Source organism: Micromonospora sp. NPDC020750 (genome assembly GCF_044334565.1).
Classification (GTDB): Bacteria; Actinomycetota; Actinomycetes; order Mycobacteriales; family Micromonosporaceae; genus Micromonospora.
Window position 1 is genome coordinate 1 of record NZ_JBIRTH010000016.1, and the last position, 57,671, is coordinate 57,671.

Sequence of the window (57,671 nt, forward strand, 5' to 3'; positions counted from 1 at the left end):
ATGCGTACGCCGTCGGCGTACTCCTCGTGGGGTGCGCCGTCGGTGTGGCGGGTGACGACGGTGACCTCGTGGCCGGCTGCGGCGAGGGCGACCGAGAGTGCGTGGACGTGGCGGCCGAGGCCGCCGACGAGCACGGGCGGGTACTCCCAGGACAGCATCAGCACCCGCTGGCGCCGGGCGGGGTGGATATCGATCACTTCGGCGTCAGGTGACATGCGGCCCCCTCGGAGTTGGCTCCGGCGCGCGCCGGCCGCACCCGCAGACCGGATGCCGCCGACGCGCCCTGGATCGGGGCCCATCCTGTCCCCGGCCGGATAACCGGCGGAGACGTCACCGTTGCCGGGATGTAAAGCGTTACCGGCGGACCCGCCGGGCGCGCAGCACCTCGGCCACCGACCACGCCTGGAACGGGCAGCCGGTCGCGCCGTGCGGGGCCGCCCCGTCGGCGGTCTCGCTGACCGAACCCAGCCCGTACTCGCTCAGGTGCGCGTCGACGCCCGCGAACAACCCGTCGACGTCCATCTTCGCCCGCCGGGCGGCGTCCACGTACGGCCCGAGCAGCCACGGCCACACCGTGCCCTGGTGGTAGCCGCCGTCCCGCTCGGCCGGGCCGCCCCGGTGCCGGGCGACGTAGCCGGGGCAGCCGGGGGAGAGGCTGCGCGGCCCGAGCGGGGTGAGCAGCCCGGCGGCCACCCGGCGCAGGGTCGGCTCGTCCGGCACCAGCGGCGCGTACGGCAGCGACCAGGCCAGGAGCTGGTTCGGCCGCAGCAGGTCGTCGTCGTGGAACGGCGCCCCACCCAGCGGGTACGCGGGCGCGGGCGCGTCCACCACGTCGTGCAGCCAGCCGACCGGCGAGGGGAACCGGGCGACGAACGACGCGGTGGCCCGGGCATGCAGCCGCCACAGTTCGGCGGCGTCGGAGCCGGCCAGCTCGGTCAGCTCGGCCAACCCCGCGAGGCCGTTGACCCACAGCGCGTTGACCTCCACCGGCTTGCCGGTGCGCGGGGTGACCGGCACCCCGTGCACCCGGGCGTCCATCCAGGTCAGCGCCGTGCCCGGGGTGCCGCCCTGGGTGATCAGCCCGTCGGCCGGGTCGACGGCGATGCCGTACCGGGTGCCGGCCAGGTGTGCGTCGACGATCCCGCGCAGCGCGGGCAGCAGTTCGTCGCCGAGGTCGGTGTCCCCGCTGACGGTGACGTGCCGGCTCACCGCGTGCAGGAACCACAGCGTCGCGTCGACCGTGTTGTACTCCACCTGCCCGGTGTCGGCGGTGTTGGCGAGCATCCCCTCCGACAGCGTCGCCGCGTACGCCCGCAGCAGCTCCCGCCCCTCGTCGGCCCGGTTGGTGCTCAGGAAGAGCCCCTCGTAGGAGGTCATCGTGTCCCGCGACCAGGCGCCGAACCACGGGTAGCCGGCGACCACGTCGGGGCCGGCGGCGGTGCGCACCACGAACGCGTCGGCGGCCAGCGCGAGGGTGGCCTCGACCGCGTCGGCCGGCGCGGCCCGCGCCACCACCCGCCGGTTGCGTCGCCGGGCCGCCGCGACGATCTCCTCCGCCGGGGGCGGATCGGCGGCCAGGTCGCCGGCCCAGGCCAGCACCAACACCGTGTCGCCGGGGCGCTCCAGCGCGCCGGAGAACCGCCCGGCGTGCCACACGTCCTCGTCGGGGTGCAGGCCCCGCGCCTCCTCCTCGCGGTGGTGCACCCCGACCCACCACTGGCCCTCCGGGGCCCAGCCCGGCCCGGCGAGGCGGAACGCGCCCTCCACCACCGCGCCGCCGTCCACCGGCTCGACCCGGGGCGCCGGGCCGTCCGCGCGCCGCTCGCCGTGCGCGTCCCGCCAGGTGCAGGCCGCCGACAGCTCCAGCCGGACCGGCCCGCCGGCGACGAGCCGGTGCACCACGGCCACGCACGAGCGCCCGTACGCCATGGCCAGCTCGCGCTCGATGACCACGTCGCCGATGCGCCACCGCCAGCGTGGCAGGCCGTCGGTCAGGTCGAAGCCCTCCAGCAGCTCGAAGCCGCGCGGGTCGATGTCGCCGGAGGACCACTCGTGCGCGCCGAGGCGCAGCCGGGCCCCGGAGGGGAGGACGACCGCCGGGTCCAGGCTGACCAGTCCCATCCGGCGGGACGCCGGTGTCTGGCCGGGGACCACCAGCAGCCCGTGGTAGCGGCGGGTGCGCAGCCCGCTCACGGTGCCCATCGCGTACCCGCCCAGGCCGTCAGGGACCAGCCACTCCCTGGTGGCCCCGCCGGTCAGCTCCCCGCACACCTGGGGGCCGAAACGAATGTCGATCAACTTTCCTCCAGCAGCGCCGAGGTGTAACACGCCACGACGAGAATGGCCGCTGTGGTGAAGTACCCCGGCGGCGTCGAAGATAGGCACGTGATCACCGACGTGCCCCATGGACCCGCGTCCGCACCCGACGCCGAACGGCTCCGGCTCGCCCAGGCCGACTCGGGGGAGCAGGACTGGCGCGCATGGGGGCCCTATCTGTCCGAGCGGGCGTGGGGGACGGTACGGGAGGACTACAGCGAGCACGGTACGGCGTGGGACTACTTCCCCCACGACCACGCGCGGTCCAGAGCCTACCGGTGGAACGAGGACGGCATGGCGGGCGTCTGCGACGACCGGCAGACGTTCTGCTTCGCCCTCGCCCTGTGGAACGGCCGGGACCCGATCCTCAAGGAACGGATGTTCGGCCTGGGCGGGGACGGCGGCAACCACGGCGAGGACGCCAAGGACTACTGGTGGTACCTGGATTCGACGCCGACCCACTCCTGGATGCGTTGGCGTTACCACTACCCCCAGGCCGCCTTCCCGTACGACGAACTGGTCGCCGTCAACGCCCTGCGCGGTCGCGACGACACCGAGTACGAGCTGGTCGACACCGGTGTCTTCGATGACGACCGGTACTGGGCGGTGACCGTCGACTACGCCAAGGCGTCCCCGAGCGACATGTGCGTCGTGGTGACCGTGGCCAACCGGGGGGACACCGACGAGCGGCTGCACGTGCTGCCGTCGCTGTGGTTCCGCAACACCTGGGCGTGGGGACTGCCCGGCGGTGACCGGGTGCCCCGGATCGTCGGCTCCGGCTCCGGCCCGGACGGCGGTGCCCGACTGGTCGGCGAGCACTGGGTGCTCGGCCAGATCCTGCTGGAGGGCGACGGCGATCCCGTCCCGCTGCTGTGCGACAACGACACCAACGCCGAGCGGCTCTGGGGGCTGCCCGGCCGCTCGCCGTACCCGAAGGACGGGATCAACGACCACGTGGTCGACGGCGCGGCGACGGTCAACCCGGACCGGGTGGGGACCAAGGGGGCGCTGCACTACGTGCTCGACGTGCCCGCCGGCGGGCGACGGCAGATCCGGCTGCGGCTGACCCGCACCGTCCCGCCGCCAGGTGGGACGCCGCCGCCCCGGGCCGACCTGGGCGACGGCTTCGACGCGGTGGTGTGGGCCCGGCGGGCCGAGGCGAACCGGTTCTACGACAGCGTCGTGCCGGACGCCGCCACGGCCGACGAGGCGCTGGTCGCCCGGCAGGCCATCGCCGGGCTGATGTGGGGCAAGCAGTTCTACCACTTCGACGTGCAGCGGTGGCTGGCCGGCGACCCCGGCTCGGCGCCCCCGCCGGCCGGCCGCCGGCACGGGCGCAACAGCCACTGGTGGCACATGACCAGCTTCGACGTGATCTCCATGCCGGACCCCTGGGAGTACCCCTGGTACGCGGCCTGGGACCTGGCCTTCCACTGCGTGAGCATCGCCCGGGTCGACCCGGGCTTCGCCAAGTCGCAGCTCCTGCTCCTGCTGCGGGAGTGGTACCTGCACCCCAACGGGCAGATCCCCGCGTACGAGTGGGCGTTCGGCGACGTCAACCCGCCGGTGCACGCCTGGGCGGCACTGAAGGTGTTCGAGATCGACGGCTCCCGCGACCACGAGTTCCTCGCCCGGGTGATGCACAAGCTGCTGCTCAACTTCACCTGGTGGGTCAACCGCAAGGACACCGGCGGCAACAACGTCTTCGAGGGCGGCTTCCTCGGGCTGGACAACGTCGGCCCGTTCGACCGTTCGGCGGCGCTGCCGGTGGCCGGGACGCTGGAGCAGTCCGACGGCACGGGCTGGATGGGCATGTACGCGCTCAACCTGCTCGACATCGCCATCGTCCTGGCCGAACACGACCCCACCTGGGCCGACACCGCCACCAAGTTCTTCGAACACTTCGCCTACATCGCCGCCGCCGCGTACGAGCAGGGGCTGTGGGACGACGAGGACGCGTTCTTCTACGACGTGCTGCGGCTGGCCGACGGCAGCCAGGTGCCGCTGAAGGTCCGCTCGGTGGTCGGGCTGCTGCCGCTGGCGGCGACCACCCGGCTCACCGCGCGCACCCTGCACCGGCTGCCCGAACTGGGTGCCCGGCTGCGCTGGTTCCTCACCAACCGCCCCGAGTACGCCGGCGTGATCGGCGCCCGGCGGATCGGCCCGGACGGCCGCCAGCAGCGGCTGCTGTCCATGGTCGGCCCGGAGCAGGTGGTCCGGCTGCTGGCCCGGATGCTGGACCCCGACGAGTTCCTCTCCGAGTACGGCCTGCGCACGCTCAGCCGCGCCCACCTGGACAAGCCGTTCACCGTCACCCTCGGCGGGCAGGAGTTCAGCGTCGGCTACGAGCCGGCCGAGTCGACCAGCGGCCTGTTCGGCGGCAACTCCAACTGGCGCGGCCCGATCTGGATGCCGACCAACTTCCTGCTGATCAGCGCGCTGCGCGACTACGCCGCGTTCTTCGGCGACGACCTCCAGGTGGAGTACCCGACCCGGTCGGGGGTGAAGCACACCCTCGACGAGATCGCCGACGACCTCTCCGCGCGGCTGATCTCGCTGTTCACCCGGGACGACTGGGGCCGGCGGCCGATCTACGGGGCCGCCCAGCTCTTCCAGACCCACCCGGACTGGCGGGACCTCATCTGCTTCCCCGAGTACTTCCACGGCGACAACGGCGCGGGCCTGGGCGCGTGGCACCAGACCGGCTGGACGGCCCTGGTCGCCGACCTGATCCTCACCCTGCGCCGCTGACCCACCGACCGGCTCCGGCCCGTCCGTCCCGTCGCGGGTCCGTCTCCTGGCGGTACCCGTTCTGCGGCGTAAACCGGCATGCCCCGTTCCCGCGCCGGCAGTACGGTGTCCCGGGTTATGCGGGAGGGAAGAACATGGGACACGCCATGGGACGGCGCCGGGGCGCGCAGGTGATGGTCTTCGACGCCGACGACACGCTGTGGGAGAACAACGTGCTGTTCGAGCGGGTGATCGACGACTTCCTCGACTGGCTGGACCACCCCACGCTCGACCGGGTCGAGATCCGGAAGGTGCTCGACGACGTGGAGCGTGCCAACGCCGTCGCCCACGGGTACGGCAGCAAGGTCTTCCTGCGGAGCCTGGGCGAGTGCATGGAGCAGCTGCGCGAGCGTCCCGCCACCGACGCCGAGCGTCGGGAGATCGACCAACTGGCCGAGGCGCTCGTCGCGCACCGGGTCGAGCTGATGCCCGGGGTCGCCGAAACGCTCGACGCGCTGGCCGGGCGGCACCGGCTGCTGCTGCTCACCAAGGGCGACCGCGAGGAGCAGCAGCGCAAGCTGGACGCGTCCGGGCTGCTGCACCACTTCCACGCCGCGCACATCGTGCGGGAGAAGGACGCCGAGACCTACCGGTGGCTGCTCGGGGAGCACGGCTTCGACCCGGCCGCCGCCTGGATGATCGGCAACTCCCCGAGGTCGGACATCCTGCCGGCGCGGGCGGCCGGGATGCGGGCCGTGTTCATCCCGAACGAGAACACCTGGGTACTGGAGCACGACGACCTCGACCCGACGGACGCCGGGGTGCTCCGGCTGGCCGCCTTCCCGGAACTGCTCCGGCACTTCTGAGCCCTCGTCCGGCTTCCGCGAACCAGCCGGACGGACCCGCTCCCGGTGGGTAAAGCGCCGGGACCGCTGACCGTGTTACGGGGACATGCCGGTATTCGGCATTGACATCAATCATCCCCGCCTGGCGGTGGGAAATCTTGTTCGACCTGTGGCGACGGACCTAGCCTTGGCCGGCGCTCGCGGCTCGTCGGGGTGAGTCGGGAGCGTGCCGAAGTCCGGCGGTGGAGCACCGCGGAGCTGAGGTGCGGGCGGGCTGGCTCGCCGCGTTGAGCCCGGCGTGGGCGGCGTGTCGCGCCCGCGCGCTCGTCGCGGCGGATTCCGCTGCCTGCCGGACGACGGCTGGTGGGTCAGGGCCGGGGAGTTGCGGACCCGGTCCTGACCCGAGCCGACCCGGCGGGCCGACGCCGCCGGTCGCGGGCCGGCGACCGTGGTTCAGGAGATCTCGCCCCGGACGATCGCCACCGCCACCCGGCAGAACTCGTCCATGTCCGGCCGGAAGCCGGCGGCGATGTCCGGGTGCAGCCCGGACCGGGTCTCGTCCAGCAGCCGCTGGCAGACCTGCTCGACCGGCTCGCCCGCGTAGCTGACCCGGATCCGTTCGGTGGCCGCTTGCAGCGCCGAGGTCAGCTGATCCTCCAGCGGGCCCCGCAACTTCTGCTGCACGGGGTCGAGCCCGCTCGGGTCGAGCGTGACATGTGGCTCCGACATCGGCGCTCCCTTCGTCGGCGTCGCGGTACCCCACCGCGGGCGTCGGTCAAACCACGGCCGGCACGGCGGCCACCCGTACCTGGTAGGAGATCCTCGTCGTCAACGATCCTGCCCAACCGGTGGACCGGCAGCGGGGGGATCGCTCGATTACCCACCGATCGGGCAGGCAGGGTCCGGCCGGAGGCATCTGGACCTCGACGGCGACGCGCTGGCGGCCGAGTGGGGAGAACGCTGGGGAAATGCCGGTCCATCCGGCGGACGCTGGGCAGCATCGCCGGCCCCGTGTCGGAACGCTCCTGCCGCCGGGTGGGCGCTCAGGGCCTGGGGCGCGGAGCGAAGGCGCAGAACTCGTTGCCCTCCGGGTCGGCCAGCACCCACCAGCCGATGTCGGCGTCGGGCTCGCGCAGCAGCGTCGCACCGGCGGCGATCAGCCGGGTGGCGTCGGGGCCGGTCAGGTCGACGTCCCAGTGCACCCGGTTCTTCACCCGCTTGCGCTCCGGCACCGGGTCGAAGACCCAGTGGTCCCAGGGGAAGCCCGCCGCGCCGACGACGGAGGCGACGCCCTCCGCGGTGGTCCCCACCCGGCCGCCGACGATCCCCGCCCACCAGGTTGCCTGGGCGACCGGGTCGGCGCTGTCCACCACCAGCTCGAACGCCCCCGGGCGGGAGCCCTCCCGGGGGGCGAAGGCGCAGAACTGGTTGCCCTCCGGGTCGGCCAGCACCCACCAGCTCACCTCCACGTCCGGCTCGCGGACCAGCCGGGCCCCGGCCGCCAGCAGCTCCGTCGGCTCCGGCCCGGCCAGCCGCAGGTCGAGACGCACCCGGGTCTTGGCGACGCGCGGCTCGGGCACCCGGTTGACCCAGATCGACTCGGCGCCGGGGCCGCCCCGGGGGTCGACCCGGGCGTCCCCGTCGCCGGTGTCGACCACCTCGCCGTCGAGCACACCGGCCCAGAAGCCGGCCAGCCCGAGAACGTCGTTGGCGTCCATGCAGAGGTCCTTGAAGCGCGCGATCATCCGGCCATCATGCCGGCCGGGTCCGACGCCCACCGTCCGCACCGGTCAGCGGCGACCGCGTTTGATCTCGTGGAAGGCCGGCAGCCGCAGCAGCGGCAGCAGCGAGTCCCACACGGTCAGCGCGTCGTCGGCGCCGGGGACCTCGGTCAGGATCGGGCCGTGGATGCCGCGCTCCGCGCCGGGCACCGTCAGCACCGGCGAGCCGATGTCCGGGCCCGCCGAGGAGTACGCCAGGGCATGCGACTCGCGTACCGCCTCGTCCCAGCGGTCGTCGTCGAGGGCCGGCGCGGCGGCGGTGAGGCCGGCCGCCTCCACGGCCGTGTCGACCAGCCTGTCCGACAGCGGGTTGCCGGCGTCGTGGGTGCGCCCGCCCAGCTCGGCGTAGAAGCGGCCGGCGTCGTCGCCGCGGCCCTCGGCGCGCAGCGCCTCCACCAGCCGCAGCGCCCGGCCGGAGGCGGCCATCGCCTCGGCGAACTGCGGCGCCACCTTCCCCTCGTTGAGGATGGCCAGGCTGAACGACCGCCACTCGACGGTCAGCTTGCGGGCGTCGGCCACGGCCACCAGCCAGCGCGAGGTGCGCCAGGTCCACGGGCAGGCGGGGTCGAAGAAGAAGGTGGCGTCCATCGGCCGAGCGTACGGCGGGACGGGCCGGACCGCAGCGGGCCACGGTCGCCCCGACGCCGGGACGGGTGGCCTGGTCGCCCGGACCGCTTCAAGACCACCACCGGCGTCGCCGGTAGCGGAGGATCACGCAGGTGACATGAGTTCGTAGAGGTTGCCGGCGTCGTCGCTGAAGTAGAGGCCGCGGGCGCTCAGCGCGTGATCGGTGCGGCCGTTGCCGGGCTCGTCGGGTTCGCTGCCATAGGGCACGCCGCCGGCGTGCAGCCGGGCGAGGATCTGGTCGAACGTTGCCGGGTCGACGTCGAAGGCCAGGTGCAGGCCGACCGGCTGGTCGACGGTCATGAAGTCGAGGGTGAGCTGCTCGTTGACCCGTACCGGCGCGAAGTGGCGGACCCTGCCGGAGTAGGGCAGCCCCATGATGCCGGCGAAGAACACGGCGGCTTGCTCGTTGTCGACGGCGGGCACGATGGTGTGGTTCAGCGTGATACTCATGCGCTTCCTCCGGCGATGACAGCGGGGTCGGCCGCGGAGTCCACCACGCCGTGCAGGAACACGTCGACCAGCGTCTCGATCCGGGTCTCGGCGCCCCCGGGCGTTCCCCGCCGGCCGAACAGCATGCCGAGGAAGATGACGGCGAGTTGTTCGACGGGCAGTCGCAGCGCGGCCCGATCGGGTTCCAGCAGCCGGACCACGGCCTGATGGGTGCGCCCGGTCGCGGTCGCCCGGTCGCCGGTCGCGCTGCGATCACGCGGCTCGCCGCGCTGGCCTCGACGGCCGGCCGCGTGCACCGCGTCTGTCACCGCACCCATCCGCTTCAGATAGGCATGCAGGGTCGCCGCGGCCTCGGCCAGCCGGGCGGCCAACGGCTGATCCAGCGGTACGGCGTCGAGCTCGGCCAGGACGTGATCATTGCGCAGAGCCGCCGTCACGCAGGCGTCCAACAACTCGTCCTTGTCTGCGAAGGCGCGAAAGACTGTCGCCTCGCCGATCCCGGCCGCCTTCGCGATCTGCAAGGTGCTGACCGCGGCGCCATGCTCGACCAGCAGCGGCAGCGCCGCCGCCACGATCATCTCGCGTCGGCGCTCCGGACTCATTCCCGGTGCTCGGCGCCGGGCCGGTGTCTCCGTCATACCCCCATGCTAGGGAGTGAGGACTCACTCCGGCAAGGTCGCGCCACTCTGGTTCAGCTCCGGATGGTCGCCACCGGGCCGACCGGCGAGCCGGTCCTGCCCGGCTGGCGGTGTGCCCGGGCGGCACGCCGCTGTTGTCCCGACGTCCGCGAAATGAAGGAATTCTTCATCATCATCAAGCCCGATGCAAGGTCTCGACATAGATGGATGTCGCGCTATATGGTGCGGCGACCCGGGCGACATGATTGCAGTCGCCCTTTGTAGTCGACGAGGAGTGACGGTGACTGTTCGGAGACCCTCGCGTCGGGTGAGCCAACTGCTCGGCGGCGCAGCGATTTTGATGATCGGCCTGACCAGCCAGCCGGCCCAGGCCGCGCCGCAGCAGGGCGCGGAGACGCTCGCTGCCGCCTTCGACCAGGCTTCGGCCCGCTCCGACGTGCCGCGCGACCTGCTCGCCGCGCTCGGGTACGCGGAGACCCGGCTGGACGGTCACAACGGCGAGCCCAGCGCCTCCGGCGGGTACGGCGTGATGCACCTGACCAGCAACCCGAAGGTGCGGACCCTCGACGAGGCCGCGCGCCGGGCCCGACTGGACCGCACCGAACTGCGCACCAGTGACGCGGCGAACGTCGCCGGCGCGGCGGCGGTGCTCCGCTCGTACGCCGATCAGGCCGGGCTCACCGCGAAGCAGCGCGACGACGTCAACCAGTGGTACGGCCTGATCGCCCGCTACGGCGGCTCGTCGGACAAGGCCACCGCCCGGCTGTACGCCGACGCCGTGTACGACCTGCTCGGCCGCGGCTTCAGCGCGACCACGGCCGCCGGCCAGGTCACCGTGGACGGCCGTCCGGTCGCGCCCCAGCGGGGCGATTACGCCAACGTGGCGCCGCTGGGCACCGCCGACATGGGCACCCAGAGCACCGACTACGGCCCGGCGGCCTGGGTGGCGGCGAACTCGTCCAACTACACGGCCTCCAGCCGCGAGTCGTCGTACCCGATCAACTACATCATCATCCACACCATGCAGGGCAGCTACGCCGGCTCGATCAGCTGGTTCCAGAACGCAGCGGCCGGCACCAGCGCCCACTACCTGCTCCGTTCCTCCGACGGCGCGGTGACCCAGATGGTGCGGGACAAGGACGTCGCCTGGCACGCCGGCAACTGGACCTACAACACCCAGTCGATCGGTATCGAGCACGAGGGCTACGTCGACAACGCCTCCTGGTACACCGACGCGATGTACCGGTCATCGGCCGCGCTGACGCGACACCTGTGCGACAAGTACGGCATCCCGAAGACCCGCAGCAACATCATCGGTCACAACCAGGTGCCGGGCGCCACGCACACCGACCCGGGTCCGAACTGGAACTGGACCTACTACATGCAGCTCGTCACCGGCACCACCACGCCCCCGCCGACCTGGTCGACCATCGTGGACAACAACACCGCCGGCCGGTTCACCGCGAGCGCCAACTGGAGCACCTCGTCGTACTCGTCGCAGCGCTACGGCGCCGACTACCGGTACGCCAACCCGGTCGCGGCCAGCGACGCCGCCTGGTACAAGGTGAACATCCCGGCCACCGCCACCTACCGGGTGGAGGTCTGGTACCCGGCCGTCGCCGGCTACAACGCCACCACGCCGTACATCGTGGCGACCAGCAGCGGCAACCAGACGGTCAACGTGAACCAGGCAGCCAACGGTGGTGGATGGCGCTCGCTGGGCAACTTCACCCTGGCCGCCGGGGACGCCAACAAGGTGGGCATCAGCCGTTGGTCCGGTAGCACCGGCTACGTGATCGCCGACGCGATCCGCATCACCCGCGTCTAGCGCGGCAGCGCGGCAGCCCGGACGGGGCCCCAGCGCGGCAACGATGTGCGCAAGGAAAGGTCCCCTGCTATCGGATTTTGATAGCAGGGGACCTTTCCTGACTACCGCAACGGCAACTGCCCAGGGGTAACCCCCGAGTGTGGACGTCTTCTCGTAATGATCGTTCCGTCTTGGTCTGACCGGCGCCTGTTCGATCAGATGCGATTACGCGCTCGTTGGTGTCCCGTCCGGGTGAAAGTGGCCCAGTCCGGGCTATCTGGTCCAGCGGGTGGTCCAGTCCGGGTGAGGGTGGCCCGAGGAGTTGATCTCAACCTAAGTTGAGGTTCTAGGTTGTCCCCATGGACACCACGAACTCCACTCCCCCCACCAACGACGACGAGAAGAGGATCCGCGAACTCGTCGCGCGGACCCAGGAGGCGCAGATCGACCCGGACGTACTGCCCGCCCTGCACACCTCCGACCTGGTGCTCATCAACCTCGCCGGGCGGCGCCTCTTCGGGCGCGAGTCCTTCGCTTCGGCCATGGCCGAAGCGCTCTCCTCCCCGCTCAAGGACATCCGGACCGTGCTGGAAGTCAACGACATCCGGTTCGCCACCCCCGACGTCGCCATCGTGAGCCTGACAAAGACGATCTACGACGAACGGCCCGAGGCGGAGGACTCATCCGAGCTGCCCTTGGCCGGCATCATGACCTACGTCATGACCCGCAGGGGCGACGACTGGCGCATTGCCCTGGCGCAGACGACACCGATCCGCTGAACGCCCACTGACAAACACCCGGCGAACTCTGCAAGCAGCCTGTCACTCCGCAGTTCATCGGCTCCACCTCTGCAAGATTCAATGAGACAGGTCACTCAGCGCCGGAACGCTGCGGCGCTGAGTGACCTTGAGGATCACAGAAAGCGCCAAGTAGGTCCGGACAACATCGGGCCGGACCGTCCGAGCTACCTGGCACCACCGCAGGTCGCGGGCGACCGGGCGTGCCAGGTTCATCCGTACCGGACAGTTGGCGCGCGCCCAGATCGACGCCTCGCTGATGCGGCCGGCCCCAGGGGATGCGCGTGCTGCCGACACCATCGGCCCCAGCCTGGTCGGCCTTTACCGGGTCGGCCTGCCTTACGTTGGTCCCTATGGAGCTGCCCCGTTTGTGCGGTCGGTGGAGTGGGAGCGTGGACGGGGCAGCTCCATAGGGACCGGAGGGTGGGTCCCCGACCGGGTGGGGGTATTCGTCGGCCCGCTCTACCCGACTGCCCGGTGTGCGGGGCGGGATGGGGCGGCGTAGCGGCGGCCTTCCCAGGGCATGCGCGGGAGAGGGATATGGCTGAGGACCGGTGAGACCGAGGCCCTGGCCAGGATTTCGGGTCATCCGCAAGGAGCGGAACGGGATTCCCGGAGGATGGATGAGCTTCGGACGGGATCGGACACTCCGCGAACCTGCCGGGGCCCTGCCCGGGCATCCTGCACTTGACGTTGACACCGTGACAAGGTCTTCACTGGGTGCAGGAGGTGGTCCCCGTCAACTCGACATACAGGAATTCACCGGACACGCGTCTGCCCGACGCGTTGGGCGCCGGAGACTCGTCGGCGCGGCTCCAGGCGGCTCTGGCCGTTGGCACGCACGCCGACGCCGGCCTCCTCGATGCGCTCGTGGCACGGTGCGCGATCGAGCCGGACTTCTTCGTACGCGACATGCTCACCTGGGCGTTGACCCGCCTCCCGCCGGAGATCACGGTGCCCAGACTCCGCGCGGAGCTCCGTTCCGAGCGCGCTCAGGCCCGAAGCCAGGCGTTGCATACGCTGTCCAAGATCGGGGACGGGAGCGCATGGCCCGCGATCACGCGGTCGTTGCTGCACGACGCCGACGACGAGGTCGCGCGAAGCGCATGGCGTGCGGCCGTCGTCCTCGTGCCCGCCGGGGGACAGGAAGGGCTGGCCGCGGAGCTGGCCGCACAACTCGGTCGCGGCGACCGGAATGTGCAACTGAGTCTCAGCCGAGCACTCGTCGCCCTCGGAGACGTGATCGAGCCGGCCCTGCATACGGGACTGGCGAGTGGCGACCCGACGGTGCGTGCGCATGCCCGCGCCACGGAGCGGCTCCTGCGCGACCCGGATGCCGGTTTCGACCCAGCCGTCGACGAGGCGAAACGGATCGTCGCCCTCGGCCCGGAACGGGCCGAGGGAACAGCGTGCTGATCGGCGAGGTGGCACGCCGCTCGGGGGTGAGTACCCGGATGCTCCGGCACTACGACTCGCTCGGGCTGGTGCGACCAACAGGCCGCACCGTGGGCGGCTATCGCGAGTACTCCGCCGAGGACATTCGCCGGATCTACCACGTGGAGAGCCTGCGGTCCCTGGGATTGTCGCTGCGACAGATCGGACGCGCTCTGGAGGATCCCGCCTTCGCGCCGTCCGCACTGGTCGGCGACCTCATCCGACGGACCGAAGACCGACTGAAGCGGGAACAGGAGCTACTCGATCGACTCCGTACGGTCGATGCCTCGGTACCCTCCGGCTGGCAGGGCGTGCTGCGCATCGTCGAGCTTCTGCACGGGCTCAACTCGCCCAGTGCCGCGCGCCGACAGCAGGCCGTCCTGGCCCCGGCCGAGGACGTGCCGGTTCCCACCGAGCTGCTGGCTGGGGCGGTCCTCGCCGAATCCGATCCGAACGTCGCCGGCGCCCTGCGGTGGGCCCTCGCGCGGGCGGGCGGTGGCGGTGTGGCGAGCGTGACGTCCGGCGTGTATTCGGAGGACGTCGACATCCGGCGGCGCGCGGTCCTGGCGATCACCGAGATGCCCGGTGACGAGGCGTCCGCGGTGCTCGCGGACGCACTCGGGGACTCGGATAAGACGGTGCGCAGGCATGCTGCTCTGGCATTGGGTGCGCGTGGCGCGACCCCATCCGTGCCGACACTCGTCGGCATGGTGGTCGAGGGCGCGAACGACGTCGAGGCGGCCGAGGTCCTGGGAGCATTGTCACTGGACCCCGGGTACGGGGACCGGATCATGAGCGCACTGGTCGACGAGCTCGCCGCACACCCTGCGGACTCTGCGGTGCGGATACGCCTGACCCAGGCACTAGCCGAGATGCCGGCGACCATCGCGCAGGACGTCCTGCGGCAACTGGCCCATGACGATGATCGGGCTGTCGCCCTCATCGCCTCGGCCCTCGTGGGAGTGACGAAGAGCGGTCCAACGGCTGAAGGTCCGGGTGGGGCGCGGACGGGAGGATCCGACCGCGCCCCACCACGGTGAGCTACCGGAGGGCGTACGCCCGCTGGACGGTCTGCTCGGTTCGGTTGCCGTCGGCGTCCCAGGCGTTGACGTTCAGCCAGACGTAGCCGTCCGTGCTGGACAACGCCGGGTGAACGGTGCGGACGTTGAACCGCCCGCCGCCGATCGGCACCGCCCGCGCGGCCTGCCAGGTGGCCCCACCGTCAGTCGACGTCGAGACGGACATCCCCTTCACCCTCGACCTGTCGGGGGTGAGCCCGTGCGCGGCCGCGGTGATCGTGAACTGGTGTCCCCGGCCGGCCTTGGCCTGGTTGTTCAGGTCCAGGTCAAGGTCGTAGTCGAGCTGCAGCACCGGCTGGAACGCGCACGAGCCGGTGCCGATCGGACAGATGTACCCGGCAGGGGTGCCCTTCGTCGGGGTCGCCGAGCGGAAGGTGTAGACGGAGTCCACCCGGGGGGCGAGGGTCTGGACCGAGCTGAGCCCGTAGCCGGTGTCCGTGGTCTCCAGTCGGTAGACGCCCGACCCGGCCGGTAGCTGGAACCGGCGCGGGGACGTGGTCAGCGGTGGGATCACCACGCCGTTCCGGGTCAGCTTCCAGGTGCTGTTGGCGGTGGAGGCGACCATGCTGTGCCCGGGGGTGCCGTCCAGCCAGTACTGCCCGGCGAGGAAGGTGTCGCCGTCCCGGCAGAACCCGCAGGTGTTCGCCCGCACCACGGGGGACGTGACCTCGATCGCCCCGACCCGGATGGGCGCGGCGAACCACGACTCGTCCCGGCTGCGGGTGCCCGCCCGGAAGTAGTCGTCCGAGGTCCACCAGAACTGTTCCTCCCCGCCCGCCTGGGTCTTGCCCACCTGCACGATGTACCGCAGCCACTGCAGGTGGTCACCCTCACCGACGTACTCGGTACGTGCGGTCGGGCCGGGGAACCGCCAGGTGCTCTGCGATGACCACGGGTCCCTCGGACCCAGCGCGCCCCAGATCGAGTCGACCATGAGCGGCTTGTCGGCGTGGTAGGTCGTCTTCAGCTTCACCATCGCCTTCGGGTCCACCGGCCGCTCCGGGGTGCCCGGCACGCCGTTGGGGTGGTCCCGACGCAGGTGGTAGACGTACGACGGGCCGCTGGTGCCGCCCAGGGTGACGGTGCTCTTGCCGCGCCTGCGCAGCGACTCACCCTCGTCGCGGGACAGGGTGAGGGCGAGCATCGTGCCGGTGCTCGGCACGAGGTTGCCCAGCAGCGCGGGAGCCCTCGCGACGTCCACATAGATCAGGGTGAGCCCGGCCCCGGCGGCTGCCGCGTTGTCCCGTGCCGTACGCGCCGCGTTCTGCGCGTACGCGTGTCGCCACGGCCACTCCATGTCCGTCGGGATCTGGATCCGGATCAGCGCCGCCTTGCCCTTGACGCCGGCCGCGGCCAGTTCCTGCGGGCTACCGGCACCGGCGAACACCATCGGCAGGTTCCGCTTCTTGCCGTTCAGGTGACTGCTGGCGGACAGCATGTCGTAGTCCGGTGCGAGCCGGCCCCCGCCCCGCACCCGCAGGTCCACGAGCGCCTCGGACAGGGTCCACTGGTTGTGGAACTCGAAGAAGCCGATCTTCACCGGCTTGGTCGGCGTGGCGTAGCCCTCGTACTGGCCGCCGCCGATGAGCATCGCGAAGGGCAGCACCGAGCCGTCGGCCAACCCGCGAAGGGTGCCGTAGCTGACGCTCGGCATGTCGGTCGGGGCAGCCGTAGGCGGCCGGACGTTGACCGCCGTGCGGGCGTCCAACGTCACCTCGGTCGGCGCGTTGACCTGCACCTCGGTCTCGGTCATCAGCGTCGCCCGCCGGACGTCCTCCTCGTGCTCCATCATCGCTACCTGGATGTCGTACACCCCGACCGGCAGGCGCATCGTCACGACACCGTCGCGGACGTTCTCGTAGTACGCCGGGAGCGTCATCGGGTCGTTGTCGACCGGATTGTCGACCCGGATCGCGCCCACCGTCTGCGGGCGCGGCGTGTCGCCCCTGGACCCGATGAGCCGGATGGTCACCGGCTGCATCGCGGTCTCCTTGTACCAGGACAGCGCGGTCCGCACCGACACCGAGCCGTCGGCGGTGCTCGCGAGCAGCAGACCGCCGTACCCACCGGTCGGGCCGGCCTTGGGGTCCACGGTGAACGTCACCTCAGCGGCACCCCTCGCGGGGACGACGACGCTGGTCGCGGAGAGCGTGGCGGAACCGGCGGGCACCGGCTTGCCGTCGAACGCCTTCACGTCCAGCGCGAGGTTGAGCGTGACCGGAGCGTCGCCGGCGTTGGTGTAGGCGACCTTACGTTCGATCGGTGCCTGCGTGCCGTCGGCGATCCTGCCCACGTTGACCGTGGCCGAGCCGTAGACATGCTGCTGAAGGGCGCGCGGAACGTCGAGCCGCCCGGTGCCGCCCTGCCACCACGAGTAGGCGCCGGCCTTGGTGGTGGTCACCAGCGCGTCCTTGAGCTGCGCCGGGGTCCAGTCCGGGTTGGCCTGGGCGAGCAGCGCGGCTGCGCCGGCAACGTGTGGCGTGGCCATCGAGGTGCCGCTGACCCTGGTGTACTGCCCGTCCACGATCGGCCAGAGGGACGTGCCGGCCGCGCGGGCCGCCGCGATCTCGACGCCCGGCGCGGTGATCTCCGGCTTGACCGCGGCGTCGCCGTAGCGGGGACCGCGGTTGGAGAACGAAGCGAGTACGTCCCGGTTGTCGACCGCGCCGACGGTCAGCGCGGTGTTCGCCGCGCCGGGGCTACCGATGGAGAGGTCACCCTGGTTGTTGCCGGCGGCGACCACGAACAGCGTGCCGGTGGAGGCGGTCAGCGAGTCGACCGCCTGACTCATCGGGTCGGTGCCGTCGGTGGTGACGGGCGCCGACAGGCTCATGTTGACCACGGCGGCCCCCTGTGCGGCGGCCCACTCCATGCTGGCGATGATCCAGGAGTCCTGCCCGAAACCGCTGCTGTCGAGGGCCTTCGCCGAGAGCACCTGGGCGCCCGGTGCCACACCCTGGTACCGTCCGTCGGAGGCGGCACCGGTGCCGGCCACCGTGGAGGCCACGTGGGTACCGTGGCCGTGGTGGTCGACGCCGTCCGCTTCGCCGGTGAAGTTGGCGATGCCGGCAATGCTGCCGGACAGGTCCGGGTGGGTCGGGTCGATGCCGGTGTCGATCACACCGACCTTCACACCGGTCCCGGTGACACCCGCCGCCCAGGCGGCGGGGGCGCCGATCTGGGGCACGCTCTCGGCCAGGTCGACCTTGAACTTGCGGTCCAGCCAGACCTTTTCGACGCTCCTGCCGAGTGCGGCGCGGCCGGTGCGGTCGGGCGTGGCCGGGGCGAGCGCGTTCCAGAACTCCCCGGCATCCGCCGTCGAGACGCTCAGCGCCGCCCCGTCGATGCTGGCCAACGTGCGCTTGTTCTCGCTGGCCGGTAGCGCGTCGGCCTGTCGGCTCAGGGTCTTGGCGGCCGGGTCGCCCTGGAAGGTGACGATCACCGGCAGGGTCTTCGCGGTGCCGGTGATTCCCTGGCGGACCAGTTCGCGGACGTTGAACAGGTCGCGCTCCAGGAAACCCGAGGTCACGTACGGTGCCGCGTCGGACGGGATGACGAACAGGTCGTCGCCGCTGCCCTGGACGGTGAACGTGGCGGACCGGGTCGGATCGTCGGCGGCGTCGACCGCGTACGTCGATCGGCCGTCGGCACCGGTGTTCACGGTGACCGTGTCGCCGGTGAGCAGCGGTACGCGGTGCGTGCCGATCTCTCCCGGTTCGGGTCGTGGGGCCGACGGGGCTGTCGGGGGTGGCGGACCGTCCGGTGTGGACGGTTCGGCGAGCGCTGGGTGGGTTGAGGTCAGGACCAGAGCCGTGCCGGTGACGGCGGCGGCGAGAGCACGGGTGAACCGCGCAGCAGACATTGACAGCCTCCTAGCAAAGTGGCCTGAAGCTACCGCAGCGCGCCGGCACTGTGAAGATCTATCTTTAACGTTTTCCCAGGTAGGGTGGCCTCTTTTATGATCCACTCTGGATAAATGATGATCACGGCTGGTTCGTGGCGGACCGGATGCATCCGAAGCTTCCACGGTGGAAAAGTCGGTTTACGGAACCGGTTCCGGCGTGGTGTCGATGTTGGCGGGATCGGGCCGGCTCCGGATGGGCGTCGAGTCGACCCGGTTGGGCCGGCCGGCCGAGCGTCGTACCGGGAGGCGCAGGGTCGCCCATCGCTTCGGTGCGGGGCCTCGCCGGTTGCGGCCCGGAGCGCGGCCCGAGTCGCGTCGGCCCGGCCCGGGACGACGATCACGCACTCGCCGTCACCCTCGGGGCGGGCTGAACAGTAATGGGCTTGGTTGTCGCCGGCCAGCAGCGGAATGTCTTCGGGTAGGTCTACGACTCGGTGAAACGTCAGCTCCACAATGGGAACTCGAGCGGGTGTCTGACCTCCCACGGCCCGGCAAAGTCGCGAGGTGTCCGATTCTGCCCGAAGTGCATCCACCTTCCGGGAATCCCGTTCCGCATCTCAGGATGGCCGGAGATCATGGAAGGAATTGGCCCCTCCGGGGGCCGTTTTTTACCAAGATCTCCCGCGTGGTCAGTCGTGCCGTCGGAAATGGCGCTCCTGGTAGTGGTGCGCCGTACGGGGGCCGGGGCCTTGGTTCCGCCGAACCTCAGCTGTTCCACATTTCGCCCAAATGCCCGGGAGGCCGCTGCTGCGCCGCCCCGTGTCGCCCCGTGCGCCGGGTAGTCGGGGCGGCGACCTGACAAATGCCCCCACCCGGTCGGGGACCTGCCCCTTCGGCCCCTATGGAGCTGCCCCGTTTGTGCTCCCACTCCAACGACCGCACGAACGGGGCAGCTCCATAGGGACCAATGCAGGGCAGGCCGACCCGGTAAAGGCCGCCCCGGCAGGGGCCGATGATGCCGGCAGCGCGCGCATCCCCGGGTGCCTGCCAAGCCGGAGAACCTCACGACTTTGCCGGGGCCCCGGGGTCTGACCTCCCACGGCCCCGGCCAGCAGGTCACCTACGGCATGTGCGACGGCAGCCAGAATCAGCGTTGGCGAATAGTGTCGTGATCGCTCCACCCGCCGATCCTGACTGGCTGTCCTCGGCCGCATGGGTTGGCTTTGAGCCTCGACGCGACGTGCCGGTACGCGGTCGTGCTCTACCTCAGCCAGCGGCGCGATGGCCGGGCTCAGCCAGCCTCCTACCCGCCGAGGCCGAGGAGGGCGGGCCTTCGGCAAACAGGGTGAGCGATCTGCTCTCGCGGCGTATCCATTCGATGCTGAACGTCCTTACCTGGGTGCCGCCAACGGCCAACGTGAAGTAGTCCGGTCAGCACGGCGGGCAGCGCCAGGCCATTGACATGCAGGATCTTCTCCACACGTTCTTTACGTTTCCTTGGCATGCTGTCGGCGGACGCGTTGGCGGGCAGGCACGGTGTCGATGACGAGACTACGAGAGGGTCGAGCACTTCGGGCCGCCGGACGCGTGTGGTGCGGCCTGGCACGGTTCCGGAGCGGGTCGTGCCGCCTCCCACGCCACACGCTCGCGCCGCCAGCTCGTGATGACGTCGACATCTCGCAGCCGGGCCGGCGTGATGATCATTCGGGGGCTTCCTCCGGACGGAATCTGCCGATGATGCGCACGTCTCCGTGGGTGGTGACGATCTGGTTGCGGTCGCCGGCGAACACGTTGAAGGACACCCGCACGGGGCGCTGCTCGGTGTAGCCGGTGCGGATGTGCAGCAGGATCGTCGTGCCGGGCTGCAACCCGAGCAGCCTCGTCTCCTCGGGCGTTGGCATCCGCGAGACGTACTCGTCGTAGAAGGCCGTCTGCTCGTGACCCCGTTCGGCACTGCGACCGAGTCGGGCTCGACGTGGAGCCGTTCGGCGAGGTCGGGCGAGAGCGACTGGATCGTCAGGGTGACCTTCCTTCGGACGGATCATGCCGCCGCCGCGCCCCGGAACCCTGTGCACCAAGCCCTCGTTGACCAGCAACGCGGTTGCGTCGCGGACCGTGTTGCGTCGTCACCACCCACCGACAGGCCACCGGCGACGACACCTGGCACCTGCTCCCCGCCGAGCACCGGGCCGCCCACCTCATCGACATCACCCGCGCCCACCTCGACCTCGGCGACCCCCGCGTCGCCGGCCGAGCCCTGGTCACCGCCGACCGCATCGCCCCCGCCGAAACCCGTACCCGCCCCGCCGCCCGCACCGCGCTGACCGCCGTGCTCCGCGCCGGCCCCACCGCCGCCGACGTGGCCCGCCTCGCCGCCACCGTCGGACTGACCCGGCAATGACCACACCGGACACGGTGGGTCAGGCGGCGGCCCAGTCGACGGCCAGCGGCAGCCCGACGAACGCCGCGTACGCCTCCAGCGCCGCGTCGACCCGGGCCCGGGTGTCCGCGTCGAGGTCGACCAGCGGACGCACCGCGACCTTCACTTTCGTCTTGGTCAGTGTCCGCTTCCAGGTGCCGACCACCCGGCCGCCGCGTACCACCGTCGACTGGAAGACCCCGTTGGCACCGGGGATGATCGCCTGCTTGTGCGCCGCGTCGAGCATCAGCGACCGGTCCTTGTAGCCCAGCAGGTATTCGTCGAAGCCGGGCAGGGTGTGCACGTCGTCGACCGGCTCCCGGGGCGCGTCGAGCAGGGCCGGATCGACCACCGACTCGACCCCGTCGACCGTCACGGTGGTCAGCGCCGCCCCGGCGGCGGCGATGCCCCGCTTCGCATCGGCGGCGGTCAGGCCCGTCCAGCCGGCGAAGTCCTTCCGGGTGGTGGGGCCGTGGCTGCGGAAGTAGCGCAGGGCCAGGATGCCCAGCGCCTCGTCGCGATCGGGGCGGTGCGGGTCGGGCACCCACTCGTCGAGCAGGGCGAAGGTCTGCTCGGTGCCGACGTGCGGGGCGATGCAGGTGACGCCGCGCTGGGCCGCGTACCAGATCAGGTGGTAGCCGCGCTGCTCGGTGGTGTCGAAGCCAGCCGCGTTGAGCGTGCCCAGGCACTCCGAGCGGGTCATCCGGACGCCGCCGGCCAGCGCCTCGCCGAGCACGTCGGCGGCCCGGTCGGCGTCTTCCAGGCTGAGGCCGAGGCTCGCCCGCCGGGGCCCGGCGGCGTCCAGGATGCGCACCCCGGTCACCTCCAGCATCCAGCGGGCGTCCCGGGCCGGCACCAGGTGCACGGTGCCGCGCATCGGCCAGGTGCGCAGCGCCTCCCGACGCTCCAGCGCCTCGCGCACGTCGGCCTGCGTCCAGCCGGGCAGCCGCAGCCCGAGCGACCACAGGCCGCTCGCCACGTCCTGCGCCTGCATCGCGCCGAACCACTCGACCACGCCGGCCACGTCGGTGGGCCGGGCGGTGGGGTGGGGGCGCAGCAGCAGGCTGGTCGTCCGCAGCGCGAGCGCCTCCGCGCCGGTCAGTGCCGCCGACCCGGCAGGTGCCGCCGTACGTGTCCTCGCGCCGCTCGTTGCCACGTGGTCAGCCGCCTTCCGTCCGGGTCGGCGGTCAGCATAGGGCCGGGCGCCGACACCCCGCCGGGTCCGCGCGCCCGGCTCAGTCTGGACCTGCTGGCCGACGCGTGGCGGTGGACCGGGGACGACGCGCTGGAGTTGGTGTACGCCGTGAGCTGCGGGGCGTGCCCGTACGGTCGCCCCCGTGCCGGCCCGGTTAGGGTGGGCTCGTGCTCCGTCAGGTCACCGGGATCCGGTATGTCACCCCACTGCGCGAGGGCGGTTCGCTGCCCGGTGTGGTCGAGGCCGACGACCTCGGCACGTACGTGGCGAAGTTCCGGGGCGCGGGGCAGGGGCCGAAGGCGCTGGTCGCCGAGGTGATCTGCGGTGAGCTGGCCCGCCGGCTCGGGCTGGCGGTGCCCCGGCTGGTGGTCCTCGACATCGACCCGGTGATCGGCCGGGCGGAGCCCGACCAGGAGGTGCAGGAGCTGCTGCGCGGCAGCGGCGGGCCGAACCTCGGGATGGACTTCCTGCCCGGCGCGCTCGGCTACGACCCGGTGGCGCACCCGGTCGACCCGGCGCTGGCGTCCCGGGTGCTGTGGTTCGACGCGTTCACCGAGAACGTCGACCGGAGCTGGCGCAACCCCAACCTGCTGATCTGGCACCGCGAGCTGTGGCTGATCGACCACGGAGCCTGCCTGTACTTCCACCACAACTGGCCGCGCGCCGAGGCGGCGGTGCACCGGGCGTACCGGGCCGACGACCACGTGCTCGCCCCGTACGCGAGTCGGCTCGCCGAGGCGGACGCGGACCTGACGCCCCGGGTCACCCCCGGGCTGCTGGCCGAGGTGCTGGCCCTGGTCCCCGACGCCTGGCTGGCCGGGCCGGACTTCGACTCCGCCGACGCGGCCCGCGCCGCGTACGTCGACCACCTCACCCGCCGGGTCGCGCGCACCGCCGACTGGCTGCCGCAGGGGAGCCCCGCGTGAGAGAACCCTTCGAGTACGCGGTGATCCGGCTGGTGCCCCGGATCGAGCGCGGCGAGCAGATCAACGTCGGGGTGATCCTGTACTGCCAGGGGCGGGACTTCCTCGCGGCGCGTACCCATCTGGACGCCGACCGGGTCCGGGCCCTCGCGCCGGACGTGGACCTGGCCGAGGTCGCGGCGGCGCTGGGTTCCTGGGACCGGACGTGTGCCGGGGACGGGCCGTCGGGGCGGATGAAGCGCGGGGAGCGGTTCCGCTGGCTGGCCGCGCCGCGCAGCACGATGATCCAGACCAGCCCGGTGCACACCGGGCTGACCGCCGACCCGGCGACGGAGCTGGACCGGCTGCTGGACGCCCTGGTCCGCTGACCGGTCAGAGCCGGCGGTGCATGACGAGCAGGTCGACGTACCCCCGGCTCGGGTGCCGGAAGCCCTCGGGGATCCGGCCGACCACCGCGAAGCCGAGGGACCGCCACAGCGCCACCGCCGGCTCGTTGCCGGCCACCACCGCGTTGAACTGCATCGCCCGGTAGCCCTCGGCCCGGGCCAGGTCCAGCACGTGCACGCCCAGCGCCCGGCCCACCCCGCGCCCGGCGGCGGCCGGGGAGACCATGAAGCTCGCGTTGGCCACGTGGTCGCCGGGGCCGAGCTGGTTGGGGGCCAGCTTCGCCGTCCCCAGCACCGTCCCGGCGTCGTCGACGGCGACGACCGCGCGGGCGGGCGGGCCGGGCAGCCACAGCCGCCGGGCGGTCGCCTCGTCGACGTCCCGGGGCCAGGTGTACGTCTCACCGGCGGCCACGATCCGGCGCAGGAACGGCCAGATCTCGGGCCAGTCGGCGGTGGTGGCCTCCCTGATCGGCATGCGTCGAGCATGCCAGCGCGCGGGCCGGCGGCGGCACCGGCCCGACGTTTGACGCCGAAAGGAACGGGTAGGCGCGGGAGCTGACCTTAATCGAGGAGAGGAACATCTGATGGACGGCCAGATCAAGGTCGCGGTGATCTACTACAGCGCGACCGGCATCACGTACCAGATGGCGGTTGCGGCTGCCGAGGCCGCCGGGGAGGCCGGTGCGGAGGTCCGCCTGCGCAAGGTGCGTGAGCTGGCCCCGGACGAGGCGATCCGCTCCAACTCGGGGTGGCAGGCGCACCGCCTGGAGACCCAGGAGGTCATGGAGGCCGAGCCCGACGACCTGTCCTGGGCCGACGTGGTGATCTTCGGCTCGCCGACCCGGTACGGCATGGTCGCCGCGCAGCTCAAGCAGTTCATCGACACCACCGGCCCGCTGTGGGCGCAGGGCGCGCTGGCCGACAAGGTCTACTCCGCGTTCACCTCGACGGCGACCACGCACGGCGGGCAGGAGTCCACGCTGCTGTCGCTGCTGACGGTCTTCTACCACTGGGGCGGCGTCGTGGTCACCCCCGGCTACACCGACCCGAGCCAGTTCGTCGCCGGCAACCCGTACGGCGCCTCGCACACCAGCAACAACGGCGAGGTGGCCCCGGACTCCGTGGCGCTCGGCGCGACGGCGCTGACCGCGAAGCGGGCGGTGCGGATCGGCGCGGCGCTGAAGAAGGGCATGGCCGCCGGCTGACCCCTCTCGTCCGGCGACCGGTGGCCGGACGTAGACCTTCGTCCGGCCACCGGTCGCCGGCATCCCTACCCCCGGTCGGCGGGTCCGGGCGCGGAACCGGCCGGCGTCGGGTGCGCGTCGGCCGGCGAGCGACCCGGTGGCACCGACAGCAGGTGTCCGAGCAGGTCCGCCAGCACCGCCAGGCCGTCGCGGCTGAGCACCGACTCGGGGTGGAACTGCACGCCGGCGAAGCCGGGCCCGCGCAGCGCGTGCACCGCGTAATCGACGGGGTCCCGGGACAGCTCCACCGGCCCGTACGCGGTGGCCACCCGGTCGGCGTCGGCGACGGGGGTGAAGGTGGAGTAGAACCCGACCCGCCGGTTGGTGCCGAACACCGTGACGTCCCGCTGCAACCCCTGGTAGGGCGCGTCCCGGCGGCGCAGCGGCAGCCCCAGCAGCCCGGCCAGGAGCTGGTGGCTCAGGCACACGGCCAGGGTGGGGGCGGCGACGGCGAGCCGCCCGGTGAGCAGGCCGCGCAGGGCGGCCATCTTCGGCTCGTCCACCGCCCGCGGGTCACCCGGGCCGGGGCCGGCCACCACCAGGTCGTACCCGTCGGTGGCGGCGCGTTGCCACGGGGACAGCTCGACGGCCAGCCCGAGGGCGCGTAGCTGGTGGGCGAGCATGCCCGTGAAGGTGTCCTCGCCGTCCACGATCAGCGCCCGGCGGCCGGCGAGCCCGGCCAGCGCCACCGACCCCGTGGGCCGCTGGTCCAGCCAGAACCGGGCCAGTGGGGCGTTGCGGGCGGCCAGCGCCGCCCGTACCTCCGGGTCGTCGGCGAGCCGCTCCACCGGGCCGGGGCCCGGGTCGGGGGCGTCGGGGCGCAGGCCGAGGGCGGCCAGCACCCCGGCGGCCTTCGCGTGGGTCTCGGCCACCTCGCCGGAGGGCGTGGAGTGGCGCACCAGGGTCGCCCCGACCGGCACCCGCAGTTCGCCGGCGGGGGAGATCTCGGCGGTCCGGATCAGGATCGGCGCGTCCAGGGTCTGCCGGCCGGCGTCGTCGCGGCCCAGCAGGGCCAGCACCCCGGCGTAGTAGCGTCGCCCGGTCGTCTCGTGCCGGGCGATCACCCGGCAGGCGTTCTCCATCGGGCTGCCGGTGACGGTGGGGGCGAACATCGTCTCCCGCAGCACCTCCCGCACGTCCAGGCGGCCCCGCCCGGCCAGCAGGTACTCGGTGTGCGCCAGGTGGGACATCTCCTTGAGGTACGGGCCGACGACCTGTCCGCCGCGCTCGGCGACGCGGGCCATCATCTTCAGCTCCTCGTCGAGCACCATGTACAGCTCGTCGACCTCCTTCGGGTCGGTGAGGAAGCGCAGCAGCGCCGCCCGGTCCGCCGTCCCGCCGTGCCGGAAGGTGCCGCTGATCGGGTTCATCATGACCAGCCCGTCGTCGACGCTGACGTGCCGCTCCGGGCTGGCCCCGACCAGGATCCGAGTCCCGGTGTGCACCACGAACGTCCAGTACGCGCCCCGCTCGCGCAGCAGCAGCCGGCGCAGCGCGGCCAGGGCGGCGACCAGCGGGGAACCCTGCACGGTGGCCCGCAGGGCGCGGTGGACGACGAAGTTCGCCCCCTCGCCCCGGCCGATCTCCTCGGCGAGCACCCGGGCGACGATGTCGGCGTACTCGGCGTCGGCGATGTCGAACCCGGCGTCGGCGGTGGCCACCGGGACGTCGGGCAGGGCGGCGAGCGCGTCGGCCAGGGGCAGCCGGGTGTGCCCGGCGATCTCCAGGCACTCCAGCGGGGTGCCGTCGTCCACACAGTCGAACCCGCGCTCGGTGACCTGCCGGTAGGGCACCAGCGCCAGGGTGCGGGGGCCGGGCGGCCCGTCGGGCAGCGGGACGTCGGCGAGCCGGTCGACGGGGCGTACCGTGCCGGTGAAAAGCTCCAGATGGTCGGCGCCCTCGCGGCGCACGAGCGCGAAGGGGCCGGGGTCGACGCCGCGGGTGACGGCGGCGAGCAGGTCGTGCGGACTGGTCATCGGGGTTTCTCCTGTTGGCCGGGCGTCGCCGTCGGGGCGGCCCTGGGCCGGGGGAGAGAACCGGCGACCGCCTTGTCGGGCGGCCGCGTGGGAAGCTACGCGCGGGGGTGGGCCGCCGGGTCGGCGGGCCACCAGCAGGTCAGGTGCGCGGGCATGCGATCACCCTACGCGCGCCGCCGCGCGCCCGGAACCCGATCCCGGGGTACGGGACCGGGCGGCGGTCACCTGCGGCGACGCGGACCGCCGGGCCGCCGGGCCGGCCGCCGGGTACGGTGATCGACGATGGACATCCTCGCCCTCGACCTGGGCACCTCCTCGGTGCGGGGTCTCGTGCTGGACACCGGCGCGACCCCGCGGTCCGGCGCCCTCGCCCGCCGCAAGGTGCACCTCACCGTCGACGACGACGGCACCGGCACCCTGGACGGCCCCACCTACCTGGCCTGCCTCGTCGAATGCCTGGACGAGCTGGCCGCCGGCGGTCACCTGCGCGACGTCGGGCTGGTCGCCGTCTCCGCCCAGTGGCACTCGGTGCTGCCGGTGGACCGGGCCGGCGAGCCGCTCGGTCCGGTGCTCACCTGGCTGGACACCCGCCCGGCGCCCCCGGCCGGCGCGACCGGCCCGGCCGACGAGGCCGCCTACCACCGGCGCACCGGCACCTGGTGGCACCGCTGCTACTGGTCGGTCCGGCTGCCCTGGCTGCGGGAGCGCACCTCGACCCCGCCGGCCCGCTTCGTCGGCCTGGTCGAGTTCGTGCTCGGCGCACTGCTCGACGCGGCCCCGATGTCGGTGTCCGAGGCCTCCGGCACCGGGCTGCTCGACCTGGGCTCGCTGACCTGGGACGCCGAGGCGTGCGAGCTGGCCGGCGTGGGCCCGGGGGAGCTGCCCGAGCTGGCCCCCGACGGTTGGCGGGGCCGGCTGCGGCGGGAGCACGGCCGCCGCTGGCCGCAGCTCGCCGACGCGGCCTGGGCTGCGCCGGTGGGGGACGGGGCCGCCTCGAACGTCGGCTCCGGCGCGGTGGGCCCGGGCCGGGCGGCGGTGACCGTCGGCACGTCCGCAGCCGTCCGGCTGGTCCAGGCCATGCCGGCCGGCGCGGAGCTGCCGCCGCTGCCCGCCGGGCTGTGGCGGTACCGGGTCGACTACGACCACGTGGTCACCGGGGCGGCGTACTCCAGCGGGGGCAACCTGTTCGCCTGGGCCGGGCGGGAGCTGCGGCTGCCCGAGGGCGCCGAACTGGACGCCGCGCTGGCCCGGATCGCCCCGGGCGGCGGGGTGTCGGCCAACCCGCGTTTCGGCGGCGACCGGCCGCCCGGGCACGCCCCGGCCGGCGCTGGCGAGCTGCGCGGGCTGAGCCTCGGCACCGGCGCGGTCGACATCCTCGCCGGACTGATGTCCGGGATCTGCCAGCTGGTCGCCACCGACCTGGCCGAGCTGGAGTCCACCGTGGACGGTCCGGTCGAGGTGGTGCTGGGCGGCGGCGCGCTGGCCGCGTCCGAGTGGTGGCGGGAGTCGTTCGCGGCCGTCCTGGCACCTCGCCGGGTGCGCTACCGGCCCGACCCGGAGATCGGCGCGACCGGCGCGGCCCGGGTGGCGCTGGGCCGGCTGGACGAGCCGGTGGCGCTCCGCGACATCGGCCGGACGGATGAGGTGCCCTCACCGACCCCGTCAGCTCCGCGCGGCCCTCGGTATCCTTCCTGAGCTTCTGCTCAGGTGAGCCCGTTGACAGCGGCGGCTTGGCTGGTTGGATGGACCCCGCTCCCCGATGCGGCGGACGCGAGGGCCTAGGAGGCATGTGTGGGCGTAGGTCCCGACCCGGCCGGGAGTGGGGTGTCCAACCACAGTCGGCGCCGGTTCGACGTCCGCGTCGTGCCGCACCGCCGCCGCTCGCCGTTTCGGCTGCGGGACTGGCGGATGGGGACCAAGCTCGCCACGGTGCTCGTCATTCCCTCGGTGGCGTTCCTGGTGCTGGCCGGGGTGCAGACCCGGGGGCTGGTCGGGCAGACCACCACGCTGAGCGACTTCGCCCGGCAGGTCGGCATCGGCCGGGAGATCACCGCCGTGGTGCACCAGCTCCAACAGGAACGCGACCGCACCGCCGGTGAGCTGGCCGAGCTGCGCCGGGTCGGCGGCCGGGCCGACCGGGACGCCGCGATCGCCGCGCTGCGGCCGTTGCATGCCGCCAGCGACGCCGCAGTGCGGGAGCTGCGGCGGGCGGCCGGCCCGCTGGCCGACGCCGACGCCGCCTGGCAGATCGCCTACTCGCAGGCGCTGGAGGCGTACGACCAGGTGATCTACATCCGGGCGGCCGTGCCCCCGGCGGTGCTGGGCGGCGACGCCGTCCTCGGCAACTACCACCGGGCGGTCGACGCGCTGCTGACCCTGCTCGCCCAGCCCTCGCCGGGCGAGGGCCAGCGGGTGCTCAACGACAGCGTGCTGCGCTACGTCCAGCTCGCCCGGGTCAAGGAGTTGTCCTCCCGGGCCCGAGCCGAGCTCTACGCCGCCGCCCGCGCCGGCCGGTACGGAGTGGCGGAGCAGGTCAAGCTGACCGACCTGCGGGCCCAGCAGCTCACCGCCCTCGGCGCGTTCCGGGTGGCCGCCACCGCCGACCAGATCCGCCGGTACGACGCGGCCTCGGCGGAGCCGGCCCTCGCCGCCGCCACGAAGCTGGAGGAGCAGAGCCTGCCCAGTGGCGGCGCCGTGCCGCGGGCGCTGAACGCGCCGCAGTGGTGGGTGGCCAGCGGGCAGCGCCAGGATCGGCTGCGACAGTTGGAGGTCGGCGTCCTCGGCGACGCGGTGACCCGGGCCGATGACGCCAGGTCCGAGCAGTTGCGGACCACCCTGCTGGTGGTCGGCGGGATCGGCACGGTGCTGCTGGTCGCCCTGCTGATCTCGGTGGTGGTCGGGCGGTCCGTCGCCCGCTCGATGCGGTTGCTTCGTGGCCAGGCGCTGCGGATCGCCCAGATCGACCTGCCCGACGCCCTCGACCAGCTGCGGCAGGTCAACAGCGGGGTGTCCGACATCGAGGTGCCGCCGGCGGTGGTCCGCTCGCTGGACGAGATCGGCGAGCTGGCCGAGGCGTTCGTCGCGGTGCACCGCAGCGCGGTCAGCGTCGCGGTGGAGCAGGCGACCATGCGTCGCAACGTCAACCTGATGTTCGTCAACCTGGCCCGGCGCAGCCAGGTGCTGGTGGAGCGGCAGCTCGACCTCCTCGACGGCCTGGAACGCGACGAGAGCGACCCGGACCAACTGGAGAACCTGTTCCGGCTCGACCACCTCGCCGCCCGGCTGCGGCGTAACGACGAGAGCCTGCTGGTGCTTGCCGGCAGCGAGTCGACCCGGCGGTGGAACCGCCCGGTGAGTCTCGCCGCCGTGCTGCTGGCCGCGAGCGCCGAGATCGAGCACTACCAGCGGGTACACCGCGGACAGGTGGCCGACCTGCACGTCGTCGGGCACGTCATCGGCGACCTGGTGCACCTGTTCGCCGAGCTGCTGGAGAACGCCACCGCGTTCTCTCGGCCGGACACCGTCGTGTTCGTCGCCGCCCGATCCGAGGGCCCCGGCGCCCTGGTGGAGCTGACCGACCGGGGGCTGGGGATGAGCCCGGCCGCGCTGGCCGAGGCGAACGAGGTGCTGGCGTCCCCGCCGGCAGCCGACGTCGCGGCGTCCGAGCGGATGGGCCTGTTCGTGGTGAGCCACCTGGCCGCCCGGCACGCGGTGCAGGTGCGCCTGCACCCCCGCGAGGACGGCCTGGTGGCCCTGGTCCGGATTCCGGCGGCCCTGCTCACCGACGCCCCGCCGGTCCAGCTCGACCCGCCGCCGTCGCGGCGGATGCTGACCACCGCGCTGACCCCGACGGCGCGCCCGGGTGGGGTCGCTGCCGCGCGGAACGGCGTTGCGGGGTCCGCGCGGGTCGGCTTCGCCGGTGCCGCCGGGTCCGCTCAGCCGGGCGGCACCGCCGCGGGCCGGGCCGGCGACGGCGGCCCGGCGGGGCCGGGCGAGCCGCCGGTGGCCGGTCGCCCGCCGCGACGCGTGACCGTGCCGCGGCAGTCCCGGCCGGTCCCGGTGCGGGCGGATGACGTGCTCGCCCCGGCCGCCGGGGTGCCCGCGGACGCGGGGGGCGGCTGGTGGTCGCGGGAGGGCCCGGCCCCGGGCTCCGCCCCGGCGACCCCGGCGCCCCCGGCGGTCCCGGTCACCGGGGGCACCAACGAGCGCGGCCTGCCGGTGCGGGTGCCGATGGCGCAGCTGTCCGCTGTGACGCGGGCCGCCCGGCCGCAGGAGCCGACTCCACGGCACGACCCGGACCCGGAAGCCGTCGGCGGAATGCTGTCCCGGCTTTACAGCGGGGTGCGGCGGGCCGAGGCTGAGGAGACCACCGAGATCATCCTGCCGCCGGCCGGCGGGAGCACCGAAGGGGGACAACAGTGATGACGTTGAGCCAGGAAGCCCGGGACCTGAGCTGGCTGGTGAGCGGGTTCGCGGAGCGGGTGCCCGGGGTGGCGCACGCGATCGTGGTCTCGTCCGACGGGCTGCTGGTGGCGATCTCCGACCACCTGCCCCGCGACAACGCCGACAAGCTCGCCGCGGTCACCTCGGGCCTGATGAGCATCGCCGCCGGGGCGGCGCAGATGTTCGACGACGACATCGTCAAGCAGACGGTGGTGGAGATGGGCCGCGGGTACTTCCTGGTGATGCAGGTCCGCGACGGCTCGATCCTGGCCACCCTGGCGGCCGGGGACGCCGACATCGGCGTGGTCGGCTACGAGATGGCCCGGCTGGCCAAGCAGACCGGTGAGATGCTCACTCCGGCGCTGCGGGCCGAACTCCAGCAGGCGCTGCCCCGCTGACCACGTCGTCCCGGCCCCGCCCGACGGGGCCGGGACGACGCGACCACCGGACACCACCCGGGCGGGCGCGGCCGTGCCACGCCCGCCCGGGTGGGACGCGGTCGGGCTAAAGGCCGTTGGCCCGGATCACCTCGCGGTACCAGTGCGCGCTGCGCTTGGGCACCCGGCGCTGGGTGGGGTAGTCCACGTAGACCAGGCCCCAGCGCTGGTCGTACCCCTCGGCCCACTCGAAGTTGTCGAGCAGTGACCAGACGTGGTAACTCTCCAGCGGCACCCCGTCGGAGACGGCCCGGTGCGCGGCGGCGATGTGGTCGCGCAGGAAGCTGATCCGCCCGGCGTCGTCGACCGTGCCGTCGGCGGAGAGGGTGTCCGCCTGCGGCAGGCCGTTCTCGGTGACGGTCAGCGGGAGGGGTCCGTAGTCGCGGGTGACCCGGGTCAGGATGTCGTACATGCCGTCCGGGTAGATCTGCTGCCAGTCCGCCTGCGAGGTGGGCCAGCGCGTGACCGTCGCGCTGTCGCCGGTGAGGTAGTACGGGGTGTAGTACTGCACCGCGAGCAGGTCGATGGGCGAGGAGATGATCTCCAGATCGCCGTCGGCGACGCCTCGGGCCAGCCGGCTGTCGGCGCCGAGGTCGTCGAGCACGTCGGTGGGATAGCTGCCCTTGAGGATCGAGTCGAGGTAGAGGCGGTTCTCGTACCCGTCGTAGAGGCGCGCGGCGCGGGCGGCCTCGGGGCTGTCGTCGGCGGCGTAGCAGGGGTGCAGGTTGAGCGCGGGACCGATCCGGCCGGCGCTGCCGGTGGCGCGCAGCGCCCGCACGGCCAGCCCGTGGGCGAGCTGGAGGTGGTGGGCGACCAGGTACGCCGCCTGCGGGTCCTGGAAGCCGGGGGCGTGGTGCCCGATCAGGTAGCCGTTCTGCACCACGGTCTTCGGCTCGTTGATGGTCAGCCAGACCGGCACCTGGTCGCCGAGGCCCCGGAAGACCGCCTCGGCGTACTCGGCGAACCGGTACGCGGTGTCCCGGTTCTCCCAGCCGCCGGCGTCCTGCAACGCCTGCGGCAGGTCCCAGTGGAACAGGGTGGCCATCGGCGAGATGCCCCGCTCGTGCAGCCCGTCGACCAGCCGGCGGTAGAAGTCGAGGCCGCGCTGGTTGACCGCGCCGGCGCCGTCGGCCTGGATGCGCGGCCAGGAGATGGAGAACCGGTAGCTGCGCAGCCCCAGGTCGCGCATCAGGTCGAGGTCGTCGGCGTAGCGGTGGTAGTGGTCGGCGGCCACGTCGCCGGTGTCGCCGTTGCGGGTGCGGCCAGGGGTGCGGCTGAAGGTGTCCCAGACGGACTCGCCCCGGCCGTCCTCCTTGGCGGCGCCCTCGATCTGGTAGGCCGAGGTGGCCGCGCCCCAGCCGAAACCGGTCGGGAAGCGCAGCGCGCCCCGGGGCCGGTCGGTCGGGTCGGTGTCGGGGTCCGACCCGGTTCCGCTGCCGGCGGCCGGGCTGCCGGCGGGCGCGGCGTCGGCGGAGGCGGGGCCGCCGGCGCGCGGGCCGGCGCCGGTGGTCCCGGCGGTGGCGGAGAGTGCGGGGCGGCTGAGCATCGACATGGGGCCTTCTCCTTGTGGTGGGTGCCCGCCGCAACCGGCCGGGAGCGCTCCCAGCATAGGGCAGGCGGGGGCGGCCGACCCCACTGCGCCGGGTCGGCTCTGCTGTGCGGAATGGTTTGGCGCGCGGCCGGTCGCGCGGACGCGCCAAGTGGGGCGCTGCGGGCGACGGTCGGGGCGCGCGGGTGTGGGCCGATAGCGAGCGAGGCCGGCCGGGCGGCGTGGCACGCCTGACCCGTCGGCCTCTTTTCCCATCGTGGCGGGGGGTTTAGTGTGGGGACGGGGGAGGGCAACCCCCGTCCCCACCTTCGATGCAAACACGCACGAGTGGAATTGGCGTCCTGCCGTGCGTGTCGCGCGGGAGCCGGGCCACGCGAGTGGCTCTGGTTCCACCTCCCTCCATTGCCGGTGGGTGGTGGCTGGCGGCGGCGTCCGGGCTGGCCCGCCGTCAGCCTTCGGGCAGTGTCCCGGGAACGTCGCGGGCACGACGACCCCGGTCAACATCTTCGGTGGATCTCCATCGATGGAAGCGCTCCCATCGGGGATGAAGCGACTGTAACGCCCGTCACGGGTTTGTGAAAGACCCAAAACGAGATCGAAACATCTACCTACTTCTCCCTGGTGGCTCCTTGTTGTGGGAGCGCTTCCATGCCAGACTGTCGACCTACCGCGACGAGGAGCCAGCTCGCGTGAGCGTGGGTCGCCGAGGGCATCCGGTCACCGGACGGCACCCGACAGGACGTACGGCCGTTGTCTGCCAGCGCCGACGCCCCGTACCGAACCCGGCCGGGCCGGATCGACCACCATCCCGAGCACCTCCGTCCCCCCGTGCGACCCGCACGTGGAGGCGCTCCCGCCGGGGCCCCGCGCCCCGGCCTGGTCCGAGGAGACACCGCGCACATGAGACTCATGGCAAGACGTCGCCGGACGGCGATGCTCGCCGCCGCCACGTTGGCCGTCGGCGGGGTCGCCCTGCCGGCCGGCGCCGCGCAGGCCGCCCCGGCCTGCGACGTGGTCTACGCCACCAACGACTGGGGCAGCGGCTTCACCGCCAACGTCACCATCAAGAACCTGGGCGACGCCATCAACGGCTGGGCGCTCAAGTGGACGTTCCCCAACAGCAGCCAGAAGGTGACCCAGGGCTGGTCGGCGAAGTACAGCCAGACCGGCAGCGAGGTGACCGCGACCAACGAGTCGTACAACGGCAGCCTCGGCACCGGGGCGTCGACGACCATCGGCTTCAACGGCAGCTACTCCGGCAGCAACCCGAAGCCCACCGCGTTCACCCTCAACGGCGTCACCTGCAACGGCACCCCCGCCAACAAGCCGCCGACGGTGTCCCTCGGCGTGCCGGCCGGCCCGTTCGAGGCCCCGGCGGACGTGCCGCTGACCGCCACCGCCAGCGACCAGGACGGGACGATCAGCAAGGTCGAGTTCTACCGCAACGGCCTGCTGGTCAACACCGACACCACCGCCCCGTACGGCTACACCCTGGAGGACCTGCCGGCCGGCAGCTACACCGTCCAGGCCAAGGCCTACGACAACGCCAACGGCATCGCCGTCGACGAGAAGGCGTTCACCGTCACCGCGGCCTCCGGCCCGAGGTTGGTGGCCACCCCGTCCGCGGTCAGCGTGAGCGAGGGCGGCACCGCCACGTTCAACCTCAAGCTCAGCGCGGCGCCGACGGCCAACGTGCCGGTGACGCTCGCCCGCACCGGCGACGCCGACATCACCGTCACGCCGGCCTCGGTCACTTTGACGCCCGCCAACTGGAACACCGGCGCAACCGTCACCGTGGCCGCGGCGGAGGACGCCGACACCGTCGGGGGCACGGCCACCATCACCGCCTCCGGCACCGGCGTCGCCCCCCTGGCCGTCACCGCCACGGAGATCGACAACGACACCCCCGGCGGGGACAACGCCTACATCAAGCGCTTCCTCGACCAGTACGGCAAGATCAAGAACTCGGGCTACTTCAGCGCCGAGGGCGTGCCCTACCACTCGATCGAGACGCTGATCGTCGAGGCGCCCGACCACGGCCACGAGACCACGTCCGAGGCGTTCAGCTTCTGGCTGTGGCTGGAGGCCCAGTACGGCCGGGTCACCCAGAACTGGGCCCCGTTCAACAACTCCTGGACGGTGATGGAGAAGTACATCATCCCGTCGCACGCCGACCAGGCGACCGCCGGCGCCGCGGGCACCCCGCAGTACGCCGCGGAGTGGCCGCTGCCCAACCAGTACCCGTCGCAGCTCCAGCCGAACGTCCCGGTCGGTGCGGACCCGCTGCGCTCGGAGCTGCAGAGCACCTACGGCACCGGTGACATCTACGGCATGCACTGGCTGCTGGACGTCGACAACACCTACGGCTTCGGCCGCTGCGGCGACGGCACCACCAGGCCGGCGTACATCAACACCTTCCAGCGGGGCACCCAGGAGTCGGTGTGGGAGACCGTGCCGCAGCCGTCCTGCGACACGTTCAAGCACGGCGGCCAGTACGGCTACCTCGACCTGTTCGTCAAGGAGGCCAACGCCCCCGCCAAGCAGTGGAAGTACACCAACGCCCCCGACGCGGACGCCCGCGCCGTGCAGGCCGCGTACTGGGCCCTGACCTGGGCCAAGGCGCAGGGCAAGCAGGCCGACGTCGCCGCCACCGTGGCCAAGGCCGCGAAGATGGGTGACTACCTGCGGTACGCGATGTTCGACAAGTACTTCAAGAAGATCGGCAACTGCGTCGGCGCCAGCGCCTGCCCGGCCGGCACCGGCAAGGACTCGGCGCACTACCTGATGTCCTGGTACTACGCCTGGGGCGGCGCGTACGAGGCCAACCAGAACTGGTCGTGGCGGATCGGCTCCAGCCACAACCACTTCGGCTACCAGAACCCGTTCGCGGCCTGGGCGCTGACCAACGTGGCCGAGCTCAAGCCGCAGTCCCCGACCGCCGTCGCGGACTGGCAGAAGAGCCTCGACCGGCAGTTGGAGTTCTACACCTGGCTCCAGTCCGCCGAGGGCGGCATCGCCGGCGGCGCCACCAACAGCTGGGACGGCAACTACGGCACCCCGCCGGCCGGCACCGCCACCTTCTACGGCATGTTCTACGACGTCGACCCGGTCTACAACGACCCGCCGTCGAACCAGTGGTTCGGCATGCAGGCGTGGTCGATGCAGCGGATCGCCGAGCTGTACCTGGAGACCGGCAACGCCAAGGCCAAGGCCCTGCTGGACAAGTGGGTGCCGTGGGCGATCGCCAACACCACGGTGGGCGCCAACTGGTCGATCCCGTCGGACATGAAGTGGACCGGCCAGCCCACCAACTGGAACCCGGCCAGCCCGCAGCCCAACACCAACCTGCACGTCGAGGTCACCGTCAAGGGCCAGGACGTCGGCGTCGCCGCCGCCTACGCCCGGACCCTGATCGCGTACGCCGCGAAGTCCGGCAACGCGGCGGCCAAGACCACCGCCAAGGGCCTGCTCGACGCGCTGTACGCGGCCAGCGACGCCAAGGGCGTCTCGATGCCGGAGAAGCGCGGCGACTACAAGCGCTTCGACGACGTCTACAACGCCGCCGACGGCCAGGGCCTCTACGTCCCGCCGGGCTGGACCGGGAAGATGCCCAACGGCGACGCCATCGCCGCCGGCAAGAGCTTCCTCGACATCCGGTCGTTCTACAAGAACGACCCCGACTGGCCGAAGGTGCAGGCGTACCTGAACGGCGGCGCGGAGCCGACGTTCAACTACCACCGGTTCTGGGCCCAGGCCGACGTCGCCATGGCGTACGCCGACTACGGGAACCTGTTCCCGAACGGGTGACCCAGGTCCTCCGGGTGGGCGGCGCGGCCCGCCCACCCGGAGCCCGGCCGGGCCAGGGGGAACTATGAGCCCGGTCGGCGGACGGCCTGACTTCCACGGTCAGGCCGGGACGGGCCGCCCGTCCGGTCAACGCAGCGGACCGGCCGGCCCGTCCCACCGCCCGAAACCGAAGTTGCCGCGAAAAAGCGCCGCGAAAATCGGCCGTCGAGGGATCACGCGACGGTCGTCGACGGAGTAACGTACGTCACCGGAGAGGCCGCTCCCCCCGTGGCGGCCTCTCCCTTCACGTCCGGGCCCAGGCCCTCACCTTTCGGCCCCGCCCGCCTCCGCCCCCCTCGCAGCGGGGCCGGGCACGGTGACCGGGTGCCGCACCCCCGGATGCCCCGCCGGCAGCGACCGGCGGACCACCACCCAGCTCACCGCCAGCGCCGCCGCCACCAGCGGCCAGGTCAGCGCGACCCGCGCCACCACCAGCGCCACCACCTGACCGCCGAGGTAGAGCGGCACGAAGACCGCAAGCCGCAGCACGTACGTGGCAGCCCACACCCAGCTCCCCCGCGAGTACGCCCGCAGCAGCGTCGGGTCGCGCCGCCACCGCCCCCGCTGGCGCAGCACCACCCCCACCACGGCGCCCAGCAGCGGCCAGCGGACCACGATGCTGACGACCCAGGCCAGCGTGCTGGCCGCGTTGGACAGCAGTTGGATGAGGAAGAAGTCGGCGGCCCGCCCGGTGCGCAACGCGATCAGCGCGGCCACGCACACCGCGAGCAGGCCGACCAGCACCGAGCGAGGCCGGTCCCCCCGGCGCAGCCGCCAGCCCGCCACCGCCGTCCCGGCCAGCACTGCGGCGGCCACCCCGCCGACCAGTGAGTGACCGGTGGACAGCCAGCCGACCGCGAACGCCACCGGCGGCAGCGTGGCGTCGACCGCGCCCCGCCGGCCGCCGAGCAGGTCCGCGAGCGACTCCGGCTGGCCGTCGGGGCGCGGCCCGCGGGTGGACGGCCCTCCAGGCTCGGGTGTGACGGTCACCGGCAACCTCCTGTCGGTCCGCCCCAAACTAGCGCCATAGTGTCGGCGGGCCACCGGGAGACGCTCCCGGGCGTGCCGCTACGGTGTGCGGGTGCGTGCGACGGCGAGAGGTTGGACGGCGGTCTGGTTGGTCGTACTGGCCCTGGCCCAGACAGCCGCCTTCGTCGTGGTGTGGCGCGCAGCCCTGCACACCGAGCTCGGCCAGTGGGTCGACACGGTGGCGCTGACCGGCAACCGGATCGGCCAGGACACCATCGCCTCACCGGTGGACCGCATCCTCAACACCATGTCGGCCCTGTCGCTGCTGGTGGCGACCGCGGTGATCGGCTTCATCGCGCTGATCCGGCGTCGGGTCGCACTGGCCATCACGGCCACCCTGCTGATCGCCGGGGCGAACGTGACCACCCAACTGCTCAAGCACTTCCTGATCCGTCCCGAGTACGGCATCGACCCCGAACGGGCCGTCGCCGGCAACAGCCTGCCCAGCGGGCACACCGCCGTGGCCGCCTCGGTGGCCCTGGCGCTGATCCTGGTCCTCCCGCGCAACGTGCGGGTGCTCGGCGCGTTCGTCGGCGTCGGGTACGCGGCCGTCGCCGGGGTGGCCACCCTGTCCGCAGGCTGGCACCGCCCGAGCGACGCCATGGCGGCGTTCCTGGTGGTCGGGGCCTGGGCGGCGCTGGCCGGGCTGATGCTGCTGGTCACCCAGCGGGAACAGGCCCAGGTGGAACCGGCCGACGCCCACCGCGTCGCCGCCGTCGTGCTCGGCCTGGCCGGCGCACTGGCCGTGGTCAGCTCGGCGCTGGCCCTGTCCTGGCTGGTCGACCTGCCCCGGCTCGACCCCGACCAGCTGGGCCGCCGGTCGCTCTTCGTCGGCTACGCGGGCAGCGCCGCGGGCATCGCCGGCACCATGGCGATCGTCGCGGCGCTGTTGCTCGCGGTCGTGCACCGGCTCGTCCCCCGGATCAAGGGCTGACCCGGGCCCGATACCCGGCATCCGGCCGCCGGCCCGCACAGCCGGTGGCCCGCACGGCCGGTGGCCCGCACGGCCGGTGCACGGTCAGCGGCGGTAGGTGCCGACCATGGTGCCGCTGGCCAACTCCCGGCCGGCCAACGCCCGGTGCACCTCCCCGGCGGAGGGCTCGGCGGGCAGCTCCAGCGGCCGGTCCAGCGCGTACAGGCGGAAGAAGTAGCGGTGTGCCTCCTCGCCCTGCGGCGGGCGCGGGCCACCCCAGCCGGTCGCGCCGAACCCGTTCGGCCACTCCCGCCCCCCGTCGGGCACCGCGCCCTCGGCCACCCCGCCGCTTTCCGGCGTGATCCCCGTGACCAGCCAGTGCACGAACGGCTCCCGGCCGGCATCAGGGTCCTCGACGAGCAGCACCAACTCCTGCGCCGAGTCGGGCACGTCGGCCCATTGCAACGGCGGCGAGACGTTCGCGTCGCCACGGGCGAAGCGTCCGGGCAACTGGTCATGATCGTTGAACGCGGTGCTGCGCAGCATGATGCCGGCCATCTCTGGGCGCCCCTCTCCTCGTCTGGGGCGTGCGTACCCGCCGGGGCCGGCGCGAAACGGGCTGCCCCGGCGACGCCTGGTGACAGCCGACCTGCCTGGGCAGTGGCGTGCCCGGCACCCGAAGCAGGCCGCCGAGCTGGACGGGTGGGGCCGGCGGGGGACAGCCGCCGGCCCCACCCGCGCCCGGAGCGTCGCGGACCCGCAGGCCGCCCGCCGATCCGGTTACCGGGTGGAGAGCCATCCGGTAACCGGACCTGGGCCGAGCGGCGGTGTCGAGTTGGTCCGCGGGCCCGGTGGGGCGGACGGTCAGCTGCAGGAGGCGGCCCGGCAGGTCACCTCGATCTCGTAGAGCCGCGCCCGACTGTCCCGGCTGCGGAGCACGTCGAGGCGGACCGCGGTTGCGCGGACCGGCGTGAACGTGTGCGTGCTGACCTGGGTCGTGTTTCCGGTGATCTCGCTGAGCACCTGCCAGACGCCGTCGACGAGGCCCGAGATCCGGTACTCGGTCAGCTCGTACCCGCCGTACTGGTGGAGCTGCACGGTGTCGATCAGCTCTGGGTCGGCGAACCCCACCTGGAGCCAGTGGCTGCCGGCCGGGTCGGTGATCCAGCGACTACCGGCGCTGGTCTGGTTGCCGTCGATCACGTGCGCTGGCACGTACTTCTGCCACCAGCCCGACGCGGTGGCCGTGGCGCCCTCGGACGCCAGCGCCACGTTGCGCCACACCGCGCTGACGGTCGTGGTGGCGCTCGCGGTGAACGGGCGGAACCAGCTCGGCAGCACACCGTGCGGGGCGTCGACCGTGACGGTGGCGCTCTGCTCGGCCGCGAGCTGTCGGACCCCCACGGTCAACGGAACCTGCACCACCGCGAACGGGGCGAGCCGTACCTCGACCGGGGCCGGGCTGACCCAGCCCTGCGGGACGACGGCACCGAGCTTTGCCGTCACCGGTATGCCGACGTCGTTACGGAGCACCGCGGTGATCCGGGTGTCCACGTCCGAGTCCGGCCGAACCGTGGTTCGCACGGGCAGGGCCGAGACGGTGAGCAGCGCGCTGCGGTCGGTGGGGGCGGTGCTCAGGACGAGCGTGGGGAAAGCCTCCAGCTCCTGGTAGCGCGACCAGGCCAGCGTCATCTCCCAGGACTTCAGCCGGTGCACGACCGCGCTCACCTCGTACCAGCCGTTGTTGCCGGCTCGGATCGGGGCGCCGGCGAACTCGTCGGCGAAGAGCTGGTCGGCCAGCAGCCTGGTCCGCTCCACCGCGATCTGGTTGGCGCCCTCGAACACCTTCGTCATGTGCTGCGGATCGTCGCCGTTGTCCCGGGCGTACGCCTGGACCTGGCTGAGCACCTGGTTTCGGTAGACATCGGTGTGGGCCAGCTCCTGCAACGTCAACTCGACGTGTGCGGTGGCGGCGCCCAGCAGGATGGCCTGGCGTGCGTTCTGGAAGGGAAGCCCCTTCGACTTGCCCGGGAAACCCGGCAGGCGTCCGCTCCGGCTCGCCTGCAACAGTGCCGCGCGGACCACCGACTGGGAGATCGACAGACCGATGTTCCAGCCGGACCAGCCGGCCAGTTCCCCGAACCGAATCCGGGGGGCGAGCAGCGAACGTAGCTCGCTGTCCACCTTCCCGGCCACCGCGTCGTCGCCGACCGCGACGAGGCGGCCCCGAGCCACCGCGTCGTGGATCTGGTCGGCGAAGGGTTCCAGGTCTCCGCCCCCGGCCGTGTTCGCCATCAACAGGATGTCGGCGTCGGGCCGGTCCGAGGGGCGGGCACCGAGGGTACGCACGTATTCGTCGACCAGGGTGGCGTAGGGGACGTCCTGGTAGGGCGCGACCCACTGGTCGCCAGGGGTACGGGACCACCGGACGTCGACCGTCGGGGATTCGCCGAGCCGTTTGGTGATGTGCTTGGCCACCAGCAGCGCGCCGACGATGTCCGCGCCCGGGTAGATCTTGACCCGGTCCTGGACCCCGAGTTTCGCCGCGAGCGCGGCCAGGCCCGCCTTCTCCAGGCGGTGCGGGCCGTACTCGGTGGCGTCGTCCTGGCCGAGGATCAGGTAGTCGACGGTGCCGTTCGCGACCCGTTCGATCATGTCCCGGTTGACCTGGTGGTCCCGAGCCCGGGCACAGCTGAAGTCCGCCCTGATCTCCTCGGGGATCTCCTTGGTGACCTGCTCGTACTCGGCCCGGTGCTCCTCCTGCCCGAGGTTCTCCACCTGGTCCATCAGAATCGCCCAGCGCCGGATCGGCCCGGAGTACATGCCGGGATAGCTGCTGGTCGGCTCGATGGTGAGGCGCATGATCACGTCGAACGCGTAGAGGGGCTTGTCGGGGTTCTTCCGCTTCACCTCGTCCAGCACGGTGAGCCGCCGCCGCGCCTCGGCCAGACTGGTGTCGCAGGACCGGGAGGCGACGAGTCCGCCGTAGGCGAGCATCGGGGCCGCGACGACCGAGCCGTCCGCGCTGGCGGCGGCCTTCCGGAACCAGGCACCGACCGCGTCGGCCTGACCATAGGTGAAGTACTCGCCGAGCAGGTTCTTCGGTGGTGTCAGTGCCTGGTGCCCGCCGGCCTCGGCGACCGCGACCGGCGTGTACGCGGTGAACGGCCGGTCGTCCAGGGGTACGACGGCGAGCTGACCCAGGTTGGCCGGCGTCCGGGCGGCTGCGGCCGGAGCGCCCGGGAGGGCGACCGCGACGGTGAGGGTGACCGCGGTTGTGGTGATGATGCTGAGGGCGCGAGGTATGAGTCGTCTGGTGCGACGCATCGGTTCTCTCTCGTTCGGTGATGGGCGATGAAGGGCGCCGGTCGGTGGCGCGGTCACCGGGTGCCGGCGTATCCGACCGCCTTGAGGATGCCGAGCCCGTTGTGGGCGATCGGGAGAGTGCCCCGGGTGCCCTTGCACAGGTATTCGGTGGTGTCGCTGTCACCATCGAGGTCGTTGGTGTCCCGGGTGGGCAGGAACATCGCGACCAGTGAGCGGTCGAGCAGGGCGTACAGCGCGTCCTGCCGGTCCGCCTGCTGCAACCGTTGGTAGCCCGCCGTGAACTTGGCCGGTACCAGCTCCTTGCGCAGCTCGGCGAGGACGCCGAAGCCGACGATGTCGTAGTACTTCGCCTCGGCGTTCATGTTGGGCGAGGTGAGGCGGAAGAAGCCACCGAAGGACAGGTGCGAGTCGTAGTCCCACGCGTCACCCGACGGCGTCGCCCCCTGGTTGGCCGGCGGGTAGTACGGGTCCACGGCTCCGGACGCGGTGTCGTCGACACAGTCGAGCGGGTCGTTGGCCGAGGCGGTGTGCCAGCCCGGGAGGCTGGTGTAGGTGGTGTAGAGGGTCGCTACGGCGGCAGCCGCGGAACTGACGCCGTTGAGCTGGCGTTCGTGGTCGTAGAGTCCGGCCAGTCCGTACTCGATCATGTCGGTGCCCAGGGTTCCGCCGGCGATCTGGCCGTTGGTGTAGGTGCAGGATCCCTTGCGGTGCCACCGGTTGTCCCGGCAGTCCGCGCTGTACGCGCTCTGCGCGACCACCCGGTTCTGGCTGGTGGCGGGGGAGTCGAAGTCGAAGGTGTACCAGTCCGCACCGGCTTGGAGGCCCGTGCTGAGGAACTGCCGGGCGGTGGCGGCCGACTGGCCGTACCTGTTGTCCAGCGGTGCCACGGCTGTCTCCAACCGCTGCATGAACGCGATCGCCGTGAGATTCCAGATGGAGATCGTCGAGTAGAGGTTGCTCCAACTGGAGATCTGGTCGACGTAGCCGCCCGGCGGGGTGGTGGGCTGGTCGAGTGCGTCGACGAACGGATGGATGCCGTAGGACAGGTAGTAGGCGCGCGGATCCTGCATGCGGAGCAGGAACTCGCCGATGCCGGTGGCCGCGTCGAGGTATCCGGCGGTGCCGGTCGCCTGGTGGGCGGCCAGCAGGGCCTCTCCGCACGCCGCGTTGCCGAACGAGGTGAAGTAGCGGATCTGGCCGTCCGGGGTACTGGCCACCGCATCGTCGAAGATCTTCGGGGCGTTCGGGTTCTTGGTCAGCCGGTGGGCGAGTACCGCGTTGGCGAACTCGTCGATGATTCCGGTCTCCACGCTCGACAGCGACCGCTGCTCGTACGCGGCCCGCTGGTCGAGGTAGACCGAGATGAACTGGAGGCTGGTGCAGGCGGCGGTGCTCTGCTGCGGTCCGCCGACGGTGCACGGACTCGCCGGGGAGCATGGCCGGCCGGCTACCGTGAACTGGTTGGCGTAGATGTGTTCGATGTCCCGGCGCAACCCGTTGCGTACCCCGTCGTACGACTCCAGGATCCAGTCGAAGTAGCTGTCGACGAGCGGGACGGGGGTGGAGGCGACGGCCGGAGTGGCCGGGATCGGTGCCGCGACGCCGACGATGAGCGCGGCCACCAGCGCCGCTGCCCGCGCCCTCACCGGTGCCCCCGGTTCGGGGTCAGGGCGATCCGGGGCTCAGCGGCTATCTCGCCGGTACGGTCCCAGGGCAGGTAGATGTGCCAGGCGTCGAGTCGGTCCACGCGGGCCGTCACCGGCGATCGTCCATCGCTGCCGAGGGCGAGCGTGGCCCCGGCGAACTCGTCGGCGAACAGCTTCTCCGCGTACGGGGTGGTGTTGTCGACCGCGTACGTGTTGATCTCGGAGAAGTAGGTCTTGATGATCTGCGGGTCCGGCTCGCCCAGCGAGGAGGCGTAGGCGGTGGTGGCGGTGCGGACGTTGTTGCGGTACGAGTCGGTCTGCACCAGCTCCGAGACGGACAGTTCGATGCTGGCTCGGGCCGCGTCGTGCAGGAGCGCCCGTCGTGCGGCCAGCACCGGCTCGCCGGCGGTGGCCCGCGCGCCGGGTGGCAGGTCACCACAGATCGATCGTTGCCGCAGCGCCCAGCGGGACATCGCCTGGGCAAGGCTGATCCCGACGTTCCAGCCGGAGTAGCCGGCCAGCTCGACGTACCGGATTCGGCCGTTGAGCAGGGACAGCAGTCGCCGGTCGGAGTGTCCGGCGATCGCGTCGTCGCCAAGGGCCACGGGGCGGCCGGCCCGGACGTGGGCCACCAGACGGTCGGCGAACGGCGCCACCGACGCGGAACTGCCACCTGTGTTGGCCATCAGGACCAGGTCGGACTGCTCCGGCTGGTCCACGACCGTCCCGCCGAGGATGTCGATGTAGCCCCGGACGAGCTGGGCGTACGGGATGTTCTGGAAGGGCGCGGTCCAGGCATCACCGGGCACCCGGGAATACTCGATGCTCACCTTCGGACGCACGCCGGCGTCGCTGATGGCGATCTTGGCGATGAGTAGGGCGGCCACCACGTCGGCACCCGGGTAGATCACCACCCGGTCACCGACGCCCAGCTCGGCGATGCGGGCGGCGAGTGCCTGGGACTCCGGTCGGTGCAGGCCGTTGCCGGTGGCGTCGTCCTGGCCCACCACGAGGAAGTCGAAGATCCCCTCGGCAGCCCATTCGATCATCGTCAGGTTGACCCGGTGATTCCGGGCCCGGGTGGACAGATAGTCGTTTCGCACGTCGGCCGGGATCTGGGACTCCAGCGCGTCGAGCTGAGGACGCTTCTCCACCATTGCGAGGTTGTCGACCTCGTCCTTCACCGTCGCCCAGACCCGCAGCTCGTTGCGCCACGGCCCCTCGGGGGTGAGCCGCATGATGGTGTCGAAGGCGTAGAGCCGCCGGTGCGGGCGGTGCCGTCGGACGGTCCGTACCGCCGCCAGCCGGGCGAGAACCTCGGCCTCTGGTACGGAGCTGTTGCGGGAGTTGAGCAGCCCACCGTAGGCGAGCATCGGTAGGGCGACGACCAGCGCGTCCGCCGACGTGGTGGACGAGGTGAGCCACCGGCCGACGGCGCGACCGTCGCCGGGGGTGAAGTGCCGGCCCAGGGTCTTCCGTGGCGGCAACAGGGTGTCGTAGCCGGCGCCGGTGGCGATCTGTTGCGGGGCGTACCAGGTGTAGGGCCGGTCGTCGAGCGGGATGAGGGCGATACCGCCGAGCCGTCGGGTCTTCGGCCGGGCGTGAGCCGGGGGGCTGAGGGCGGCGAGGCCGGCGCTGGTCAGACCGGCGAGGCCTGCTGCCCGGAGAAGGCCACGTCGGGACAAGGCGTGATCAGGCATTTCGGCTCCTTGCGTTGCCGGTGGGTGCGCTGAGTGTTGGAGCAACGGGAACCCCGGGTCAAGACCGCCGGAGCCCGTAATTCGTATTACTGCTTCTGTCCACCCTTGACACTGGTTCCGCGGGCCGGGCAGCATCCTTCGCAACAACGGTCGGCAATACCTACTACCTCGGAAGGTGGCCGGTGTCCGTGTCCGCAGGGCGGGGCAGGCTGACGCAGAATGAGATCGCCCGGATGGCCGGGGTGAGTCAGACGACGGTGTCCCTTGTGCTCAACGACCGTTGTGAGGCGGCCTGGCGGATCGCCCCGGAGACCCGGGAACGGGTGCTGCGGGTCATCCGCGAGACAGGATACGTCGCCGACCCGCTCGCCCGGCGGCTGCTCCAGCAGCACAACCAGATCCTGGGCGTGTTCACCTACGAGTCGGTGTTCCCGAGCACCAGCGGGAACTTCTACCACCCGTTCCTGTCCGGCATCGAGGCGTGCGCGGAGAGCATCGGGTGCGACCTGTTGCTGTTCACCAGCGCCCCCGTGAGTGGCGGCAGCCGGCGGATCTTCCACGACAACAACCGCATCCGGCTCGCCGACGGGTGCGTTCTGCTCGGTCGGGAGATTCCCCGCGACGAGCTGGCCCGGATGGTCGCCGAGGACATGCCCTTCGTGTCTGTCGGTCGACGCGACGACGCCTATCTACCCTCCGGCAAAGGCGGTCCGGTGCCCCATGTCGGTGCGGACTACGCCCAGGCCACCGCCGCCCTCGTCCACCGCGCCGTCGACCTCGGGCACCGGGTGCTGGCGTACGTCGGCGCTGGTGACGGCCCCGAGTCCGCCATCGACCGACTGGCCGGCTTCACCGCCGCGGTCCGGGAGACCGGAGTCGACGGTCGGCACGAACCGGTCGGCGGACGGACCCGGGCGGAACTGCTCGACGCACTGTGCTCGGCCAGGGTCACCGCCGTCTTCTGCGAGGAACTGGTCGAGGCGGTGGCGATGGCCGGGGCGGCGCGGGCCAGGGGCCTGTCCGTGCCCGGTGACCTGTCCCTGTTGGCGCTCGGCGATCCCACCGAACAGGCCGAGACCGACCTCGACTTCACCGGCTTCCGCATCCCCCGCGAGGACATGGGCTGGCAGGCCATCGAGGTACTCGACGACATCCTGCACGGCCGGATCAGCGACCACCAACGGCTGCTTCCCTGCGAACTGGTCGAGGGCGAGACCCTCGATGCCCCGGGCCCGGCAACCGGCCGCACCTGACCAGCGGGGTTGCGAAACTGGAGCCGTCACCTACCGGACGGGGAGGCCCATGCGAGCGGTACGGGCGGCGTTCCACGACGAGTGCGTCACGCCGGCCGCAGCCGAGGTCGTCGCGGCGCTGCTGACCGGCGGCCGGGACATCCCGGCGGAGTTCGGCTGGGACCGGCTGACGCTGGTCCGTAAGGCCACCGGTCGGGCCCCGCTCACCGACCGGGATCGGGCCGCGGCCGAGGGAGCCGGGCTGCGCTGGCTCGCCTTTGGCGGCTGACTTCCACCAGCGCGCCGACCTTCGCCGCGGCGTCCGGCACCAGCGCGTCGGCCGCCCGCTCCCGGACACCCCGGCCGATCGGCCCGACGGCACGGCGGCACGGCGGCCCAACGGCACGGCGGCACGGTGGCCCGACGGCCCGACCTTGCCGGGCAGCCCGGCCAGCGGGAGGATCGGCCGGTGACGAACCGATGGGGTATGACCGTGCCGTTGAGCGGCATCCCGCTGGCCGACCACGCCGCCGTCTATGCGGCCCTGCACCGGGCGGGCTTCACCGACCTCTGGTCGTCCGAGGTCGCCGGGGCCGACGCGTTCACCCCGCTGGCGCTGGCCGCCGCGTGGCAGCCCGAGCTGCGCCTCGGCACCGCCATCACCCCGGTGTTCACCCGGGGGCCGGGCCTGCTCGCGATGCACGCCGCCGCGCTCGCCGAGGCCGCCCCCGGGCGGTTCGCCCTGGGCCTCGGCGCGTCCTCGCCGGTGCTGGTGCGGGACTGGAACGCCGTGGCCTTCGACGAGCCGTTCAAGCGCACCCGGGACGTGCTGCGCTTCCTGCGGGCAGCCCTGGCCGGGCAGACCGTCGACGGCGCGTACGACACCTTCGCGGTGCGCCGGTTCACCCTGGAACGGCCGCCGGCCGTGCCGCCGCCGCTGCTGCTGGCCGCCCTGCGCCCGGGAATGCTGCGACTGGCCGGCGCCGAGGCCGACGGGGTGATCCTCAACTGGCTCGCCGCCGACGACGTGCCGACCGCCCTCGGCGCGCTGGGGGAGCGGCGGGACGGGTTCGAGGTGGTGGCGCGGATCTTCGTCTGCCCCACCGAGGACGCCACGCACGCCCGCGCCCTCGGCCGCCGGCTGATCACCGGCTACCTCACCGTGCCCACGTACGCGGAGTTCCACCGCTGGCTGGGCCGGGCGGAGACGCTCGGGCCGATGTGGCGGGCCTGGGCGGCGGGGGACCGGCGCGGCGCCGGCGCCGCCGTGCCCGACGAGGTGGTCGACGCGCTGGTGCTGCACGGCTCGCCCGAGCACTGCCGCGACCAGGTGCGCCGCTACGCCGACGCCGGGGTGGACGTACCGGTGCTGGCCCTGCTGCCGACCCCCGAGCCGGCCGGCGGCGGCGCGGCGGCGCTGGGTGACCTGATCGCCCGACTGGGACCGGCCTGACCGCCCTGCCCGGGGCGACGGAGGGAGCCGACATGAACCTCACCGACCGCGTGGCGGTGATCACCGGCGGAGCCGGCGGCATCGGGGCCGCCCTCGCCCGCCGGTTCGCCGCCGAGGGCGCTGCGGCCGTCGTGGTGGCCGACCTGGACGCCGCCGGGGCCCGCGCCGTCGCCGAAGGCGTCGGCTCGGTCGCCCACGCCGCGCAGCTCGACGTCACCGCCGAGGAGCAGGTCCGCGCCCTTGTGGCCGACACCGAGCGACGGTACGGCCGGATCGACCTGTTCTGCGCCAACGCCGGGGTCGCCACCGAGGCGGGGCTGGACGCCACCGACGCCGACTGGGACCGGGCCTGGCGGGTCAACGTGCTCGCCCACGTGCACTCGACGCGGGCCGTGCTGCCCGGCATGCTGGCCCGGGGCCAGGGGTACCTGCTGCACACCTGCTCGGCCGCCGGGGTGCTCACCGCCGTCGGCGACGCCCCGTACACCGCGACGAAGCACGCGGCGGTCGGGCTGGCCGAGTGGCTCGCGATCACGTATCGGGACCAGGGCATCCGGGTCAGCGCGCTGTGCCCACAGGGGGTGGACACCCCGATGCTCACCGAAGGGCTGGCCGCCGGTCACCTCGGGGCGCGGGTGATCGCCGCCTCCGGCGCGGTGCTCCACCCCGACCAGGTGGCCGACGCGGTGATCGCCGGCCTCGCCGAGGAGCGGTTCCTCATCCTGCCCCACCCGGAGGTAGCCGCCCACGCCCGCCGCCGCGCGGAGGACCCCGACGGCTGGCAGGCCGGCCTCCGCAAGCTCGTCCGCCGCCTCCGCTCCTGACCCCCACCCCTCCTGCCGGTCGGGGTCAGTGGGGCCAGTGGAGGGGGCCGGGGTGGGTTGACCAGAGTAGGCGGCGCCAGAGGGGGCGGGCGGCGCGTAGCGCCGTGGTGTAGTCCGTTGCCACGGCCGCCGCCCGGTCGGCCTGCGCCTCGCTGGCGCTGCCCGGGGCGAAGGCGACCTGGTTGAGCAGAACGGCCAGCTCCTCCACGGAGGGCGTCGGGCCGGTGCCGGTCCGGCCCGCCCCGGCATCGGATCGGGGACGGCCCGCGCGGGCCTCGGCCAGGGCGGCGCGGGCCCGCTCGGCGACCTCCGTGGCGGCGAGGTCCCCGTCCACCGGCCGGCCGGCCAGCCGCAGCGCGTCGGTCAGCTCCCGCCAGGCGCCGGCTATCCGCCGGCCGGGGTCGCCCGTGGACAGCCGGGCCCGGGACCGCGCCCGGCGCAACGCGACCAGCACCGCCAGCACCGCCCCGACGACGAGCAGCAGAACGGCCGCCCCTCCGCCGACCAGCACCGGCGTCGACAGCCCGCCCGAGTCGACCGGCCCGCCCGGCGCGGCCTGCGCCGGCGGGGTGGCTGTCGGCTCCAGCGTCGGCTCCGGCACCTCCGACGGCGGCGGGTCCTCCGGCGTGGGGCGGAAGTCCTCCTCCACCGGGCGCGGCTCGTCGTCCGGACGGGGCAGCGGGTCGAACGGCACCCAGCCGAGGCCGGAGAAGAGCACCTCCGGCCAGGCGTACGCGTCGCCGGCCCGGACCGGCCCGTCGCCGGTGGCACGGAAGCCCACCACCACCCGGGTCGGCAGCCCGGTCAACCGGCCCAGCAGGGCGAACGCCGCCGCGAACTGCTCGGAGGTGCCCCGCTGGCCGCCCGCGTTGCGCGGTCCGAAGAGGAAGAAGCCCAAATTCGGGTACGCGTGCCCGCTCGGCGCGTCCGCCACCATCCGGTAGTGCTCGGCGAGGAACTGCTCGATCGCCGCCGCCCGCGCGTACGGGGCACCGTTGTCCTCGGCGAGCTGGGCGGCGAGCCGACGTACCGGGTCAGGCACCCCGTCGGCCACCCGCAGCACCCGGGCCACCTCGTCCCCGGCCGGCACGTCCGCCATGCCGAGGAGGTTGTCGTCCGGCCGCTCCGCCGCCGAGGTGACCGTGTACCGCAGCCCCGGCGTCAGCCCCTCCGGCCGGATCAGCGTCCCGGTCTGCGGGTCGTACGCCACCCGGGCGCCGCTGACCTCGCGCGGGGTGGCCACCGCGGGCAGTAACCGCCCGCTCAGGTCCGCCACGGTGATCTCCTGCCGGACCGTCTCCACCGTGGCCCCGGGGGCGGACTCGGCCGCCGGCAGGATCCGCCCGGCGTTGCGGTACGTCGCCCCGACCCGCCAGGTCACCCCGTCGTAGTCGCTGAGCACCGCGAGCCGGATCCGCACCGACCTGCCCCCGTCACCGCTGCCCGGCCCGGTCCCGTCGCCCGGCCTGTCACCGCTGTCCGGCCCGGCGCTCCGGCCCGGCGAGGCGCTCGGCCGGGTGCCGCTCCCCGGGCCGGTCGACCCCGCCGGGGTCGGCACCGGGTCCGGGGCGTCGGCCGGAGCGCCGGGGCGGCGCGTCGTCACGTCCAGCAGCTTCTGCTGCGGGTTCAACGCCCAACCCGAGATGCGGATCAGCGGGTTCTCGTCCAGGGACTCCACCTGTGGCGGCTCCACGTACCGGCGCGGGTCCACCGGCCGGTCGTCGACCCGGCCCGCCACCACCGGGCCGAGCAGGGCGGCCAGTCCCACCACCACGACCAGCCCGGCGGCGGTGGTGGCGGCGAGGCGCACCCGCACCGCCACCCGTACCCCCGGGGCCAGGCCGGCGGTCGGGTCCGGGCCCGACGGACCCGGGCCTCGGGACGGCGCGGCCAGCCCGACCGCGGCGACCGCCGCGAACGCCACCGTCGGCCAGATTGCCGGGTCCGCGTTCGGCCCGACCACGTACAGCGCGCCGGCGTAGAGCAGCGCGGGTGGGAGACAGCCCAGCAGCACCCGGCCGGCCCGCAGCGCCACCTCCGCGCCGGCCAGCCCGGCCAGCCACGCCGCGACCAGCGGCACCAGCACCGTGTCCGGGGTCGGCTCGACCGGGATCATCGCGGTCAACAGCCGGGGGATGCCGTTGCGCGCCGCGTCCGCCGTCACGTCGGCCAGCGAGCCCGACAGCCCGGCCGCGTCGGCGGACAGCCGCAACGACCACGCCGTGAACCCGGCCAGGCCGGCCACCGACAGCGGGGCGACCAGCCAGGACGGCAGCCGCCGGGCGGCCACGCTGACCAGCACCGAGCCCACCGCCGCGCCGATCACCAGCCGGGGCAGCAGGCCCCCGGCGTACACCCGGCCCAGCACCACCCCGGTCAGCGCGACCATCGCGATCAGCGCGAGCGGCAGCGGCACCGCCCGAAGCGCCCTCACCACCGGCGGACCCCGTCCCACTCGGCCGCGAACGCGGCCCCGTCGGCCGCGTCGACGACCACCATCCCGGTCGCGCCGGCCGGCGTCGGCTTAGCCGCCCCGAACACCCCCACCACCACCGACGGGTACGCCCCGCGCAGCGCGCCGAGGTGCCCCAGGTCGCCCCGGCCGCCCGGCCCGGTGAGGAAGACCAGCGTGTCACCGAGGCGCTGCTGACGCAGCCGGGCCGTCGCCGCGCCCAGCGCCGCACCGGCGTCCCCCGGATCCAGCCGGACCGCGGCGAGCCGGTCCAGCGGCGGGGTCGCGGCCTCGGCCGTCCGGCTCGCCACCGTGGTGGCCGGCGGCGCGGCGGGACGGGCCCGCAGCCGGCCCACGACCCGGGATGCCCACCGGTTCCCGGCCGACGCCGACTGTCCGTCGCCGGTGGGCTGCTCCGGGGCCACCAGCAGCAGCGCTACCGGCAGGTCGGCGCGCAGCGCCGCCGCGACCACCGACGCCGCCGCCTCGCAGGCCGACTCGAACGACTCCGGGTCGGGATGGGCGGCGGCCCGGTCGTCCAGCAGCACCACGATCCGGGGCAGGCTGGTGTCAACGTTCTCCCGCACCATCAGCTCGCCGACCCGGGCGCTGGTGCGCCAGTGCACCCGGCGCAACTCGTCGCCGACCACGTACTCCCGCAACGAGTCGAACGTGATCGACCCGTGCGGCACCCCGTCCACCCGGCCGTCGAGGCTGCGACCAGCCCCCCTCGGCACCGCCGCCAGCGGGTGGATGCGCGGGTGCACCCACACGGGCACCGTGCCCGAGTACGGGCGGGCCAGCGCCACCAGCCCCAGCGGGTCGCGCCGGGTCACCCGCAGCGGCCCGACCGGCACCACGCCCCGCCGGTCGGTCGGCACGTCGTAGCTGATCGTGGTGTCCCGGCCGGGGCGCAGCCGCAGCACCGGCACCGGCACCGTCCGCTCGCCGCAGCGGTCCTCGGCCAGCAGATTCACCGCACGCAGCCGCCCCGCGTTGCGCACCGTCAGCGCCATCCGCGCCGGCTCGCCCCGGGACACCCGGTCCGGGTCCGCGTGCCGGGTCACCTCCAGCCGGGGCCGCCACAGCGCCACCAGCAGGGCGTACCCCACCGCGACCGCCGCCGCCGCACCGAGCAGCGTCAACTCCGGGTACGCGAACCGGAACCCGGCGACCAGCAGCGCCACGGCGGCCACGAGCAGCCCGGCGCCCCGGGCGGTGATCCCCACGTCCGTACGGCCCGCCTCAGCCCTGAACCCGGGCCGGGGCGACCTGCCCCGACGGCAGCGGCACCGGCACCGAGGCGACCGCCTGCCGCAGCACCTCGGCGGGGGTCACCCCGCGCACCTGCGCGTCCGAACTGAGCAGCAGCCGGTGCGCGAACACCGGCTCGACCAGCGCCTTGAGGTCCTCCGGCATGATCCAGCCCCGCCCGTCGATCAGCGCGTACGCGCACGCCGCCCGGGTCAGCGCGATCACCCCCCGGGGGCTCACCCCCACCCGCACCTGCGGGTGGCTGCGGGTCGCGGCGGCCAGCCGGACCGCGTACGCGTACAGCGGCTCGGCGATGTGCACCCGCCGGGCCATCTGCACCATCTCCCCGACGGTGTCGGTGTCGGCGATCGCCGACAGCGCCTCGGGGGAGCGGACCGTCGCCCCGCGCAGCACCTCCACCTCGACCGCCTCGTCGGGATAGCCGACGGAGAGCTTCACCAGGAACCGGTCGAGCTGCGCCTCCGGCAGGCGGTACGTGCCGTCCATCTCCACCGGGTTCTGCGTCGCCACCACCAGGAACGGCTGCGGCACCGGATGCCGGACCCCGTCCACGGTGACCGTGCGCTCCTCCATGACCTCCAGCAGCGCCGACTGGGTCTTCGGCGACGCCCGGTTGATCTCGTCGGCGATGACGATGTTGGCGAACACCGGCCCCGGGTGGAACTCGAAGCCCCGGGTGGCCTGGTTGAAGATGTTCACCCCGGACACGTCCGAGGGCAGCAGGTCCGGGGTGAACTGGATGCGCCGCCACCGCCCCTTGACGGTGGCGGCGATCGCCCGGGCCAGGGTGGTCTTGCCGACCCCCGGCACGTCCTCCAGCAGCACGTGCCCCTGCGCGAACAAGGCCGTCAGCGCGAGCCGGACCACCTGCGGCTTGCCCAGCACCACCGAGTTGACGTTCTCCGCCAGCCGGGCGGCGAGGGCGGCGAAGCCCTGCACCTCCGGCTGGGTGAGCGGTTCGTTGGTGTTCACGGTGGTGCTCCTTGCCTGGTGGCGCGGTCAGCAGGTGGGCAGGACGTTGATGTTGTCCCCGCCCTCGAGGTTGAGCCAGGCCCACGGGATGTAGTTCTTCCCGCCGAACTCGACCTGCACCCACCAGGTGCTCTGCTTCTGGTTGTTGTAGATCCAGGAGTCGACGTTCTCGCCCTGCTTGCGGCAGTACGCCTTCAGCCGGGTGCCGGGCTTCGCCCAGCCGGCCTGCTGGTCGTTGTCCTGCCGGGTCACCCGGAAGACCTCGTTGCCGTTGCGGCCGTCGATCTCCTTGTCGCAGTACGTCCGCTGGTCGCCGTCGGGACCGTTGTCGCAGGTCGCGATCCCGTACAGCGGGTCGGTGTCCTGCGCGCGGGTCACGGCGCCCTTGCCGGCGGCGTTGCTCGCCGTCACCGTGGCCGTGTACCTCGTGCCCGGCGTCAGGCCGGGCACGGTCGCGCTGGCGCAGTTCCTCGCCTGCACCGGTGCCTCGCCCGGGACGCTGACCGTGCAGTTCGCCTGCCCGCCCCCGGCGTCCACGGTGAAGGTGACCGTGACCGCCGTGGCCGTCGCCGACGAGCCGGTGACGGTGATCCGGGGCTGGGCGACCGTACGCGCGGTGGCGGTGGCCTCCGGGCCCGGGCCGGCCTCGTTGACGGCCTTCACCTTCACGGTGACGTTCTGCCCGTCGCCCAGGCCGTTCACGGTGGCCCGGGTGTCGGTCACCTCGCTGGCCCGGCCGCCCACGTCCACCAGGTACTTCGTCACCGGCCGGCCGTTGGCCGACGCCGGGGACCACTGCACCGCGACGGTGCCCGGCTGGTCCGCCACCGTCGACGCCCGCAGGTCAACCGGCTGACCGGGCGCCGCGAACGGCACCACGCTGTTGCTCACCGGGGACGCCGTCGACCCGGCGCCCCGGTCGTTGACCGCGACGACGGTGAACGCGTACTGCGTGCCGTACTCCAGCTCGCCGGCCGGCACCACCAGCTCCGTCTTCTTCGACTCCCCGGCCGGGGCGTTGGCGCCGGCCGAGGCCGCCGTCACCGCGTACTTCGCGATGGTGTTGCCCTGGCCGTTGGCGGCCGGCCACTTGACCAGCACCGTGCCGTCCGGCCGGGCCTCGGCCGTGACGCTGGCCGGCGGGTCCGGCACGGCCGCGGTCGGGATGACCGGGTTGCTGGTCCGGGCCGGGCCGTCGCCCTTGGCGTTCACCGCGTGCACCGAGAACCGGTACGTCTCGCCGTTGGTCAGGCCGGTGATCTCCACCGACCGCTGGTTGGCGCCCACCTCCCGGCGCTGGCCGGCGCCCTCCACCACGTACCGGATGATCTCCGCGCCGTTCGCGGCGGCCGGCCGCCAGCTCACCCGGGCCTGCGCGTTGCCGGCCGACGCGGTGACGCCGCGCGGCGCGCTCGGCTTGCCCACCTTCGGCTTCTTCGGCGGGGGCGGTGGCGGGGGTACCGGCGGCGGGTCGCCGCCGAGCACGTCGTTGGCGTACTTGTCGACCTCGCGCACCTGGTGCTTGTCGTCCACCACCCGGGCGGTCGACGAGTCCGGCGCGTTGATGAACAGGCGGTTCTCCCGCACCTCCAGCTCGAGCGGGCCCGTCGAGCCCTTGCCGCCGATCGTGTCGACGAGCTGGCCGTTGGCGTCGAAGGAGTACACGGTGCCGGTGGTCCCGTCGGCGCAGTAGTAGCGGTCGGCCCAGGCCACGGCCGGGCTGAGCCCGTCGCCCCGGCCCGGCACGGTGAACGCGCGCTCCTCGCCGCCGGCGCCGACCACATGCACCGTCCGGTCACCGGGGACGGTCACCGGCACCTTGGGCCCGCTGGTCCGCGCGGGCAGGGCACCCGGCCCGGCGACCGTCAGCGGCGGCGTCCGGCTGACCTCGCCGCGCTGCACCCGCACCAGCTCGCCCGACGTGCGGTCGAGCACCGCCACCCCGTCGTCCAGCGTGGAGACGATCAACTCGTGGCTGGGCTCGGCGATCTCGTACGTCTCGACCTTCTTCGGGCTGACGCCGGCGTCAGCCGGCCCGGCCGAGCCCGGCTCGGACGGCAGCTCCGCCGCCGTGACCGCCGAGACGGTGCCCTCGGCCGGGACGGCGATCCAGAGCCGGCCCTCCCCGTCGAACGCCCCGCCGGTGATGCCCGGGGGATAGCGCACCGGCTCACCCACCGGGGCCAGCGAACGCGGGTCGAGCTGCCGGACGATGCCCTGCACGGCGTCCACCACGAACGCGGCGTCCTCGTGCAGTGCGACGTTGACGCCCAGGCCGGGGGTGGTCCGGGTGGTGGCGGTGATCTGGAGGGTGGCCAGGTCCAGCGAGTTGACCTGTCCCGTGTTCAGGTCACGCAGGACCAACAGCCGGTCGGTCTGGATGACCTGCATCGGATGCCGGCGGGCGTCGGGGACCTCCACCCGGGTGTCCACCCGCGCGGTGATGCCGTTGACCCGGGCCATCTCGCTGCGCGCCGCGCTCCACAGCCAACTGCTGGCGTCGTAGTTGGCCACCGCGTTGTCGGCGGCGCCCAGCCCGAGGACGGTGAGTCCCATCGCGGCCAGCAGCGCGCCCACCGTGCCGACGGTGACCAGACCGCCGCGCCAGCGGGAACGGCGAGCGGGGATCTCCGGCCCGGTGCTCACGGCGTCGTCGTTGGTGGCCACAAGCGGCTGCCTCCCCGTGTCGTCATGCTGGTCGGCGCGCCGGAGACCGGCGACCCTCCCCTGAGCCGGGTGCCATCATATGGCCACCCTGAGGCAGGGGAAACCCGCACGGTCCGGCTGTGGACACCCAGCGTGTGCGGGGTGGACGACCGGTCAGCTCGGCGTCGGGGCCGGACCCCGCGCGGTGCAGACCTGCCCGGACGTGGCGAAGGCGTCGGTGGAGTAGACCGCCAGCACGGTGAAGCAGTAGTCCACCCGCGAGTTCAGGCCGTTGACCGTGTAGCTGGTCTGCCCCGGGTCCACGGTGGCCAGCACGCCCAGCTTCTGCCCGGTCCGCCCGCCGGCCACCATGAACGGCACCGCGCCGGAGGACGGATCCGTCCAGGTGAGGCTGATCGTGCTGCTGTCGTCGCGCAGCTTCAGGCCACCCGGCGGAGGGCCGCTCACCTTCGGAGCCGCCGACGCCGACGCCGGTGTCGCGCCCGGGGGAGGGGCCTCATCGCGACCGAACACCAGCACCGCGACGCCGACCACGATCGCCAGGGCCACCAGCGCCACCACTGCGACCAGGACCACCGTCCGGCCGCGCCCGGCGCGCTCCTTCTCCTGGTACGTCGTCTGCCAGGCATCCGGCGGCGAGGGGTAGCCGTCGTCGGCCCGCCAGCCGTCCCGCTCGTGCCAAGCCTGCCCCTCCTGCTGCCCCTGCCCTTGGCCGTGTTCGGCAGGTCTGTGCTCGGCCGGCTGCTGCTCCGCCCAGTCCACCGCGCCCGGTCCCCGCTCGGCCGGTCCCTGCTCGGTCGCGTCGGAGCGGTGGTCCCGATGCGGAGACGGTGGGACCGTGGACGGAGGCGGTAGGACCGGGAACGGCGCGGCGGCGGACGCGTCGAGCCGCGGCACCGACGGCTCCGGACCGGGTGACCGAGGCGGCGGTGCCGGCGCGGGGCCGGTCTCCGGCTCCCAGCCGGCGTACGGCGCGTCCGGCTTCTCGGCGGGACGGTCGACCCCGTCACGCGGGTCCGGGGCCGCGTCCGGCTCCTCGACGGTCAAAGCCAGCGGCTGCGGCGGCGCGACGCTGCTCCACGGCGGCGCCGTCATGCCCCAGGGCGGCACCGGCGGCCCGCTGACCGGCGGTGCGCTGTACGGCATGCCGCTCACGGGTGGTGCGCTGAAGGGTGGTGCGCTGTACGGCATGCCGCTCACGGGCGGTGCGCTGAAGGGCGGTGCGCTGTACGGCATGCCACTGATCGGTGCTCCGCTCACCGGCGGGCCGCTCACGGGCGGAGTCGTGAACGGTGTGACGCCCACCGGTGGTCCGGCCACGGGCGGCATGCCGACCGGTGTGCCGCCCACGGGTGGTGCGCTGACCGGTGTGCCGCTCACCGGCCGTGCGGCTGTGGGAGGCGCACTGACCGGGA

General features: G+C 73.0%; 41 protein-coding genes and 1 pseudogene. 19 read left to right on the top strand and 23 right to left on the bottom strand.

All coding sequences use genetic code 11. The features are described from left to right. The coding region (locus ACH4T9_RS30470; RefSeq protein WP_396674781.1) for a glycogen/starch synthase at positions 1–215 on the bottom strand (215 nt) is incomplete at its 3' end. Positions 216–354: 139 nt separating this feature from the next. Then, positions 355–2,298, bottom strand: a complete 1,944-nt coding sequence (locus tag ACH4T9_RS30475; RefSeq protein WP_396674783.1) for an amylo-alpha-1,6-glucosidase — start codon at positions 2,296–2,298, stop codon at positions 355–357. Between the two features lie 42 nt (positions 2,299–2,340). On the opposite strand from ACH4T9_RS30475, the gene ACH4T9_RS30480 reads away from it, so the two are divergent. Both ACH4T9_RS30480 and ACH4T9_RS30485 read left to right on the top strand, forming a co-directional pair. Then, positions 2,341–5,067 carry an MGH1-like glycoside hydrolase domain-containing protein gene (locus tag ACH4T9_RS30480; protein ID WP_396674784.1) on the top strand — a complete coding sequence of 909 codons (2,727 nt, stop codon included), beginning with the start codon at positions 2,341–2,343 and terminating at the stop codon, positions 5,065–5,067. A gap of 146 nt (positions 5,068–5,213) precedes the next feature. Next, the gene (locus ACH4T9_RS30485) at positions 5,214–5,912 is read left to right on the top strand and encodes an HAD family hydrolase (RefSeq protein ID WP_396674840.1); all 699 of its coding nucleotides are present in this window, start codon (positions 5,214–5,216) and stop codon (positions 5,910–5,912) included. A gap of 432 nt (positions 5,913–6,344) precedes the next feature. Here ACH4T9_RS30485 and ACH4T9_RS30490 read toward each other — a convergent pair whose 3' ends face one another. The 5 genes from ACH4T9_RS30490 to ACH4T9_RS30510 form a co-directional block, all read right to left on the bottom strand. Then, positions 6,345–6,620 carry a hypothetical protein gene (locus tag ACH4T9_RS30490; RefSeq protein ID WP_387025537.1) on the bottom strand — a complete coding sequence of 92 codons (276 nt, stop codon included), beginning with the start codon at positions 6,618–6,620 and terminating at the stop codon, positions 6,345–6,347. 314 nt (positions 6,621–6,934) lie between these two features. Beyond that, positions 6,935–7,636, bottom strand: a complete 702-nt coding sequence (locus tag ACH4T9_RS30495; protein WP_396674786.1) for a VOC family protein — start codon at positions 7,634–7,636, stop codon at positions 6,935–6,937. A gap of 45 nt (positions 7,637–7,681) precedes the next feature. Then, positions 7,682–8,260 (bottom strand): DsbA family protein, encoded by a 579-nt coding sequence (locus ACH4T9_RS30500; protein ID WP_396674788.1) that lies wholly within the window; start codon positions 8,258–8,260, stop codon positions 7,682–7,684. 123 nt (positions 8,261–8,383) lie between these two features. Continuing rightward, entirely contained in the window at positions 8,384–8,749 is a 366-nt protein-coding gene (locus ACH4T9_RS30505; protein WP_396674789.1) for a VOC family protein, read from the bottom strand. Further along, positions 8,746–9,327, bottom strand: a complete 582-nt coding sequence (locus tag ACH4T9_RS30510; protein ID WP_396674790.1) for a TetR/AcrR family transcriptional regulator — start codon at positions 9,325–9,327, stop codon at positions 8,746–8,748. The genes ACH4T9_RS30505 and ACH4T9_RS30510 overlap by 4 nt, the downstream gene beginning before the upstream one ends. 367 nt (positions 9,328–9,694) lie before the next feature. Here ACH4T9_RS30510 and ACH4T9_RS30515 point away from each other — a divergent pair, with 367 nt between their 5' ends. From ACH4T9_RS30515 to ACH4T9_RS30530, 4 genes are all read left to right on the top strand, one after another. Next, positions 9,695–11,215 carry an N-acetylmuramoyl-L-alanine amidase gene (locus ACH4T9_RS30515; RefSeq protein WP_396674792.1) on the top strand — a complete coding sequence of 507 codons (1,521 nt, stop codon included), beginning with the start codon at positions 9,695–9,697 and terminating at the stop codon, positions 11,213–11,215. A gap of 338 nt (positions 11,216–11,553) precedes the next feature. Continuing rightward, positions 11,554–11,973 carry an SgcJ/EcaC family oxidoreductase gene (locus ACH4T9_RS30520; protein WP_396674794.1) on the top strand — a complete coding sequence of 140 codons (420 nt, stop codon included), beginning with the start codon at positions 11,554–11,556 and terminating at the stop codon, positions 11,971–11,973. Between the two features lie 747 nt (positions 11,974–12,720). Continuing rightward, entirely contained in the window at positions 12,721–13,407 is a 687-nt protein-coding gene (locus tag ACH4T9_RS30525; protein WP_396674842.1) for a HEAT repeat domain-containing protein, read from the top strand. Beyond that, complete coding sequence (locus ACH4T9_RS30530; protein ID WP_396674796.1) at positions 13,401–14,465, top strand: MerR family transcriptional regulator; 1,065 nt, start codon at positions 13,401–13,403, stop codon at positions 14,463–14,465. Before ACH4T9_RS30525 ends, ACH4T9_RS30530 begins: the two co-directional genes overlap by 7 nt. A 1-nt stretch (position 14,466) precedes the next feature. Here the strand turns inward: ACH4T9_RS30530 and ACH4T9_RS30535 are convergent, their stop codons facing one another. Next, a complete protein-coding gene (locus tag ACH4T9_RS30535; protein WP_396674797.1) occupies positions 14,467–18,366 on the bottom strand; it encodes a S8 family peptidase in 3,900 nt (1,299 codons plus the stop codon). Between the two features lie 1,682 nt (positions 18,367–20,048). After that, complete coding sequence (locus tag ACH4T9_RS30540; protein WP_396674843.1) at positions 20,049–20,393, bottom strand: UTRA domain-containing protein; 345 nt, start codon at positions 20,391–20,393, stop codon at positions 20,049–20,051. 56 nt (positions 20,394–20,449) lie between these two features. Between ACH4T9_RS30540 and ACH4T9_RS30545 the strand changes: the two genes are divergently transcribed. Further along, positions 20,450–20,749, top strand: a complete 300-nt coding sequence (locus tag ACH4T9_RS30545; RefSeq protein ID WP_396674799.1) for a hypothetical protein — start codon at positions 20,450–20,452, stop codon at positions 20,747–20,749. 19 nt (positions 20,750–20,768) lie between these two features. Here ACH4T9_RS30545 and ACH4T9_RS30550 read toward each other — a convergent pair whose 3' ends face one another. Further along, complete coding sequence (locus ACH4T9_RS30550; protein ID WP_396674801.1) at positions 20,769–21,923, bottom strand: winged helix DNA-binding domain-containing protein; 1,155 nt, start codon at positions 21,921–21,923, stop codon at positions 20,769–20,771. Between the two features lie 206 nt (positions 21,924–22,129). Between ACH4T9_RS30550 and ACH4T9_RS30555 the strand changes: the two genes are divergently transcribed. Both ACH4T9_RS30555 and ACH4T9_RS30560 read left to right on the top strand, forming a co-directional pair. Further along, the gene (locus ACH4T9_RS30555) at positions 22,130–22,888 is read left to right on the top strand and encodes a HipA family kinase (RefSeq protein ID WP_396674803.1); all 759 of its coding nucleotides are present in this window, start codon (positions 22,130–22,132) and stop codon (positions 22,886–22,888) included. After that, entirely contained in the window at positions 22,885–23,253 is a 369-nt protein-coding gene (locus ACH4T9_RS30560; RefSeq protein WP_387025561.1) for a DUF3037 domain-containing protein, read from the top strand. Before ACH4T9_RS30555 ends, ACH4T9_RS30560 begins: the two co-directional genes overlap by 4 nt. 4 nt (positions 23,254–23,257) lie before the next feature. Here the strand turns inward: ACH4T9_RS30560 and ACH4T9_RS30565 are convergent, their stop codons facing one another. Continuing rightward, positions 23,258–23,746, bottom strand: coding sequence for a GNAT family N-acetyltransferase (locus ACH4T9_RS30565; protein ID WP_396674804.1), 489 nt, complete (start codon positions 23,744–23,746; stop codon positions 23,258–23,260). 109 nt (positions 23,747–23,855) lie between these two features. Here ACH4T9_RS30565 and wrbA point away from each other — a divergent pair, with 109 nt between their 5' ends. Continuing rightward, entirely contained in the window at positions 23,856–24,476 is a 621-nt protein-coding gene (wrbA, locus tag ACH4T9_RS30570; protein ID WP_396674806.1) for an NAD(P)H:quinone oxidoreductase, read from the top strand. Between the two features lie 65 nt (positions 24,477–24,541). Here wrbA and ACH4T9_RS30575 read toward each other — a convergent pair whose 3' ends face one another. After that, positions 24,542–26,491 carry a chorismate-binding protein gene (locus ACH4T9_RS30575; protein WP_396674808.1) on the bottom strand — a complete coding sequence of 650 codons (1,950 nt, stop codon included), beginning with the start codon at positions 26,489–26,491 and terminating at the stop codon, positions 24,542–24,544. A gap of 282 nt (positions 26,492–26,773) precedes the next feature. Between ACH4T9_RS30575 and ACH4T9_RS30580 the strand changes: the two genes are divergently transcribed. The 3 genes from ACH4T9_RS30580 to ACH4T9_RS30590 all read left to right on the top strand — a co-directional run bounded on the left by ACH4T9_RS30580 (position 26,774) and on the right by ACH4T9_RS30590 (position 31,332). After that, positions 26,774–28,186 (top strand): FGGY family carbohydrate kinase, encoded by a 1,413-nt coding sequence (locus ACH4T9_RS30580; protein ID WP_396674809.1) that lies wholly within the window; start codon positions 26,774–26,776, stop codon positions 28,184–28,186. 96 nt (positions 28,187–28,282) lie between these two features. Beyond that, the gene (locus ACH4T9_RS30585) at positions 28,283–30,913 is read left to right on the top strand and encodes a nitrate- and nitrite sensing domain-containing protein (RefSeq protein WP_396674811.1); all 2,631 of its coding nucleotides are present in this window, start codon (positions 28,283–28,285) and stop codon (positions 30,911–30,913) included. A gap of 5 nt (positions 30,914–30,918) precedes the next feature. Continuing rightward, positions 30,919–31,332, top strand: coding sequence for a roadblock/LC7 domain-containing protein (locus ACH4T9_RS30590; RefSeq protein WP_387025571.1), 414 nt, complete (start codon positions 30,919–30,921; stop codon positions 31,330–31,332). Between the two features lie 106 nt (positions 31,333–31,438). Here the strand turns inward: ACH4T9_RS30590 and ACH4T9_RS30595 are convergent, their stop codons facing one another. Further along, positions 31,439–32,923: a GH1 family beta-glucosidase gene (locus tag ACH4T9_RS30595; RefSeq protein WP_396674813.1), complete on the bottom strand. Its 1,485-nt coding sequence runs from the start codon at positions 32,921–32,923 to the stop codon at positions 31,439–31,441. 906 nt (positions 32,924–33,829) lie between these two features. On the opposite strand from ACH4T9_RS30595, the gene ACH4T9_RS30600 reads away from it, so the two are divergent. Further along, positions 33,830–36,727 carry a glycoside hydrolase family 48 protein gene (locus ACH4T9_RS30600; RefSeq protein WP_396674844.1) on the top strand — a complete coding sequence of 966 codons (2,898 nt, stop codon included), beginning with the start codon at positions 33,830–33,832 and terminating at the stop codon, positions 36,725–36,727. A 303-nt stretch (positions 36,728–37,030) separates the two neighbouring features. Here the strand turns inward: ACH4T9_RS30600 and ACH4T9_RS30605 are convergent, their stop codons facing one another. Beyond that, complete coding sequence (locus ACH4T9_RS30605) at positions 37,031–37,756, bottom strand: DUF3159 domain-containing protein (protein ID WP_396674815.1); 726 nt, start codon at positions 37,754–37,756, stop codon at positions 37,031–37,033. 85 nt (positions 37,757–37,841) lie between these two features. On the opposite strand from ACH4T9_RS30605, the gene ACH4T9_RS30610 reads away from it, so the two are divergent. After that, complete coding sequence (locus ACH4T9_RS30610) at positions 37,842–38,729, top strand: phosphatase PAP2 family protein (RefSeq protein WP_396674817.1); 888 nt, start codon at positions 37,842–37,844, stop codon at positions 38,727–38,729. Between the two features lie 84 nt (positions 38,730–38,813). Here ACH4T9_RS30610 and ACH4T9_RS30615 read toward each other — a convergent pair whose 3' ends face one another. From ACH4T9_RS30615 to ACH4T9_RS30630, 4 genes are all read right to left on the bottom strand, one after another. Beyond that, entirely contained in the window at positions 38,814–39,266 is a 453-nt protein-coding gene (locus tag ACH4T9_RS30615; protein WP_350884662.1) for a YbhB/YbcL family Raf kinase inhibitor-like protein, read from the bottom strand. Between the two features lie 306 nt (positions 39,267–39,572). Beyond that, positions 39,573–42,035 (bottom strand): DUF4127 family protein, encoded by a 2,463-nt coding sequence (locus ACH4T9_RS30620; protein ID WP_396674819.1) that lies wholly within the window; start codon positions 42,033–42,035, stop codon positions 39,573–39,575. Positions 42,036–42,088: 53 nt separating this feature from the next. After that, a complete protein-coding gene (locus ACH4T9_RS30625) occupies positions 42,089–43,681 on the bottom strand; it encodes a hypothetical protein (protein WP_396674821.1) in 1,593 nt (530 codons plus the stop codon). Continuing rightward, positions 43,678–45,381 carry a DUF4127 family protein gene (locus tag ACH4T9_RS30630; RefSeq protein WP_396674823.1) on the bottom strand — a complete coding sequence of 568 codons (1,704 nt, stop codon included), beginning with the start codon at positions 45,379–45,381 and terminating at the stop codon, positions 43,678–43,680. The genes ACH4T9_RS30625 and ACH4T9_RS30630 overlap by 4 nt, the downstream gene beginning before the upstream one ends. 182 nt (positions 45,382–45,563) lie before the next feature. Here ACH4T9_RS30630 and ACH4T9_RS30635 point away from each other — a divergent pair, with 182 nt between their 5' ends. The 4 genes and pseudogenes from ACH4T9_RS30635 (at position 45,564) to ACH4T9_RS30650 (ending at position 48,890) form a co-directional block, all read left to right on the top strand. After that, positions 45,564–46,634, top strand: coding sequence for a LacI family DNA-binding transcriptional regulator (locus ACH4T9_RS30635; RefSeq protein ID WP_396674825.1), 1,071 nt, complete (start codon positions 45,564–45,566; stop codon positions 46,632–46,634). A gap of 85 nt (positions 46,635–46,719) precedes the next feature. Continuing rightward, positions 46,720–46,902 (top strand): annotated as a pseudogene (locus tag ACH4T9_RS30640) (hypothetical protein); the annotation flags it as partial. 198 nt (positions 46,903–47,100) lie between these two features. After that, positions 47,101–48,066: an LLM class F420-dependent oxidoreductase gene (locus tag ACH4T9_RS30645; RefSeq protein ID WP_396674845.1), complete on the top strand. Its 966-nt coding sequence runs from the start codon at positions 47,101–47,103 to the stop codon at positions 48,064–48,066. A gap of 32 nt (positions 48,067–48,098) precedes the next feature. Beyond that, the gene (locus ACH4T9_RS30650; RefSeq protein WP_396674827.1) at positions 48,099–48,890 is read left to right on the top strand and encodes an SDR family oxidoreductase; all 792 of its coding nucleotides are present in this window, start codon (positions 48,099–48,101) and stop codon (positions 48,888–48,890) included. A gap of 25 nt (positions 48,891–48,915) precedes the next feature. On the opposite strand, the gene ACH4T9_RS30655 is transcribed toward ACH4T9_RS30650, so the two are convergent. The 5 genes from ACH4T9_RS30655 to ACH4T9_RS30675 form a co-directional block, all read right to left on the bottom strand. Further along, positions 48,916–51,345, bottom strand: a complete 2,430-nt coding sequence (locus tag ACH4T9_RS30655; protein ID WP_396674829.1) for a transglutaminaseTgpA domain-containing protein — start codon at positions 51,343–51,345, stop codon at positions 48,916–48,918. Continuing rightward, entirely contained in the window at positions 51,321–52,571 is a 1,251-nt protein-coding gene (locus ACH4T9_RS30660) for a DUF58 domain-containing protein (protein ID WP_396674831.1), read from the bottom strand. Before ACH4T9_RS30660 ends, ACH4T9_RS30655 begins: the two co-directional genes overlap by 25 nt. A 16-nt stretch (positions 52,572–52,587) precedes the next feature. Beyond that, on the bottom strand, positions 52,588–53,589 hold the full coding sequence (locus ACH4T9_RS30665) for an AAA family ATPase (RefSeq protein ID WP_396674833.1): 1,002 nt from the start codon (positions 53,587–53,589) through the stop codon (positions 52,588–52,590). Positions 53,590–53,616: 27 nt separating this feature from the next. Then, positions 53,617–56,256 carry a fibronectin type III domain-containing protein gene (locus ACH4T9_RS30670; RefSeq protein WP_396674835.1) on the bottom strand — a complete coding sequence of 880 codons (2,640 nt, stop codon included), beginning with the start codon at positions 56,254–56,256 and terminating at the stop codon, positions 53,617–53,619. Positions 56,257–56,409: 153 nt separating this feature from the next. Further along, a complete protein-coding gene (locus ACH4T9_RS30675) occupies positions 56,410–57,402 on the bottom strand; it encodes a fibronectin type III domain-containing protein (protein WP_396686874.1) in 993 nt (330 codons plus the stop codon). Positions 57,403–57,671: the final 269 nt, after the last annotated feature.

Bases quoted from the DNA above. Each gene is read 5' to 3' on its own strand.
- ACH4T9_RS30480 (WP_396674784.1), top strand. From the start codon at position 2,341: ATGGCCGCTGTGGTGAAGTACCCCGGCGGCGTCGAAGATAGGCACGTG.
- ACH4T9_RS30630 (WP_396674823.1), bottom strand. From the start codon at position 45,381: ATGCCTGATCACGCCTTGTCCCGACGTGGCCTTCTCCGGGCAGCAGGC.
- ACH4T9_RS30600 (WP_396674844.1), top strand. From the start codon at position 33,830: ATGGCAAGACGTCGCCGGACGGCGATGCTCGCCGCCGCCACGTTGGCC.
- ACH4T9_RS30510 (WP_396674790.1), bottom strand. From the start codon at position 9,327: ATGATCGTGGCGGCGGCGCTGCCGCTGCTGGTCGAGCATGGCGCCGCG.
- ACH4T9_RS30650 (WP_396674827.1), top strand. From the start codon at position 48,099: ATGAACCTCACCGACCGCGTGGCGGTGATCACCGGCGGAGCCGGCGGC.
- ACH4T9_RS30580 (WP_396674809.1), top strand. From the start codon at position 26,774: ATGGACATCCTCGCCCTCGACCTGGGCACCTCCTCGGTGCGGGGTCTC.
- ACH4T9_RS30520 (WP_396674794.1), top strand. From the start codon at position 11,554: ATGGACACCACGAACTCCACTCCCCCCACCAACGACGACGAGAAGAGG.
- ACH4T9_RS30495 (WP_396674786.1), bottom strand. From the start codon at position 7,636: ATGATCGCGCGCTTCAAGGACCTCTGCATGGACGCCAACGACGTTCTC.
- ACH4T9_RS30500 (WP_396674788.1), bottom strand. From the start codon at position 8,260: ATGGACGCCACCTTCTTCTTCGACCCCGCCTGCCCGTGGACCTGGCGC.
- ACH4T9_RS30595 (WP_396674813.1), bottom strand. From the start codon at position 32,923: ATGTCGATGCTCAGCCGCCCCGCACTCTCCGCCACCGCCGGGACCACC.
- ACH4T9_RS30505 (WP_396674789.1), bottom strand. From the start codon at position 8,749: ATGAGTATCACGCTGAACCACACCATCGTGCCCGCCGTCGACAACGAG.
- ACH4T9_RS30575 (WP_396674808.1), bottom strand. From the start codon at position 26,491: ATGACCAGTCCGCACGACCTGCTCGCCGCCGTCACCCGCGGCGTCGAC.
- ACH4T9_RS30675 (WP_396686874.1), bottom strand. From the start codon at position 57,402: ATGCCGTACAGCGCACCGCCGGTCAGCGGGCCGCCGGTGCCGCCCTGG.
- ACH4T9_RS30535 (WP_396674797.1), bottom strand. From the start codon at position 18,366: ATGTCTGCTGCGCGGTTCACCCGTGCTCTCGCCGCCGCCGTCACCGGC.
- ACH4T9_RS30540 (WP_396674843.1), bottom strand. From the start codon at position 20,393: ATGATCCGTCCGAAGGAAGGTCACCCTGACGATCCAGTCGCTCTCGCC.
- ACH4T9_RS30615 (WP_350884662.1), bottom strand. From the start codon at position 39,266: ATGGCCGGCATCATGCTGCGCAGCACCGCGTTCAACGATCATGACCAG.
- ACH4T9_RS30620 (WP_396674819.1), bottom strand. From the start codon at position 42,035: ATGCGTCGCACCAGACGACTCATACCTCGCGCCCTCAGCATCATCACC.
- ACH4T9_RS30645 (WP_396674845.1), top strand. From the start codon at position 47,101: ATGACCGTGCCGTTGAGCGGCATCCCGCTGGCCGACCACGCCGCCGTC.
- ACH4T9_RS30490 (WP_387025537.1), bottom strand. From the start codon at position 6,620: ATGTCGGAGCCACATGTCACGCTCGACCCGAGCGGGCTCGACCCCGTG.
- ACH4T9_RS30565 (WP_396674804.1), bottom strand. From the start codon at position 23,746: ATGCCGATCAGGGAGGCCACCACCGCCGACTGGCCCGAGATCTGGCCG.
- ACH4T9_RS30485 (WP_396674840.1), top strand. From the start codon at position 5,214: ATGGGACGGCGCCGGGGCGCGCAGGTGATGGTCTTCGACGCCGACGAC.
- wrbA (WP_396674806.1), top strand. From the start codon at position 23,856: ATGGACGGCCAGATCAAGGTCGCGGTGATCTACTACAGCGCGACCGGC.